Consider the following 57,671-nt stretch of genomic DNA (forward strand, 5'->3'; position numbering starts at 1 on the left):
ACGGTCACCGAACACCCACCTGTCTTGCCTTTCCGGGTGGAACTTGCCGAAGTAACGATCAATAATCCACCGCTTCGGTTTTGTCGGATGTGCACGTTTAGCCCATTTGAACAACAATAGCCACACGTGATGATCCGCCACCCGGTAGGCCCTGCTGGATACCGCTGCGCGATAGTAAGCGGCCCATCCTCGGATGATCGGATTGAGCTTCCCGATCACCGCTTCGGCATTTGCCCCGTTCAGGGCCGATACCTCAATGGACAGCCGCCGCCGAATCCGCTTCACCGCGTCCTTGCTCGGCGTGATCAGGAGCTTCTGGCGATAGCGGCGGACCGTGAACCCGAGAAAATCGAACCCGTCGCCGACGTGCACGATTCGGGTCTTTCCCTCATTGAAGGCAAGCCCTCGGGGCTCCAGCCACCTCGCCAATTTCTCCTTGACTTGCTCTGCCTCTTCGCGGCTATGACACATTGCCACGTAATCGTCAGCGTAACGAACAAGCACCGGACTGCCAGGCGCTGATGTCAACGCCCTACCGGCCGCTTTGGTTTGTCTGACGCCCGCGGCTTCTTCCATTCCGTGTAGCGCTACGTTCAGCAGCAACGGACTAATGACACCCCCTTGCGGAGTTCCCGCCTCGGACGGTGCCCACTCGCCGTTTTCCATCACCCCGGCTCTGAGCCATTCTCGGATCATCCCCACCGCAGGAAATGATCCAAGTAGTCCAACCAGGAATTCGTGATCGATCTGGTCGAATGCCGCTCTCAAATCTGCGTCGAGAATCCACTGCCGTTTGACCTGGCGGCCACTCAGCGTATTGAAGATGGCCTCGATCGCATCATGACACGAACGCCCCGGCCGGAAGCCGTAAGAGCGCGGCTCGAACCGGGCCTCCCACTCGGGTTCCAAAGCGTTCGCGGTCTTGGCTTGAAATGCCCTGTCCACGATCACCGGAATGCCGAGCGGTCGCCGCTTCCCGTTCGCCTTCGGGATGTACACGCGCCTGACCGGCCATGCTCGGGGCGGGGCCGACTGCTGCACCATATGCACCAGCCTTGACTTACCCTGGCTGGTCAGCACTACCCGACCATCCACACCCGGTGTGGCGCGTCCGGCGTTGAGTTCCGTCACCCGACGCATACTGACCAGTGCGTTCGCCCGATTCCGGAGCATCAACTTCTGCAAATTACGGACCCGTTTCAGGTCCTTTTCCTGCGATGCCTTGAAGATCCGTTGCCTCAAACGCCGTACCTGTTCCTCGGCTTCCCGCCATCGGACGGAATCCCAGTACAAGCCCTCCGGTCCGTTCACCGGCTCTTCGCACACGTCATCAACGACCGCCTGCGTTGTTCCGGCGTCCAACTTGTCCATTGGTTCGGGTGTCCTTATCAATTCGCCTTCAATGGCTCACCCGGTTCACGTCAGCTCCCTTTCGGGCCAGGCAATTACCTGTATCCGGCCAGTTATACGTGCAACCTGATCGGAGCGATCATATAGTTGCCGCTTTCCTGCTGCCTTTCGGCCGCCGGCGTTTGCTTCTTGAACCGTCCTGTCCTGCCGGGGAATTCAGCTTTCCTTGCGGTCGGCCTACCTCGTATTCGAGGACCCCGACAGGGTTTCCACGTTCCACACACTCGAGTTACGACCGGGTAGGGTGCCCTCTTTCCCCCGGGGGCGGCGGTGTCCTCACAGCCGGAGATACTCACCCGACCGTCGCCTGTCGCCTTTCAACGACCGGCCCCTATACCTCGGCGACACTTCCCACCGTCCAAGGACATGTATCACGAGGAGTCAACAAGGATTCATTCACATTCACCCGTCCGGTCTTCCCCGACCTGTAGAGCCCGGGTGGAACAGGCTCCCTTGGGCTTTATCCTCTGAGCTTCGCACCCCGCCGTTGCCAACGACGCACGTCAGAGCGGGGACAGGCCATCGGACACTGGCCTGGGATCAGCGACAGCGACATAATCGCTGGTACTCCATACGCTGACCCGCTCGAGATGAGTGACCTCGTGTCGCACAGTAGTCGTACATGCGGGCGCTGTGCGGTAGGTCCGTCCGCAGGTCCAGCGAGGGGCTGTCGGTCACAGATGGGTCCTCCTCACGAGCACAACAGAACAATTCACCATCACTGATACCGCACCGAGCACGCGTGTGTCGAGTCGGCGGCACACGAAATGCCTTGACGCCGAGCGGATCTTGCCTCCCCGCCGATTGGCCCGTCGATCAACGCTCGTTGTGCGCGGCCACGCCGCGCTGCTCGGTGAGTTCGTCGAGAATCGCCTGCGCGGTCCGGGGGACGCTGTAGTGGTAGCCCTGCGCCAGCGAGAAGCCGAGGTCGGCGAGCACTGCGGCTTGGTGCGCGTTCTCCACCCCTTCGGCGATGACCTCCATGTCGAGTGCGTTGCTGAGCGCCTTGATCACCCCGAGCAACGGCGGCGCGGGTGAGTCCGCGGTGATCGCCGCGACGAAGGACCGGTCCACCTTGAGGATGTCCGATGGGATGGCCGCCAGCCTGCTCAACGACGAGTAACCGGTGCCGAAGTCGTCGATGGCGATGCGGACGCCGGTGTCCCGCAAGGCGTTCAGGTTGTCGATCGCGTTCGGTGACTCGGCTTCCAACTGCGTCTCGGTGACCTCGAGCACGAGTTGCCCGGCGTGCCAGCCGGTGCCGCGCAGAGTGCTCCGCACCCGATTGGCGTAATCGCTGTCGGCCAGTTCCAAACCGCTGACATTGACGTTCAGCGTGAGATCGAGATCGGTGACGATTCGCTGCATCCTGGCGGCATCCACGCAGGCCCGGCGCAGCACCAGCCGGTCCAGGTCGGCGATCAGGTTGTACTCCTCCGCGGCGCGGATCGCCCCGTTCGGGCCGAGGCCGGGCTCGGTGGCCGAGGACCAGCGCAGCAGCGCCTCCACGCCGACCAGCTTGCCGCCGAAAGGCAGGCTGACGATCGGCTGGTACCGGACTTCCAGCTTGTCTTCCGCGATGGCCCGGCGCAGTTCCTCGGCCAGGGCGATGCGCTGCCCGGATTCCAGCCTGGTCAGGTTGCGACCGGCCTGCTTGGCCCGATACCGGCCCACATCGGCCCTACTGACCAGCATCGACGCCGGTTCGCCCGGTTGCCACGAGGTGACGCCCGCGGAGCAGTCGGCGGTTATCGCCGCGCGCATGCGGTCGGTGAGCCCGACCGCGCTCGGTTCGGTCGTGTCCGGGAGCAGCACGGCGAACACGTCGCCGCCGAGCCGGGCCAGCGTCTGTTCCGGCTCCAGCAGGTCGCCCCAGGTGTCGGCGACCTGCTGCAGCACCGCATCGCCGGTGGGCTGGTCGAGGTGGGCGTTGATCGTCTGGAGGCGGTCCAGGTCGGCCAGCACCAGTGCGGGGCGCTGGTCGAACCGGCCGGCCTTGGCGATCTCGGCGTTCAGCAACCGATCGAAGCCGCGCCGGTTGAGCAGGCCGGTGAGCAGATCGATATCGGCTTCCGCGGCCATCCGGGCCAGAATCGCGACCACCACGCCGACCACCACGGTCACTCCGGCCGGGATCACCCCGATCCACCAGTGCAGGTGCTCGCGAGTGCCCGTCACCACCATGCAGCACACCGCGGCGAACGCGATCTCCAGACCGGTGACGTGCGTGCTGAAGAAGAACGCGGCGTCGCAGGCGACGAAGACGTACAACGAGGACAACGTGACCGCGGCGGTGTTGCCGGGGAGCCAATGAATGGCGACGGTGATCAGCACGGTCCCGAGGGAGACCAGGATCGGGTGCGCGCGCACCGGCATGCGCTCACCCATCAGATACAGCAGGATGCCGGTGAGAACCGCGATCAGCGCCACCCCGAACACGATGGCGCGATTCCCCACCCCGTCGCCGGTCAGTGCGGTGACCGTGGCAGCGAGCAGTCCGCCGACGAAGAAGAAAGCCCCTGTAGTCCAGGACATGAGGCTCGCCGTTGCTACCGCCGATGCTGCCCGCGCCCGAGTGCGGGAACCTCCGCGGGTTCCAACTCCTCGCATCTCTCCAGACTAGCCATCGGATTACCCAGGTCGGAGCCCTGGCCGAGCACCCGAACTCGTCGTCGCGGCTCGACGGCGACCAGCCACCCGATGCGCAACGCCGCCGAGGTCAACGTTGCGGTTCGCTCGCGTATCGGCTCGGCGGCTCGGCGGCGCTGTATTCGTCGACCTGGGTCCAATATCCAGGCGCGTAGAACCGGGTGACCCCGGCAGCGCTGACCGCGAGAACCCCACTCGGCCCGAACGTGTAGCTGTAGCCGACTCCGTAGTTCACAACGGTCGAATCTGCGAGATATACCACGAAGGCCATACCACCAGGCTATCGCTGATGGCCTGCCGACGGGGCCGCGCGCACACGGTAGTCGGCCATCCTCAGAGGCGCTCCGCCTTGCTCTCGGCGAGGTCGTTGAACCGGGCGAGCATCCTGCCCAGCACGCGTACGTCCTCCGCCGGCCAGGTGGCGAGCATCGCGTGGAAACGTTGCTGGCGGGCGGTGCGGGCGGTTTCCACCCGCCGGCGGCCCTCATCGGTGAGGACCAGCAGGTGGGCGCGACCGTCGTCGGGGTCGGGCCGGCGCTCGATCAGCCCGAGCTGTTCGAGCACCTTCACCTGGCGGCTGATGGTGGCCTTGCCGACGCCGAAGTAATCGGCCAGATCGCTGGGGCGCGAACGGGCATGGTCGTAGATGCCGATGAGCAGTCCGTACGCGGCGGGCTCGAGCTCCGGGTGCACCGCGCGCGCCACCTCGGCGGACATCGCCCGCGCACGGCGGAACAGGACGCCGAGCTCATGCTCGACCGCTCGATACGCCTCGTGTTCGGGGGCGGTCGTTCCTTCGTGTGCCCTCATACCCGGCAACCTATCGGTCTACGCAGGACCGCCACGATCGGCGGTCCGGCGGATCTGTGTCATTCGGCGGGGTGGCCGAGCCACAGGTCGTGCGAGTCGTCGCCGTCGCCGGTCAGGTCGACCCCACTCGCGACCACGGGGTAGCCGGTGGCCGTGACGGTGTATCGACCACCTCGCAGGCCGGTGAAGTCGTACTCTCCGTCGGGGCCGGTGGTCCGCACATCGACCACGTTCCCGGCCGCGTCGAGCAGCCTGACGCGTGCGTCGGGGACGGGGCCGCGGCCCTCGGCTCGGATCGTCCCGTGGACCCGCATACCGGGCAGCAGTTCGACTTCCTGGTGGGTCCGCCCGCTGCCGACCTCGACCAGCATGGCGGCCGGCCGGTAGGTGGTGGCACTGACCGCGAGTGTGTAGACGCCGGCGGTCACCGCCGAGACGAGGAAGCCGCCCTCGGCGTCGGTCGTGCCGGCGGCAACGACCTCACCGCGTGGGTCGGTCACGACGACCGTCGCGTCTTCGACGGGTGCGCCGTCCACGCCGCGGACGACTCCGACGAGACCGCCGGAACCCAGGAGCGTCACGTCGAAGTCGACCGGCTGGTCGCCGACCATCAGGGTCGCGGCCTGCGGGTCGTGATCACCCGCCGCGGCGATCAGCACGAAGCTGCCGGTACCGGGAGCAGACAGGACGTACCCTCCGTCGTCACCGGTGACCGCGCGGCCGATCTGCCGCCCACCGACGTCGATCAGCGTGAGCACGGCACGGGGCACCGGCGCACCGCCGTTGCGGACGTAACCGCGAATCGTGCCGCCGCCCTGCGACTCTCGCGTCGGGCCGGAGGCATACGCCGACATGGCAGCGGTGCCCCGGCCGTTGGACAGCGCGGCGGTGGAGGCATGCGCCGGGCGCATGGCGTGCCGCCCGTGCGCCGAGGCGTCCGGCACGGGAGCGGCAGCGACCACGCCGGTCGGCGGCTCCTGGCTGTTGGACGTGCGCAGCGGCACCTCCTTGATGAACAGGATCACGATCACCGCGATCAGTACGCACGGCGCGGCGTACATGAAGACGTTGCCGACGGCGTGCCCGTAGGAGTCCTGGACGACCGCGCGGATCGGGGCGGGCAGGGCGGACAACTTCGGCACCGAGCCACCGCTTCCGAGCGTGTGTACGCCGATGCGCGCGAGGCCCTCCGTCATGTAATGGGTGACTCGGCTGCCCAGCAACGCGCCGAGCGCCGAGACGCCGATCGCGCCGCCGAGCGAGCGGAAGAAGGAGACGGTCGAGCTGGCCACGCCGAGTTCCTGCGGCCGGACCTGGTTCTGCACGCACAGCACCAGGTTCTGCATGGTCATGCCCAGGCCCGCCCCGACGCAGAGCATGTAGATCGCCACCTGCCAGTAGGCGGTGTCGTAGCGCACGAGGCTCAGCAGCCCGTACCCGACGGTCATCACCCCGGCGCCGAGCACCAGGATGTTCTTCCAGCGCCCCGTGGTGCTGACGATGCGCCCGGAGATCGTCGACGAGATGGCCAGACCGCCGATCATCGGCAACGTCATGAGACCGGCCTTCGTCGGCGAGTCGCCGCGGGCCAGCTGGAAGTACTGGCTCAGGAAGGTCGTCGCGCCGAACATCGCGACGCCGACGAACAGGCTGGCCAGCGTGGACAGGGACAGGGTGCGGATGCGGAACAGATGCAGCGGCACGATCGGCTCGCTCGCGAAGTTCTCCGCCACGATGAACAGCAACGCCAGCACGATCGCGCCGCCGAGCATCGCCGCGGTCTGCCACGACAGCCAGTCGTACTTGCTGCCGGCGAACGAGACCCAGAGCAACAGCAGAGCGGCCGCGCCGGAAACCAGTGTCGCGCCGAGCCAGTCGATCTTGACCTTCCGCTTGGTCACCGGGAGGTTCAGGGTCTTCTGCAGCACGATCAGCGCGATGACGGCGAACGGCACGCCAACGTAGAAGCACCACCGCCAGCCGAGCCAGGAGGTGTCGACGATGACACCGCCGATGAGCGGCCCGCCGACCGTGGCCAGCGCGAAGACCGCGCCCATGTAGCCGGAGTAGCGACCGCGCTCGCGTGGCGAGATCATCACCGCCATGATCACCTGCACCAGGGCGCTCAGGCCGCCGGCGCCGAGGCCCTGAATGACCCGGGCCGTGATGAGCATCGCGGGATTGTGTGCCTGACCTGCGATGGCCGAGCCGATGACGAAGATCGCGAGGGCGAGCTGGATCAGCAACTTCTTGCTCACCAGGTCGGCGAGCTTGCCCCAGATCGGAGTCGTGATCGTCATCGACAGCAGCGTCCCGGTGATCACCCAGGTGTAGGTGGTCTGGCTCGCGTGCAGATCAGCGATGATCGTCGGCAGCGCGTTCGATACGACGGTGGACGACAGAATCGTCACGAACAGGCCGAGCAACAGCCCGGACAGAGCTTCCATGATCTGCCGATGGGACATCGGGACACCTGAATCAGGTGCTGTCACCCGCGCCTCGGCCGACGCTACGGTTGCCATCCAATTTCCTTTCGCGCCCGAAGAGTCCGCGGGACGATGCTTGCACTTGGTTGCCTTAGGCAAGTATCTACCAATTAGTTGCCGAAAGCAACTTTATTCCCCGTGGATCCCACCACATGGGAGATCGGCCTCGGAGGCGCCGCGCGGATCACTAGCGTCGCGTCCCGATGAATTGGCCGATACCGATTGGGACCGGGGAGTCGAGATGACACGAATGGCCGGGAAGGTCGCGCTGATCACGGGCGCGCGCAGGGGTGCGGGGCGGGCCTGTGCGGTTCGGCTCGCGCAGGAGGGGGCCGATGTCGTGCTCCTGGATCAGGACGGACCGCAGGCGCAGGCCGATCTGGCGGATACGGCGAGCCTGGTGCGCGAACTCGGACGACGAGCGTTCACCGCGACCGCCGATATCCGGGACTTCGACGCGGTCGACGCGGCCGTGCGCGGCGGGGTGGGCGAGCTCGGGCCGCTCGATGTCGTGCTGGCCAATGCCGGGGTCTACGACACACCCGGACCGTCGTGGGAGATCGACGACGACACCTGGAACCGGTCGATCGACGTCAACGTCACCGGGACCTGGCACACCGTCAAAGCCGGAGTCGCGCAGATGAATTCGGCCGGCGGGTCGGTGATCATCGTGAGCTCCACCGCGGGGATCAAGGCGTTGTCCGGGGCCTCGCACTACTCGGCGGCCAAGCACGCGATCACCGGGTTGGCGAAGACGCTCGCGAACGAACTCGGACCCCGATCCATTCGGGTGAACACGGTCCATCCGGGGTCCATCGCCACCCCGATGATCCTGAACCCCGCGACCTTCGCACGTCTGCGTCCCGATCTGGACGATCCCACGGCCGAGGACGTGGCCGAAATGCTCTCGGCCAGAACGCTTTTGCCGGTCCCGTGGGTGGAACCGGCCGATATCGGCAACGCGGTGCTGTTCCTGGCCTGCGACGAATCCCGGTACGTCACCGGCCTGCAGATGGTCGTGGATGCCGGTCTGACCCAGAAGGTTGCATGATGACGGGACGACTCGAGGGCAAGGTCGCGCTGATCACCGGCGCGGCCGGAGGTGTGGGACGCGCGCAGGCGATCCGGTTCGCGCAGGAGGGCGCCGACATCATCGCGATCGACCTGGCCGCGGCGCCGGAGCGCACGACGACGCCCGGAGTCGCCGCACAGACCCTGGCCGATACGGTCCGCGCCGTCGAGGAAGCCGGACGTCGGATCAGCGCGTTCGAGGCCGATGTGCGCGACCAGCAGGCCCTGGACGCGGCGGTGGCCGAGGGAGTCGGCGCGCTGGGACGGCTCGATGTGCTGTGCGCGACCGCGGGCATCAGCTCGACCGGTTCGGCCGTCGAACTGGATGCGCAGCGCTGGCAGACGATGCTGGATGTGAACCTCACCGGCGTGTGGCGAACCTGCAAGGCGGGAATTCCCGCGATCCTCGCCGGGGGCCGCGGCGGTTCGCTCGTGCTGATGAGTTCGATCGCCGGGCTGCGCGGGCTGGTCGGGGTCGGTCATTACACGACCGCCAAGCACGGCGTGGTCGGCCTGATGCGGTCGCTGGCGCACGAGCTGGCGCCACATGCGGTGCGCGTCAACACGATTCATCCCGCGATCGTGCGCACCCCGATGATCGAGAACCCGTCCACCATGCGGACGTTCTCGGGCGTGCCGAACCCGACCCGCGAGCAGTTCGAAGCCGGTGTGCGGACGATGCATCTACTTCCGCTGACCTTCATCGAGCCCGAGGACGTCGCGAACGCGAGCCTGTTCCTGGCCTCCGACGAGGCGCGGTGCATCACCGGCGTCACACTGCCCGTGGACGCCGGGCACTGCCTGAAATAGCTCGGCCGCCGTTCGTGCCGCCCGCTCACCGACCGGAGTGGGCGTGCGGCATGTTCGCGCGCGAACCGTGGCCGGTCGCCGCGACCGGGCGCGGGCGCAGCGGCGGCACTCCGGCGGCGGCCCGCCAGATGGTCGCGGCGGCCTTGCGCACCTCGGCGATCGCGGCCTCCAGACCGAGCGTCTGGGTGGGGCCACACAGCGACAGCGCGAAATGCTCGTCGGCGTCGGCATCCGCGGTAGGGATCGGGGCGGCCACCACGGTGACCCCCAAGGCGGTGCCCTGACTGTCCACCGCCACGCCGCCGCGGTCGCGCACTCGGTCCAGATCGCGCGCGAGTTGATTGCGCGAGCGGATGGAATAGCAGGTCGGGGCATCCTCGAAGTCGAGTTCGGCCCACTGATCGGGCGGCAGGGTCGCCAACATCGCCCGGCCCGCCGCGGTGGTCGCGACCGGTTGACGGGCGCCGGCACTCCACTGGCCGCCGGCCGTGGGCCAGATTCCCACGCGGTCGAGATGCATGATCTCGGCGCCGACGAGCATGCTCAGGTGAACGGTCAGTCCGCTGCGCCGATGCAGGTCGGCCATCACCGGCACAGCCGCGCGATGGACGTTGTGCCGTCGGGGGAACTGCGCACCGAGCTCGAACATCCGGACACCGAGGGTGTATTTGAACTGCTTGCGTTGCACCCAGCCGAGTTCGACGAGACGTTGGAGGATGCGATGCGCCGACGACCTGGGCACATGCGAGCGGCGCGCTATCTCCGCGAGGGTCAGTGGTCGTTCACCCACGAAGGATTCCAGGAGCGACGCGACCCGATCGATCATCGCCGTGGGGGTTTCCTCGAGTTGCAGCATTGCCATTACGACCTCCGAAAGATATGTCAGATCGTGTCTTCCTGTCACAATCTGACAGGTGTGAGTGTAAGCACATACCCGGGTCGCTGTAAAGCGGTTCACACTTCGGTTCGCGGATTCACCGTCGGCTCGCGCCCGGGGTAACCTGTCACAATCTGACACCTACCGACCGGTACCATCGGCGGGCAATCCGAAGGCCCGCTGACCGGGCTATCACGGCCCCGGACGACAGGGCCGACGGTGACCGAGCAACAGCAGAGAGGAAGACCGGGGTGACGAAACCGAAGCGTCCGACTCTCACCGAACGTCGCGCCGAGGAACTGCGCATGACCATCGCGCTCACCGCCCGGGACCTGTTCGTCGCCGAGGGCGACGCGTCGGCGACGGTCGAGCGCATCTGCGAGATCGTCGGCATCGCACCGCGCACCTTCCACCGGCACTTTCCGGTCAAGGAAGACGTCCTGATCCCCCTGCTGCGCCGCAGCGAGACGATCATCCTGGGCGAGTTGGCGAACGCGCCCGACGACGCCGATCCGGTCGAGGTGCTGACCTACGCGCTCACCCTGGAGGTCGGCACCAGACAGGTGCCCGACTTCGATCGCCAGCTCGTGCGGCTGATCGTCAACACCCCGCAGTACCGCCTGCGCTTCGTGGAGTGGAGCGAGGGACTCGCCGACGGGATCACGAAGTTCCTGTCCCGCTTCTACGAACTCGACGCCGAGCCGTTCCTGCGTGATCTTCCGGCTCGGCTCGTGGTGCAGACCATGCGCCACGCCATCTACCACTGGGTCGATGCCAGTGGTTCCGGGGATTACTCCGAGGTGGGGCGTTTGGAGTTCCGCGGTTTCGGCATGGCGCTGAGCGGACTGCGACGCCTTCCCGAAAAATAGCCCACCCCAACGGGATTCACCACCGCGAGGCTCCTCGGCCCCACTCGCTCGAATTACCGCGCAGCCGCGTGCCGCGCCGCGATGTAGCCGTACACGATGCCCTGTCCGATCGTCGCTCCCGCACCGGGATACGAGGCGCCGAACGCGTTGGCGGCCGTGTTCCCGATCGCGTAGAGCCCCTCGATGACCGCACCGTCGCCACCCAGGACGCGAGCGTGCCCGTCGGCGACGACGCCGCCGCAGGTGCCGAGGTCACTCAGCACCATGCGCACCGCATAGAAGGGAGCCTGGCGCAAGGCCGCCAGGTTCGGGTTCGGGGTGACGGTCGGGTCGCCGTAGTAACGGTCGTAGGCACTCTCGCCGCGGCCGAACTCCTGATCGGTTCCGGCATCGGCCTGTTCGTCGAAACGCCGGGCGGTGTCGGCGAACGTACTGCTCGGCACGTTCATCTTCGCGGCCAGCTCGGCCATGTCGTTCGCGCGGTGCGCGATACCGGCCCGGTACCAGGATTCGGGAATCGGCTGGCGCGGATAGACACCGCCCGCCATGACGTAGCCGTTGCGGTAGCGCTGATCGAACACCAGCCACATCTGTTCCACGGGATCACCCGCGCGTTCGCGGGCGAGCACGGCCTGGCCGAAGGACATGTAATCGGTGGCCTCGTTGATGAATCGTCGTCCCGTCTGGTCGACGATGAACGAGCCGGGCAGCGACCGCTCGGCGAGCATGACCGCCGGCTGGCCGCCGGGCAGCGGCGCGAACGCCGGGAACCACCACGACTGATCCATCAGCGCGACCTCGGCGCCGATCTCCCGCGCCGCGTGGATGGCATCACCGGTGTTGCCTTCGGCCCCCAGGCTCTCGTGACTGCCCAGCCGCGCCGACTGGAACTCGTGACGCGCCGTCATATCGTGGTCGAATCCACCGGCGGCGAGGACGACGCCGCGGCGCGCGGTCACGGTGACCTCCCGATCACCTTGGCGCACAACAGCACCCGAGACCCGGCCGTCGTCGTAGCGTAGCCGTTCGAGACTCGTCTCCGTCCACACCGGGATACCGGCGCGCAGCACACCGGTGAACATGCCCGCCGCGAGAGCCTGGCCGCCGGCCATGTAATCGCGGCCGATCAGCATGCCGCCCAGGCCCAGCGCCGCGCGCGCGACGATGCGCGGGAGCGCCTTGGCGGGCTTGCGCGCCAACAGGTTCATCCACTTGTAGTCGGCGCCGGTCACCGGCATGGGAACGGGTGCCGCCATGACACCGGGGCGCAGGCGCGGCCGCTCGGCGCCCAGTTTCGAGGCGTCGAAGGGGCGGCATTCGCAGGTGCGGCCCGCGGCACGGCCGCCGGGCTCCTCGGGGTGGTAGTCGGAGTAGCCCTCGGCCCAGAAGAATCGCATCGGCGTGGTGCGGCGAAGCATCTCGACGGCCGCGGGTCCGTGTTCGAGGAAGGCCTGCCCGCGGTCGGCCGGCGCGGAATCCCCGACCACCGAACGCAGGTACTTCTCGGCGTCCGCGATGGCCTGCGTGCCCTGTTCGGGCAGCACCGAACTGCCCGGTATCCAGAACGCGCCGCCCGAGCGTGCCATCGAACCACCGACGTATCGGGTCTTCTCGATGATCAGGGTCGACAGGCCGAGCTCGTGCGCGGCCAGCGCCGCGGCCATACCGGTTCCCGATCCGACAACCAGTAGGTCGACTGTCACGTCGTGAGCCTGCACCAGCGGAGGCATTTTCTTCTTCATGGGACTCGAACTCCACTTCGATTTCGGACCAACGGTCGAGCACACGGTATTGCGGCGAATTCCGGGTTCCCAGGGCCGATTCCGATGAGCGGACGCCTCGAAATTCGGCCCGGGACCACATGATTCAGCGACGGAGGAACGCCAGGACCGCGGATTCCCAGGCGGCCTTCTGCTCGATCATCACCCAGTGCCCGCAATTCGGGAATACGTGCACCTCGCCGCGCGGCAGGGTGCGCATCGCGATCAGTGCCATGTCGACCGGGCTGACGCGATCGTCCCGGCCCCAGGTCACCAGGGTCGGGACATCGATACGACGGAGTTCGGCCCAACTCGGGGTGATATCGGCGCTGCGCGCCGCCTCGGCCATTCGTGCCAGGGCCGCGCCGCTGTACATGCGGCGCGAATTCTCCATGACCCCGGGAGCGGTGGCCTGCTGCCAGCGCTGGTCGATCAATTCCTCGGTGACCAGGGCGGGGTCGAACACCATCGAACGCAGCCAGGCGACCAGCGCCGCGCGGGAGGGATCGTCGACGAATTCGCTGAGCCGGATGATGCCCTCCCCCGGCGTCGGGCTGAACAATGCGGTTCCGATGCCGCCGACGGTGACCAGGCGCTCCACCCGATCGGGGGTCGCCAGCGCGAAGTCCGTCGCGACGAAACCGCCCATCGAATTGCCGACGATCGGCACCCGGTCCAGCCCGAGTCCGTCGAGAAACGCGCGGACCGCGATGCCGGCGGACTGCATCGGATGCACGGCGCCGAAATCGTCACTGACACCGAATCCCGGGAATTCCAGGACGAGCGTCCGATAGTGGCGGGCGAAGGCCGGCACATTGTTTCCGAAATTGCGCCACCCCGTGACACCGGGACCGGAGCCGTGCAGCAGCAGAAGCGGTGGGCCGTCACCACTTTCGCGGTAACGCAGCACCCCGTGCTCGGTGGGCAGTTCGAGCAATTCGGGGGCGGTGGAATCGACTGGTGTACTCATGCGCCGGACGATGCCATCATCTGCGAGCCCGATCCGGGCATGCTCCCGTTCACCGGACGCACATCGACGGCGGCCCTCATGAGGCGCCGAGGCCGCTGTAGCGACCGCGGAAGAAGATCAGCGGCGCGAGGTCCGACGAGTAGAGATGACGCACCCGCGACACGACGATGGTGTGATCCCCGGCGGGATATTCGGCTTCGAGCTCGGCCTCGATCCACGCCAGGCAGTCGGTGACCACCGGCGCACCGGACGGCGAAGGCGTCCAATCGATTCCGGCGAATTTGTCGACACCGCGGGTCGCCAGACGACGGCACACCGTTTCCTGCGCGTCGGACAGGATGCTGACCGCGTAGAGCCCCGCGGACCGGACCCGCGGCCACGAGGTGCTCGTCGCCGCCACGCAGAAGGCGATCAACGGCGGATCCAGCGAAACCGACGTGAACGAATTGGCGGCCAGGCCCACCGGTTGTCCGGTCTCGGAATCGGCGGCGGTGATCGCGACGACGCCGGTGGCGAAATGTCCCAGCACAGTGCGCATTTCAGCGGAATCCACTTCCGGGAGCCGCGAAACGACCGGCGCTGCCGCGGTTTCCGAGCCGGGCCTGCCGTTCGGTGCGGGGTCCGCGAGCACCTCTCGCATCATCCGCCAAACCCGTTGTCGCGCAGGACCGGTCAGCGAGAGGTCGGGAAAGGTCAGAAATCCGTGGAACAGTCCGTCGAACCGGTGCGCCAGGACCGGCACACCGGCCGCGCTCAGGCGCCGGGCGTAGTCGTCACCTGAGGAGCACGGCGGGTCGAGTTCCGCGGTCACGATCACCGCCGGGGGTAGACCGGCGAGGGTGGCCGCCCGCGTCGGAACGAGGTACGGGTCGTCGGTGCCGTCCGGGGCGTACTGCTGCCAGTACCACCGCATGGCCTTCGTGGTGTTGTAGTAGCCCGTTCCGTAGCGGCGGTACGACTCGGTGGCGAAATCGTCGTCGATCACCGGATACAGCAGGACCTGCGCGGCGATCCTCGGGCCGCCCCGGTCCCGCGCGGCCAGGCTCACGGTGGCGGCGAGATTGCCACCCGCGCTGTCCCCCGCGACGGCGATCCGGCCGGGGTCCGCGTCGTATTCGGCGGCATGCTCGGACGCCCAGATCAGCGCTGCGTAAACATCTTCCATCGCCGCGGGCCCCGGATGCTCGGGCGCGAGCCGGTAGTCGACCGAGATCACGACGGCCCCGACCGCCTCGGCCATCGCCCGGCACAGTTCGTCGTGAGTGTCGAGGTCGCAGAACACGAAACCGCCCCCGTGGGCGAAGACGATCACCGGCAGCGGTCCGCGCTGCTGGTGATGTGGGACGAGGATCCGAAGGGCCAGGCCCCCGCCCGGCCCCTCGATGACGCGATCCTCGCAGATCCGCATGGCGGGGGTAGCGCGCAGTGGTCCCCGCCTCGACCGGATGAGCGTCCGCAATTCGGCGGCCGCGTACTCGGGGACGTCCGGAAAGGCATCCAGTGCCTGCAACATCGCCTCGACCTCGGGGTGCAGGCCGGGCCTGCGCTGTCCGCCCATTCGGACACGTCCTATCTCATCGTCGATGGTGTCCACCACCGGAAAGGCCCTCGGCGGCATCGAGTTCGAACCCCCGGTAACCGGCGGCGGCGACGTCGTCGCAGATGGCGCTGTACGCGCCGAATCCGCCGATGTACGGCATGAACACCCGCGGCTTGCCGGGAATGTTGGCGCCGAGATACCAGGAGTCAGCGGTCGGGAACAAGGTGGCGGACGCCTTCGCGTTGCACTCGGCCACCCAGTCCGAGACGGCTTCGGCGGTCGGCTCGATGGTGCACGCGTTGCGTTCGTCCAGGAAGTCCAGGCAATCCGCGATCCAATCCACGTGCTGCTCCGCGGTCAGCACCATGTTCGCGAGCACACTCGGACTGCCGGGCCCGGAGAGGATGAACATATTGGGGAATCCGGCGACCGCCAGACCCAGATAGGTGCGCGGACCGGCCGACCACTCCGCACGCAGCTCACGACCATCCCGCCCGCGGATGTCGATCCGGGACAAGGCGCCGGTCATCGCATCGAATCCCGTTGCGAATACCAGCATGTCGAGGTCGTAGATCTGCTCCGAGGTGCGCACCCCGCTCGCGGTGATCTCGGTGATCGGCGCGCGGCGCAGGTTCACCAGCGTGACGTTCGCGCGGTTGTAGGTCTCGAAATACCCGCTGTCGGTGACGATTCGCTTGGTGCCGATCGGGTGATCGGTCGGGATGAGCTGCTCGGCGATCTCGGGATCGCGCACCAGCTTGCGGATCTCGGCCTCGACGTATTCCCGCGCCACGGCGTTCGCGGCCGGGTCGGAGGTCTGGTCGGGGAACGCCTTGGCGAACAGCACGCCACCCCGGTCCCACCATTCGTCGAACACCCGAATGCGTTCGGCGGCATCGACTTCCAGCGCGCCTTTCGGATACGGCGTATACGGCGAGCCACCGCCGCTCAGGCGCGACAGACGTCGGCGCTCGGGATACGTCGCCTTGACCTCGGCGACGAATTCCGGTGTCAGCGGACGGTTTCGCGCCGGGATCGAATAATTCGGGCTGCGCTGGAAGACGAAGACGTGGTCCGCGCTCTCGGCGATGATCGGGATGGACTGGATTCCCGAGGACCCGGTTCCGATGACCCCCACGCGTTTTCCGCCGAAATCCACCGGCTGCTGCGGCCACTCCCCCGTGTGGTGCAGTTCGCCCGCGAAGGTGTCGCGACCCGGGATGTCCGGCATATTGGTCGCGGACAGCACCCCGGTCGCCAGAACGCAGAAGCGCGCGGTCACGCTCGCGCCGGTATCGGTCTCGATGCTCCACTGCCGAGTGTCCTCGTCGTAGACCGCCGCGGTCACCCGGGTCGAGAACTCGAAGGCCGAGCGCAGGTCGTGACGATCGGCGACGTGTTCGAGGTAGCGCAGGATCTCTTCCTGAGTCGCGAATCGCTCACTCCAGGTCCACTCCTGCTGGAGATCCTCGTCGAACGAGTAGGAGTAGTCGATGCTCTCGACATCGCAGCGGGCCCCGGGATACCGGTTGTGGAACCAGGTCCCGCCGAGTCCCGACGCGCTCTCGAAGCCGCGCACGCGCATACCGCGTGCGCGGAACCTGTGCACGGCGTAGAGACCGGCGATCCCGGCTCCGACGACGACCACATCGACATGGCTGTCCTGGGTTGTCACTGCGCTTCCTTCATCTCCCGCATCCACATCCATTCGTGGCCCCAGTAGCTGTCCGCGGTGATTTCCTCTGCGGTGTAATAGGTTTCGTCGACGGGCACGCCGCCGGTGCCGTATTCGATGTCCCAGCCACCGGGCACGCGAACGTAGAAGGAGATCATCTTGTCGTTGGTGTGCCGCCCGAGCGTCGAGGACACCGGGAACTCGCGCGCCATCACCTGGTCGTAGGCGCGACCGACCGCGTCGAGTTCGTCCACCTCGACCATCACGTGGATCAGCCCCGGATCCCGGCCTTCCAGGCTCGGCATGATCGCCAGGCTGTGGTGACGCTCGTTCACCCCGAGGAACCGGATCCGCTGCGGCGGGGCGTCCGGCGGCGTCGGCATCCGGAACGCACCGCGGGACAGGAATCCGAGGGTCTCGGTGTAGAAGGCGAAGGATTCGTCGAAGTTGGTGGTCGGCATGACCACATGGCCCAGACCCTGTGTGCCGGTGACGAAACGCTGGCCGTACTTGGTCAGCACGGGGCTGTGCTCGAGCACCGGGCCGTGGAAGAACTCCAGCGGTGTGCCGCCCGGATCCTTCGTCACGATGCCCGCCTCGACCTTGCGGCGGTCCGCCAATTCCTGTGTCATCGGGGCGTATTCGACGCCGGCCGCGTCGAGCGTCGCCGCCAGCCGGGCCAGCGCGAGCCCGTCGCGGACCTCCCAGCCGACCGCGGTCACGCGATCGACGTCACCGTGTTCGACGGTGATGCGGGAGGGCCGCTCGTCCATCCGGAAATGCAGGGCGTCCTGTTCGACTCCGAAGCCCGGGGCGAACCCGAGGACCTCGAAGCCCAGTTCGCGCCAGCGCTCCATATCGGTTGCGAGAACTCGGACATAGCCGAGACCTTTGATTTCGGTGGTCATCGTTTTCGTGCCTCTCTACGAGCCGGTCAGATCATCACGCGCAGCGGTCCGGGCGGGACCTCCACGCCGAGTGAGGACATGGCGGCGGCGTGATAGGTGGTGCTGGTGACGTGGATGGCGTGGTGCAGACCCGCGTGGGCGTCGCGCCAGAACCGCTGCAGCGTGTTGTCCATGCGCAGCGCGTTGCCACCCGCGCGGTCGAAGATCTCATCGGCCGCGCGGACCGCGCGCCAGGCGGCGCGCGCCTGATCGCGGCGCACCTGTGCGCGGGTGGCGAAGTCGATCTCCTCGCCGCGGTCGACCCGGTCGTAGATGCGGTCGACGTTGGCCAGCAGCTGCTGGCGGGCGGCGTCGATCTCCGAGGCCGCCTCACCGAGAGCGTGCAGCACGTACGGGTCGTCCTTGACCAGGGTGCCGGTGGCGCCCACACGATTGCGCTGATAGTCGATGCCCGCGGCGAGCACACCCTCGCAGATGCCGATGGTCGCCGAGGTGATGCCCAGCGGGAACATGGTGGACCACGGCATCCTGTACAGCGTCTCGGTGACGCCGTACTCCTTGGCCGCGGTGCCGTCGATCACCTTGTCCCCGTTCATGACCCGGTAATCGGGGATGAACGCGTCCTGGACGATGATGTCCTTGCTGCCGGTGCCGCGCAGGCCGACCACATCCCACGAGTCCGCGACGATCCGGTAGTCCGAGCGCGGCAGGATCACGTGCAGGCTCTGCGGCGGCATCAGCGGCTTGCCGTCGGCGCCGCCGACCATCGCGCCCAGGAAGATCCAGTCGCAGTGGTCGGTGCCGGAGGAGAACTGCCAGCGGCCGCTCATGACGTAACCGCCGTCGGTGGGCACCGCGACGCCGCCGGGCATGTACGGCGAGGCCTGCCAGGTGTTGCTGTTCTCGCCGAGGATCTCGTCCTGGACTCTCGGATCGGCGAAGGCCAGCTGCCAGGGGTGGACACCGACGATTCCGCCGACCCAGCCCGCCGAACCGTAGAGGGAGGCGGTCTGCATGACCGTCTCGGCGAACTCGCGAGGGTGGGCTTCGAAGCCGTTGTACTTCTTGCGCTGCAACAGGCGGATGAGACCGGCCTGCCGAAGGTTCTCGGCCATGGCGTCGGGCAGCCGACCCAGCGACTCGCCTTCCTGCGCGCCGGCGCGGATCTCGTCGGCGATGGCGACGATGTTGTCCAGGACTGGGTTCGGCATGGAAAACTCCTGATCCTTTGATCTGAAAGGCATTTCGAGAGAAGGCGTCCCGGTTGCCGTCACGGAACTTCTCGCGTCGGACAGAGCTTGGCAACTTCCGCTCCGGAACTGGCGCCGATCTCCTGGTGAGTGGGAAGGTATTCCGACGAGGCGATCAGTACTCGATCGCGATCTCGTCGGTGACCGGTTCCGCCTGGCAGGCCAGGATGTAACCGTCGGCGACGTCCTCGTCGGCGAGAATCTCGTTGCGCGCCATGGTTACCCGCCCCGACCGCAACGTGCAGACACATGCGCTGCAGGCTCCTTCACGGCAGGAGTACGGCGCCTCTATTCCGGCCGCCAGCAGCGCGTCGAGCAGCTTGCGGTCGGCTCGCCAGGGCACGAGGTGTTCGGCTCCGTCGATGGCCACCCGGATCGTGGCCGCGACCTCGCCGGTGGCGTCCCCGTCGTCCGGCGACTCCGGTTCGACTGCGAACGGGTCCTGCCGAAGCGACAGGAATCGCTCCGAGTGAATCCGGTTGCCGGGGATGCCGGCCTCGGCGCACGCCTCTTCGGCCAGACTCATCAACGGGCCGGGCCCGCAGATGTACACCGCGCGCTGGACGAAGGGGCGCAGCAGCATCGTCAACGCTCGGCGGGTCGGGTAACCCTGCAGCGATTGCAGCAGGTGGATCACGGTGAAACGGTCACCGAACCGGCTCTCCAGGGCACGCAGTTCTTCGGCGAAGATGACCGACGCCTCGTCTCGATTCGCGTAGATCAGCACGACATCGCCGCTGCCCGCGAACAGGATCGACTTCGCGATCGCGATCACCGGCGTCACCCCGCTGCCACCGGCGATCAGGACCACCGGCTCGTCGAGGGAGTCCGGCGTGAATGTTCCCGAGGGCGGCAGCACTTCGAGTTCGTCTCCGGCCGAGACGTTGTCACAGAGCCAATTCGAGCCGTGCCCGCCCGCCACGCGCTTGACCGTGAACTTCATCGCCGCATCACTGTGCGGTGAACTCGACAGCGAGTAGCAGCGCGCCGACCCGCTACCGGCATCGGGAATCCGGACGGTCAGGAACTGCCCCGCCCGGTATTCGAACGATGCCGCCGCCCGCACGCCGGGCTCCACGACGAACGAGGACGCGTCGGCGGTCTCGTGGACGACCTCGCGTACCCGGACGACACTGCCGCGCGAGGCCGCGGGGATTGCCGCCGAGTCGTCGAGCACCTCGCGGCCGACACTCGTTTCCGTGGACATCCGCCCTCCTGATCGCATTCGAGTCACGCCCGCGCTTCCCGGGACGGGTTTTTCGGGCTCCGGGAAGGTTAGGGCCGCGGTTCGCGGTGATCCGGGGGCGGTCTCGCTGATTGGGAGATCGGATAGCGTCCATTCAGTGAAATACCCCCCGTTTCACGCTTTCCCGGCTTGCTAGAAACGGGCTCGCCGCCAGCTGCGGCCGGGCGGCGGCCACCCGCTGCCGCACTGAAACGAGATTTTCTCCCCCGAGGAGCGCACCATGACATCCCCGTTCGCAGAAACCGACATCCGCGAAATCGAAGCCGACGACGCACCCACCCGGTTCGCCCGCGGATGGCACTGCCTGGGCCTCCTGCGCGATTACGCCGACGCGAAACCGCACGCCATCAATGCCTTCGGCACCAAACTCGTGATCTTCCGCGGCACCAACGGCAAGATCAACATCCTCGACGCCTACTGCCGCCACCTGGGCGGCGACCTGTCCCAGGGCCGCATCGAAGGCGACGAAATCGCCTGCCCCTTCCACGAATGGCGCTGGGGCGGCGACGGACGCTGCAAACAGATCCCCTACGCCCGCCGCGTCCCCCCACTGGCCCGCACGCGCTCCTGGCCCACCCTCGAACAGGACGGAATGCTGTTCGTCTGGCACGATCCCGAAGGCAAGCCGCCCGCCGACGAGGTCACCATTCCCCGCATCGAAGGCGCCGGCGGCGAGGAATGGACCGAATGGCACTGGTACACCACGGTGGTGAATACCAATTGTCGGGAAATCATCGACAATGTCGTGGACATGGCGCACTTCTTCTACATCCACGGGGCGTTGCCGACATATTTCAAGAACGTCTTCGAAGGGCACGTCGCCACGCAGTACTTCAAGAGCGAGGCGCGCGAGGACTACCCCGCTCCCGAGGGGCAGCCGAAAATGCTCGGATCCTCTTCCGTCGCTTCGTATTACGGCCCGTCGTTCATGATCGACGATCTGCTCTACCATTTCGAGCACGGCGATCAGCAGACCGTGCTGCTCAATTGCCACTACCCGATCGACGCCAACTCGTTCGTGCTGCAATACGGCATCATCGTGAAGAAATCCGCGACACTTCCGGACGATGCGGCCATGCAGGCCGCGATCGCGCTCGGCGACTTCGTCAAGCTCGGATTCGAGCAGGACGTCGAGATCTGGAAGAACAAGGCCAGAATCGACAATCCGCTGCTGTGCGAGGAGGACGGCCCGGTCTACCAGCTGCGCCGCTGGTACGACCAGTTCTACGTCGACGTCGCCGACATCGAGCCCGCGATGGTCGATCGGTTCGAATTCGAACTCGACACCACCCGTCCGCACGAGGCGTGGCAGCAGCAGGTGGCGGAAAACATTGCGCGGCAGGCAAAGTCGGCGGGCACCCCGACATGAGCGGGTTCCGGTCCGACAACCGGCTCGACGACGTCCCGATGCGGCCGCTCAGGTGTGACACCTGCGCCGCCAGGGTGCTCGTACGCAAGAGCAGCCGGGAACAGACGAGCCTGCAATGGAACGCCGCGGCCCGCGAGGCATGCCACGAACTCGGGAACTCACCCATACCGGGCCCTGCGCTGGCCGGCTGTTCACGGCTCGCGCGGGCCATAGACGAGGCGGTGATCCGCGGTCGGTTGCCTGTCGTCCAGGCTCAACCGGCATGACCCCACCGAGCGTTTCGGTGGGATGGAGAGGCCGAGATCCGCCGGCGCGGCTGCCGAGCTACGCCTGCAGGTCGAGCAGGCGCTCGGGGTTGGTTTTGATCATCGTGTGGATCTCGTCAGGTGTGAATTCGAGGTCGAGCAGGGTGCTGACCAAGATACGCATGCCTTCGGCAGGTGTCGGTCCGGAGCCGATGCCATAGTCGGTGCCCAGGACGAAGTGGTCGATGCCTATCTCTCGAATCTGCTTCGCCCAGGGCACGACGCCGCTGTATTCCGGGGCGTTGGCGATCCCGGCGATCTCGTCGGCCCACTCGCGTTCGACGTAGTAGTTGGTCCGTGGCAGGCCGCGGTGGAACATCCAGTCCGACACCGCTCCTTCGAGCAGCACGCCTTTCGCGGCCAACGCGCGCTGCTGCTCGGTCGTCATCCGTCCCCGGCACGGGTGCGCGACGACGATCTTGGTGATCCCGGCCTCGATCGCGAGGTCGACCAGCCGGATCGCTTCCTCGACCGAGACGTGGCCGGTGTTGAGGTGCACGTGCGGATGATCGGCGATCAGCTGCAGGATCTCGGCCAGGTCATCGGAGACGTTCCCGTCCAACGGGATTCGAATGGACCTGGCGAGTTCCTTCGCGGCGAACTCCGGGTATCGATCCTTGAACGGAACCGGCTTGCCGTCGACGTAGCTGCCCTCGTTGCTGGCCATGAAGTGGGTGCAGTGGGCGCCGAAATGGACGAACTTCGCGCCGTCGCCGTAGTGCAGCGCGGTCTTCACCGCGCGCGGGTTGAGCCCGCCGAGTGCGGTGGTCAAGATGATGCCCCCGAAGATATCGATGCCGGGAACCTGCCGACGGGTCAACATCGATGTGCCGCAGCTGATTCCGAGCGTGTGGTCGTAGAAGACCAGCGACCGCATGCCGGCCGCCGCGGCCTGCTCGGCGATCCGGAACGGGTCCAACCGGCCGGGGCACGACTCGAGCCACGGACCGCTGTGCACGTGGACGTCACTGACGCCCCGGATCAGCTCGTCCGGCAGCTCCATCGATCTGTTGTCGAACCTCTCGCCGACGACGGTCATATCCTGCTCCTTCTCGAAGTCACTTGTGGGCCGGTCGATTTCAGCCACGAAGATCGAATTCGCGACCGACCCCCGCGGATCGCGCCCGACTGCGGGCGAGTTCGGCGGCGGCAAGGTCCTGCAGGCCGATCCCGACCGAGTTGAACACCGTCACCTCGCGGCCGTCACGGCGGCCGGGGTGTGCACCGGTCACGATGTCGCCGAGTTCGACGAGCGCGGCTGCGTCCACGGCTCCGGCGGCGATGTTGCCCGACTCGTGCAGCGCGACGTCGAGCGCGTCGACGACCACGAGGTTCGCCCGGGCGAGCACATCCGCCGCGAGTTCGCGGAAATGCGGGCGCGGCGGCGAGCCGACCGCGTTGATGTGCAGTCCGGGCCGCAGTTCGGCCGCGGTCAGGATCGGGTCGACCGAAGGGGTGAGGGTGCACACCACGTCGGCGTTCGCGACGACCTGCCCCGGCGTCTCGGCGATGGTGACCGAGACGTCGGCGGGCGCGATCTCGGCGAGCACCTGCGCCGTGCGGTCCGAGCGGGACCAGACGACGACCTCGTCGTAACCGAGGCATTGATGAGAGCGAACATGCTCGAGCGCGAGCGCACCCGCCCCGATCAGTCCCAGCACGCGGCTGCCGGGCCTGGCCAGAAGGCGGGTGGCCAGGGCGGTCGCGCTCGCCGTTCGAATGCGGGTCAGCGTCCGGCCGTCGATCAGGGCCAGGCATTCGGCGGTTTCCGCGTCGTACAGCGCGACGGTCGATCGTTGTGCGGGCAGACCGAGCTCCCGGTTGCGCGGTATGTCCGACAGCATTTTCACCACGGCCAGCCCGAGCCAGGTCGCCGCCATCGGCAGCAGTGCCGGGCCGTGCGGGTCGGCGGCGTCCGCGGTCGCCGGCCGCATCGTGGCCGGGCGGGGCTGTTCGGCCGCGCCGGTGGTGAGCGCCGCGTGCGCGCGCTCCAGAGCGGCCATCACCTGCCGGTGGTCGAGCAACGACTCGCACTCGTCGCTGGTGAGTACCAAGGTGGTCACCCCGAAACCTCCCCTCGAGCCGGTGCATTGTCTATCCGATTTTTGTATACCAACACGTCAACCTTAACCCACGATCATCGATTCAGTCAGGCCGCAGACAGCAATGTAATCAGCGCATTCGAGTGTTCACACAACCGAAACAGGTACCCCTTGCCGCTGACAGCATCTGGCACGTATGTATACAAATACTAGTCGTCTGATGCTCCGGAGGCGTGGATGCTCAACCCCGACCGCCAAGCCGTCGTCGTCGGCAGCCATGCCGTCAGCCCACTCGATTTCGATCCCGGGGTGCTCGCGGAATTCAACTTTCCGTCCCCGCTCGGCCTGATCGACAGCACGATCCGCAAGACATACTTCACCGCCGGCCAGACGGTCGGCCGGGCCGGTTTCCAGCGGATCGCGGGCGCCCTGGTCGAGCTCGGCATCCGCGACGAATGCCTCAACGTCAACTGGTCCGGCTCGGCCCATCCCGCGCCCCAGGACCTCGACCTGCTCGAGACGCTCACCGAATGCGACCTGCCGCTGCGCCTCAACGTGTACGCCGACGCGCTGCTCGGTGACGGCCGCACGCCGACGCCGGTGCCGATGCGCGAAGCCGTGGACACACTCGTGCAGGCGGGCGCCCGCATCCTGGCGCCGGGCATCGTGCCCGCCCCCGACGCGGACGCCGAGATGCGCCAGAGAGACCTGCTCGCAGAATATTTCGAGTACGCCCGCGCACTCGGGCTGGAGACGACGATCACGCTGGCGAACGTCGGACGCCGGGACTTCGCGCAGTTGCTCCGGGCGGCCGACCACGCAGCCACCCTCGGCGCGACCCGGATCGATCTGATGGATTCGACCAGCAGCCTGAGCCCGGAGGCGATGAAGGTACTGGTACGACGCTTCCGGGCCGGTCTGAGCGCGCCGATCCCGGTGACCGTGCACGTGCACGACGAATTCGGGCTCGCCACCGCCTGCGCGGTAGCGGCCGCGACGGCGGGCGCCGGACCGGATGTGGCGATCAACGGGATGTCGTATCGCGCGGGATTCGCGCCGCTGGAGGAGGTCGTGCTCGCACTCGAGACGCTCTACGGCATCGACACGGGCCTGCGACTCGACCTGATCCAGCCGATCGCCGAACTCGTCGCCCGCGAGAGCGGCGTGCGCATTCCGGAGCTCAAACCGCTCACCGGCCGCTTCGCGTATCTCAAACACATGCCCGGGGATGCGGCCCGAGCCATGGTCGAGGGACAGGACTCGTTCCCGCCGATCAGCCACGGCCTGGTGCCCGCGAGACTCGGGCAGCGGATCACCTGGGTCTGGGGTGCGCTCAGCTCCGATGCGATGGTCCGCAATCTGCACCGGGTCGCAGTGACCGCGGGTCACGGTCTCGGCTCCGCACCCGACCGCGCCGAGATCGCCGTGCTGCGCCGCGCGCTCGACGCCCGGGTCGCCGCGATCACCGGCTATCCGCGCTGGCTGGACGAGCAGGAGGCGACCGCGCTCTACGCGGCCCTGCTCACCGCGCTGCGACAGCCGCCCGCGGAGGGCGAACTCGCGGCCGCGCTGGAAACCGCACTGCCACATCCGGATCTGATCGCGGCCGTGCGCGCCGAGGCGAAGGACCGCGTCGGCGCGATGCAGACCGCGCGCACCACGATCCTCGACTGGCCCGCCGCCGATCTGCCCGCACTGACCGCGTACTTCCGGCCGCTCGGGGGCGACGCGGAAGGGCCGCGCGCGACGTTCTCGCGCGAGGAGGAGGCCGGGCTGATGCGCGATGCCGGTACCGATCGCCACGCCCTGATCGTCGCGTTGACCGAACGATACGAACAGCGTCTCGGGCACCGGTACGTCGTGGCGACCACGGGAAGTACGGCCGCCGACATCCTGGCCCGCCTCGAACGTCGCGTCACCGACAGCCCCGAGCGGGCACACCGCACGACGGTTCGCGAATGCGCCACGATCGTCGAGCACCGTTTGCTGCGGCTGCTCACCGGAAAGGGTGTCCGCTGATGGCTTTTCGAGTGCGCGCCGATCACGTGGTGGCGTTCCAGGACGGCGGCCATGTGCTGCTGCCCGATGGCGAGGTGGTGATCGAGGGCGATGTCGTCACCGCGGTCGGGCCGCGCGCCGATCCGAACCCTGGGGACGAGGTCATCGAGACAGGCGCGAGCGTCCTGCTGCCCGGCCTGATCGACCTGGACGCACTGGCCGACATCGATCACGCGGTATTCGACTCCTGTTGGGGCGCAGCACATTCCGCGGGGCTGGACTGGTCGGCGGACTGGTTCCACAATCGTCGCCGCGACGTGCTCACCGCAGCGGAACGCCGGTTCGTACGCCACTACGCGTTCGTCCAACTGCTGTTGCACGGCGTCACCACCGCGATGCCGATCGCGGCGGAAACCCATTCGGCGTGGGCGGAGACCTTCGACGATGGCGTCGACATGGCGCATGCGGCGAGCGCACTGGGCCTGCGCGCCTACCTCGGCACCAGCTACCGCGCGGGCGTCCGGATCCGGCCCGCCGCAACGGAACCCGCGACGGTGGCCTGGAACGAGGAACTGGGCCGCGCGGGACTCGCCGACGCGGTCCGATTCGCCGAATGGCTGCGCGATCTCGGCGACCCGCTGCTGCGACCGGTACTGCTGCCCTGCCGTATCGAGACGCTGACCCCGGAACTGATGAAGGCGACCGCGGCAGCGGCTGCGCGACTGGGCACCAAGGTGCGGCTGCACTGTCTCCAGGGCCGATTCGAGTGGATCCGACTCGGCGAACGGTACCGGCGCACACCCGTGCAACTACTGCGGGAGACCGGACTGCTGGGCCCGAATCTGCTTGTGCCACACGCGATCTACCTGAACTCCTCACGCTGTACCGCAGACCTGGTCGACGCCGGCGACCCCGGCGACGACCTGCGTGCACTCGCCGACGCCGGTGTCGCGATCGTGCACTGCCCACTCACCTCGGCACGCTACGGCTCCGCACTGGAGTCCTTCGCCCGCTACCGCGCCGCCGGGGTGACCATCGCGCTCGGAACCGACTCGTTCCCACCGGATCTCGTGCGCGGCATGGACTACGGCGTCAACATCGCCAAACTCGTGGACGGCCGGCTCGACGCCGCGTCGGCCGGTGCGTACCTCACCGCGGCCACCCTCGGCGGCGCGCGGGCGCTGGGCCGGACGGACCTGGGCCGACTCGCGCCCGGTGCCGCGGCCGACCTGGTCGCCTTCTCGCTGGACGACCTGCGCGACGGCGTCCTGGAGGACCCGATCCGCACCCTGCTCGCCAGCGGCAGCGGGCGCGACGTCCGGCTGTCGATGATCGCGGGCCGGGTCGTGGTGCGCGACGGCGTCGTACCGGGCGTCGACATCAGCGCCCTGCGGACCGAGGCGCAGCGGATCTTCGACAAACTCCTGCGGGCCTATTCCGAGCGCGACGTGCTGCGACGACCGCGCCCGGAACTGCTCCCTCCGGAGTACCCCGACTTCAGGCGTTGAGCCAGGGCGAATCCTCGTTCTCCGCGAGATCGACCAGGCCGCGCGAGAACACGTTGTCCGGGTCGTACTCGTGCTTGATCTCGGCGAGCCGATCGTATTTGTCGCCGTAGACGTTCCGGGCCATCTCGTCGTTGCCCGCCACCGAGGTGAAGTTGATGTACGTGCCGTTGCGGTACGGTTCGAGCTCCTTGTCGAACCGGCGCGCCCACTCCACCAGCGGCGCCTTCTGCGCCGGATACAGCCAGTCCGCGCCGATGTTCGCACTGAACAGCGACTCGATCCCGGACGTCGAATCATCGGGCCTGGGCCGGGGATTGCGAGTGCCCGCGATGATCTCGAACGGGCACAGCAGCTGGTGGGCGATATTGGCGCTGGCGTTCAGGCTCGCGCCGGGATACGCGTCGCAGTTGCGCAGGATCAGGTCGATCGCGTCGTCGTCCAGCCGTTCGACGGCCGAGTGTTTCCAGTAATGCGCTACGCCGTAACGGAATTCGTCGTCGGTGGCGTGCTGCAACGTGACGTGCGGCACGGTGCGCACGTTGTGGTAGATCGGCGTGCCGACCGCGAACATCGGCGCGGTGATCGCGGGCTCGTCGGCCGGATCGCCGTAACAGATCGTCGCCAGTGACAGCACCGGCTGCCCACGATGCCCGGCGGGCAGCTGCGACCAGTATTCGGGCGCGCGCAGCAGCCTGATGTAGGTGCCGACGTTGCCGGGCGCGTCCGGACCCCACTCGCGGAACAGGCGCAACACCTCGGCGCGATCCCCGGCCCCGTAGAACACCTGCCGGATCGTCACCACACCGGGCAGCGGCACGGTGCGGAAGGTGAATTTCGTTGCGATGCCGAAGTTGTGGCCCGCCCCGCGCAACGCCCAGAACAGGTCGGCGTGCTCGTCCCTGGAGACGGCGAGGATCCGGCCGTCGGCGACCACCACCTCGATCTCGTCGACGTAATCGACACTCGCGCCGAACATTCGGGTCAGATAGCCGACGCCGCCGCCCAGGGTCAGCCCGGCGACACCGGTGTGCGAGACGACCCCGGCGGGCACCGCGCGGTCGTATTCGGCACCGACCCGGTCCACATCGCCCCAGCGGCAGCCCGCGCCGACGACGACCCGGCCGGTGTCCGGGTCGAGATCGACCTGGCGCAGCAGGCCGGTGTCGATCAGCACCGCGTCGTCGGCGACGGCGGTACCCGCGAGATTGTGCCCGCCGCCGCGGACCGTGATCGGCACCCGACGCGCGACGCACCAGCCGAGCGCCGCGGACACGTCCTGCGCCGACGCGCAGCGCACGATCGCGGCCGGACGGCGGTCGATATCGGCATTCCAGCCGCGCCGGAGCATGTCGTAGGACGGGTCGTCGGGTCCGACGACGTCGCAGGTGACGACGTCGCGCAGGGCGTCCACTGTCTCGGCGGGCGTTCGTGACACCGGGGTAACCATGATCGAGATCTCCGTTCGTGCGGATCAGGACGTTCGTGCGGTTCAGTGGACGGCGGCGAGTGCCGGCAGCATCGCCAGGCCGGTGTCGCGACGTTCGTCCAGGACGGTGGTCGGGGCGTCGGGCGGCGCGACCGCGGCGAGGGCGAGGATCTCCGCGGCGGCGAGCGTCGGCCGGGCGGCCACCCAGCCCGGCCGGTAGCAGGGCGCGTCGAGCTCGGCCCGGTGCATATCGAAGACGAGGGGCGCGTCGGCGGGCAGTGCGGTCAGCAGCGCGGGCCAGTCGACGATCCCTGCACCGACCGGTCGCATCCGCCGCACCATCCCCTCGGGTGACCAGGACAGCGCGGCATCGTCGAGGAACACGGTGTGCACCCGGTCGCCCAGCCGTTCGGCCGCCGCGATCGGATTCTCCAGGCAAACAAGGAGATTCACCGCGCTGAAGCCGATCCGCACATGTTCGCCCGCCGCCTCGGCCAGCGCCAGCGCCTCGTGTGAGGACATCTCCTCGTGCGTCTTGAGCACCACCGGGATGCCGAGTTCGAGCGAGAGCGGTCCGAGATCGGCCAAGGCGCGGCGGGCACCGTCGAGTTGTTCGGCCCACGGCACCGCCGGATCGTCCCGGGATTCGGGCGAGCCGACCCGCACGTGCACCGATTCGGCCCCGAGCAGTGCGGCCTCGCGCAGCAGGCGGCGGCGCGCAGTCGTGCCGTCCGGGTCCAGCGGGTCGGGCGAGCGCCAGTAGGCCGGGTTGACCGCGCCCAGGTCGACGGTCACCTGGAGCCCGGCCGCGGCGAAGATCCGGCCGACCTGTTCCAGTTCCGCCGGATCGAGCCGCTCCCCCACCCAGCGCGCGGGGTTGAGATGGACGACCGTCACGCCGAGTTCCGTTGCCGCGGTGACCAATTCGTTCGGCGTGCCCGGGACGACCGCGAAATCGCGCAGCGCGATACCGAGCGGCCTCACGCGTCGGTCCGCACGGGAGCGCCGTCCAGGACGATGCCCGCCTTCTCGGCGCAACCGCGCACGTAGTCGCGGGAGGTGCGCACGTACCGCCACGCCGCGTCCTCGTCCCAGACCGCGGCCCGGTAGGTCGCGAAGGAGTCGACCGCACCTGCCGCGACCCGTTCCTCGTAGCGCTGCAACATCTCCAGGTACGCCACCAGTTCCTCGGTGGTCAGATCCGGATGGCCCGCCAGCCAGACCGGGTCGTACAGCGCGATCCGGGCGCCGTCGGTCCGGTATTCGCCCGCCCCGTCGCCGTACGCGCGCACCTCGAGCGACAGCTGCAGATCCGGGTTGGCGGCGTACAGGATCGGCACGATATCGGTCAGATCGACGACGCCGTCACCGTTCGGGCGCAGCTGGCCGTCGAGCCCGTCCGGGACGCGGACCAGGTCGTAGTCCTTGATGTGGGTCTGCCGGACGTACGGCGCGAGGCGGCGCGCGGCCCAGGTCGGATGTTCGAGCCGCTGTACCACGTTGCCGGTGTCGAAGGTGATGCCCAGGACGTCGGGACCGACCTCCTCGACGATGCGCACCAATTCGAACGAGGTGATCTCCTCGTGGGTCTCCAGGTTGATGTGGATGCCGAGGTCGCGCGCGATCGGCGCCAGGGTGTGCAGGAATTTGACGGTCGCCGCCAACTGATCCGCCCAGGGCGCGTCGGTGCGGTACCGGTCGTAGGCGAATCGTCCCCGGAACGGCTTGAATGTCGCTGTCTCGGCCCACAATTCGGTGATGCCGATCCCGGCGGCGGCCTCCAGCACCCGGCGGTAGCCGAGCACGGTGTCGCCGTCGCCGAGGATCCGCATCTCCGGTGATTCGGGGATGTTGTACGGGTTGACCCGGCCCAGCCCCGCCTCGAGATACATCCCGAGTTCGTCGGCGCGCTGCCGCACCGCACCGAGTTCGGCTCGATCGAGCGTCCCGGACACGTGCAGCAGATGCCGGAAGAAGAGTCCGGCCAGGCCCTCCGCATGCGCGCGTTCCAGCTGTTCCGCCGGGGTGTGGTTCGCCGAGTCGGGCAGTTTGAGGGCGTCACTTCCGAGTCGCATCCGCGTGTCCTTCCGGTTCGGAACCGGCCGCGATGGCCGGTGGTACTGACGGTGATCCGCCGCGAACACGGTGTGCGACAGCGGAATCGGGGTCGGGTATCGCCGCGATCAGAGCCCGGGTGTAGGGCGCGCGCGGTGCGGCGAAGAGTTCGTCGCGGCTCGCCTCCTCGACGATCCGGCCCTTCTCGAGCACGGCGATCGAGGGGCACAGGTACTTCACGACGGCCAGGTCGTGGGAGATGAACAGGATCGACAGGCCCAGCCGCTCCTGCATATCGGTCAGCAGGTTCAGCACCTGGGCCTGCACCGAGACGTCCAGGGAGGAGACGGGTTCGTCGCACACCAGCAGGCTCGGTTCCACCGACAGCGCCCGCGCGATCGCGATGCGCTGCAACTGCCCGCCGGAGAAGGACGCCGGATGCCGATCCATCACCTCCGCGGGCAGCCCGACCAGGTCCAGCAGGCCCGCGACGCGATCACGACGCGCCGCGGCCGAGCGCACCAGCCGGTGCACCACCATGCCCTCACCGACCAGCTCGGCGACGGTCATCCGCGGATTGAGGCTGCCCGCCGGGTCCTGGAAGACCATCTGCACCTCGCGCCGGTACGCGCGCAACGCCGCACCGCGCGCCGGGACGATGTTCTCGCCCCGGAAGGCGATCGAACCGCTGTCCAGGCTTTCCAACCGCATGATGCAGCGCAACAGCGTCGACTTGCCGGAACCGGACTCGCCGACCAGACCCACCGTCGTCCCCTCGGGCACCCGCAGGTACACATCGTCCAGGGCCCGGACCGGGCGCTGACCGAGCGGACGGTACGACTTCGAGACACCGCGTACGTCGAGGATCATGCAGCCACCTCCCGGAACAGGTGGCAGGCCACTTCGCCGTCGTCGACCGGTTGCAGCGCGGGTGGGCTCGTGCGGCACACGTCCAACGCGACCGGGCAGCGCGGGTGGAAGGCGCAGCCCGCGGGCCGGTCCGCGGGTGCCGGAGTCGTCCCCGGCAACGCGACCAGCTGTCCCGGCCGGGTGTCCAGGCGGGGCACCGCGGCCCGCAACGCCGCGGCGTACGGATGCCGGGGAGCGCCGAGCAGGGACCCCACGTCACCTTGCTCGGCGACCCGACCGGCGTACATCACCAGAACCCGGTCCGCGAACCCGGCGACGGTGCCGATGTCGTGGGTGATCAGCACGACGGCGAGCGAACGTTCCGCGGCGACCCGGCCCAGCAGCGCGAACAGCTGTTCCTGCACGCGCACGTCCAGCGCGGTGGTCGGCTCGTCGGCGATGAGCAGATCCGGTTCGCCGACCAGCGCGATCGCCATCGCGACGCGCTGGCGCATACCGCCGGAGAACTCGTGCGGATAGGCCCGCATCCGGCGTTTCGCGTCGGCGATGCCGAGTTCGCCGAGCATGGTCGCGGCCCGCCGCCGCGCCTCGCGTCGCCCGACGCCGTGCACGATCAGCGGCTCGGCGACCTGGGCGCCGATGGTGCGGGTCGGATGCAGTGCGGACAGCGGGTCCTGGAAGACCATCGAGGCGCGGCGGCCGCGGATGCGGGTGAGTTCGGACTCGGTCAGCGTCGTCAGTTCCTGGCCGCCGAGCCGGACCGAGCCGTCCAGCGTCACGTCGGTGTCCAGGCGCAGCAGCGCGCGAGCGGTCACCGACTTCCCGGATCCCGACTCGCCGACGATCGCCAAGCGCTCTCCACCGGCGACCTCGAAGCTCACCCGGTCGACGAGCGTCGCGCCGCCGGGCACGGTGACGCTCAGGTCGCGGACCTCGAGCAGGGCATCGGTGCTGGTGGTGCTGGTCATCGAGTCCGTCCCTTCTGAATGACCACGGCCGCGCGCCGCCGCGTCGCCGGATCGCTGCGAACGTGGAACATGTCGCCGAGCAGCCCGAACGACGCGGTGGTCAGCGCGATGGCGAGGCCCGGGAACAGCGCGATCCACCAGTAGCTGGACGCGTAACCGCGCGCGGCGGCCACCATCGCGCCCCACTCCGCCGACGGCGGTTGCGCACCGGCGCCGATGAACGACAGGCTGCCGACCATGATCACGGTGTTGCCGATGTCACCGGCCCATTTCACCCACAGGGCCGGTAGCGCGTTGGGCAGTACGTGCCGCACCATGAGCCGGGTGCGCGACACTCCGAGAGCCCTGGCACCATCCACGAACGGCATCGCCATCGTCTCTCGCATGATTCCGCGCAGCAGTCGCGCGGTCATCGGCCAGCCGGTCAGCATCAGGGCCAGGACCACCGAGTTCAGGCTCGCGCCGAGCGCGGCGGTGGCGGCGACCGCGAACAGGATTCCCGGGAAAGCCAGCACGGCATCGGTGAGCCGCATCAGGATCTCGTCCAGCCAGCGCGGCCCGACCGCGGCCACGGTCGCGACCAAGGTGCCGATGGCGGCATAACCGGCCACCACGACGACGGCTGCCCCGAGGGTCACCCGGCAGCCGACGACGATGCGCCAGAACACATCTCGACCCTGATCGTCGGTGCCGAACCAGTGCTGCGCGCTCGGCGGCCGGAACACCTCCTGGATGTGCGAGATGTACACATCCGGGGCCACCGTCGGGCCGAGCAGCGCCGTCACGAACAGCACCAGCACCAGCGCGATCGTGATGCGGTCCAGGAGCGAGGACCGGCGCGTGCGCAGCCCCCAGGACAGCCGCCCCGACCTGCGGGAGCGACCGAACACGCTGTGCGGCGCGGTGGTCGCGAGCCCGCTCATCGCGCCAGCTCCGCGGCCCGGACCCGGGGATCCCGGATCATCTGCACGATATCGACGACGAGGCTGGACAGCACCACGATCAGCCCGATGACCAGGACACCGCCCTCGACGCTGAGCGTGTCCTTCTGGGCCATCGCATTCGTCATCATCGCGCCGATGCCCTGACGTCCGAAGACGGATTCGACGAGGATCGCGGCACCGAACAGCGTGCCGAAGTCGATACCGACGAGGAACAGCACCGGTGTCAACGCGGGCGGGAGCACGTGGGTGCGGATCAATCGCGCCCGCCCGACACCGGCGGCCCTGGCGACCGTGACATGCTGCCGGGTCAACACCCGCAGAATCTCCGCGCGAGTGACCCGGTACAGCAGCCCGGCCTGCGGGACGGCGAGTACCACCGCGGGCAGCACCAGATGCGCGAAGGCGTCCTGGGCGGCGGCGAAATCGCCGGAGAGCAGGGCATCGAGCGTGGGTGCACCGGTGACGCGCGGCACCGAGTAACCGATCGAGAGCTGCCCGGAGATCGGGAAGAGGTGCAGCTTGGTCCCGAGCAGGAATTGCACCATGAGCGCCAGCCAGAAGATCGGCATACCGGCCAGCACGATGACGGTGACCCGGCGCGTGGAATCCCATGCGCCCGAACCGCGTAGGGCCGAGAGCATCGCCAGCGGCACTGCGGTGACCACGCTGATCGCGACCGATACGACGACCAGTTCGGTGGTGCCGGGCAGCAGGTCGACGATCGACGCGCCGACCGAACCGTGCGTCGAACTCGACACCCCGAGATCGCCGCGCACGATCCGGCCGAGGAAACGCAGGAACTGAGTCCACAGGCTGCTGTCCAGGCCGAGCCGGGCCCGGGCCGCGGCGACCTGATCCGGTGTCGCGGACGCACCCGCCGCGACCCGCGCCTCATCGCCCGGAACGGCCTTGAGCAGGAAGAACACCACTGTCGCGAGCACAGCCAAGGTCCCGACGCCACCCGCGACCCGGCGCAGGACGAACAATCCCGCCTGTACGAATCGGTTTCGCATACCGCTTCACCTCCCTCGCCCGGCCGGTCAGTTCCCGACCGTCAGCGCCCGGTAGCCGACACCGCCGCCGGGCGCGGCGACGTCCATGCCGCGAACGTCCGAACGCCACGCCCAGGTGTTGTGCACCGTGTACAGCGGCATGGTGGCGAAGTCGGCGTCGATCAATCGCTGTGCCTGCGAATAGAGTCCGCATCGCGCGTCGGCGTCCGGAGTGTTGGTCGCCTGCTCGATCAGCGCGTCCACCGCGGGGTTCGAGTAGGCCCCGCGATTGGTGCCGACGGACTTCGACCAGAAGGTCTTGGTGATCATCACGCCCGGGTCCGGGTACGGCGCGTTCTCGCCCAGCAGGATCATGTCCGGGATGGTCTTCGGGTCACTCAACATGGTCAGGTAGTCGGCGAACGCGATGGGCTGCAGTTGCAGCGTGATACCGATTTCCTTGAGGTTGGACTGCAACAGCGTCGCGGCCTTGGTGTGCTCGCTGAACGTCGGCTGATAACGCATCGTCAGCGTCGTCCCGGCCAACCCGGCGGCGCTGAGGATCTGCTTGGCCTTCGCGAGATCCGTTCTCTCGGTGGGCAATTCAGGCCGACAGGTCAGGTTGGTCGGCAGCGGGCCGTTGGCGATCGTGCCCTGCCCGTTGTAGATCGAGTCGAGCGCGCCCCGATAGTCCAGGACGTACCGCAGCGCCTCTCGCAGCGCCGGGTTGGCACCGGGCCCCTGCGCGGTGTTGAAGTAGATCACCATCTGGTAGGCGTCCGGCGCGGGTCCGACGGTCACCGACGGGATGCCCTGGAACGATTTCGCGTCGGCCTTGGAGATCCAGCCCAGATCGGCGTTGCCCGCCTTGATCTCGTCGCGGATGGTGGCCTGGTCGTCTATCCGGCGGAAGGTCAGGTTCCGCGGACGCTTCGGGTCGAACGCCCAGAACGAGTCGTACCGCGTCGTCTGGATGGTGCCGGCCGAGGAGGACTGCAACCGATACGGTCCGGAGCCGGCGTCGTGGTTGAGCAGCCAGTTCTGGCCCTGGTCGCTGCCGGCCCGCGCGGTCAGCAGTGTCGAATCGACGATGTAGATGCGGCTCAGCGCGCCCATGAACAGCGCGTCCGGGTGGGTGAGGGCGATGGTGAGGTGCGTGTCGTCGATTGCTGTGGCGGACTTGTAGCTGGAGATCTGGCCGATGATGCCTTGGCCGATCGACTTCACCCGATCGAGCGAGTAGACGACGTCCCGCGCGGTGAGCGGGTTGCCGGAGTGGAACTTCACGCCGGGACGCAGCGTGAGCTGAACCGAGGTGACGTCCGGTGAGTAGGCGAATTCGGTGGCGAGCTGCGGGACCATCCTGCCGTGGTCGTATCCGATCAACGTGTCGTAGAGGACGGCTTCGACGTTGTCGGATTCCTGGTAGTCGGCCCGGACCGGGTCCAGTGTGGTGACCTCGTTCCGGTAGGCGACGACCAGCGTCTCGCGGCGGTCGGATCCGCCCGGACCGGAACCACAACCGGTGACGAGCAGCATCGCCGCGATCGCGGCGGTGAGTGCGCCGACGACAGCCCCACAGCGGCGCGGGCGGGAGCGTCGAACGGGCGGGCGGGAGCGACGGATAGGTAGGGGCATCGGGAGGCCTTCCTGGAACATACGAGAAGTCGCAATGCCAGAACGGTATACAGATTTGATTTCAATCTGCGTTCCTGCCGCGTAAACTATGCGTAACAGCAGCTCAAGTGGAAATTATGTATACACTAGCTTCCTCATTCACATCCGCGAAATTCTGCCGCGAGCAGTGAAAGGCCGCTGATTCCGTGCACACAGTGATAACGAACATCCGGCCGTGGGGCGGGCCGCCCTGCGATGTCGTACTGGACGAGCAGAGCGTTGTCGAGATCGCCGCCGGTGGCTCGGCGCCCACCTCGGACGCGACGATCGTGGACGGCGCCGGACGCGTTGCGGTGCCGTCGTTTTCGGACGTGCACACCCATCTCGACTCGAATCGGCTGGGTCTGCCGTTCCGCCCGTGCACCGGCGCACCCGACCTGATGAGCCGCATCATGGACGACCGGGCGAACTGGCGCTCGGCCGAAGCGTCGGTCGCCGACCGAGCAACCTACGCGTTGCAGCGCGCAATCACGTTCGGAGCCACCCGAGTGCGCAGCCACGCCCAGGTCGACGCCGACTCCGGATTGGCGAAGCTGGAGGGTGTGCTGGCCGCGCGCGAGACCCACCGGGATCGCGCGGCCGTCGAAGTCGTCGCGTTTCCCCAGGTCGGCCTGCACCGGGAGGCGGGCGTGGTCGCGCTGACGGCCGAGGCGCTGCGGCTCGGGGCGGATCTGGTCGGCGGGATCGACCCGTGCTCGATCGACCGGGATCCGGTGCGCCATCTGGACACCGTGTTCGACCTCGCCGAACGTTTCGGCTGCGGCGTCGACATCCACCTGCACGAGCCGGGTGCGCTGGGCCTGTTCAGTCTGTCCTTGATCACCGAACGGACCCGTGTGCTCGGGCTGGCGGGCAGCGTCACCGTCTCGCACGCCTTCTGCCTGGCCGAGGCGTCCACCGAAGCGTTCCGGGCCATCGACGAGCTTGCCGAACTGGATATCGCGCTGACCACGATCGCGCCGGGCGGGCACGGCAGCCTGCCTGTCCGGCGGATCGTGGATGCGGGCGTCCGGATCGGCCTGGGTATGGACGGGCAGCGCGACTACTGGTCGCCGTACGGCAACGGCGACATGCTCGACCGAACGTGGCAGCTGGCGTTCACCCAGGGCTACACCTTCGAGCCAGACCTGGATTCGGCTCTCGCAGTGGCCACCTGGGGCGGACACACCGTGCTCGACCGAGCGGCTTCCCGGCTCGTACACGGCGAGCGTCCGGGGTTGCGGGTGGGCGATCCCGCAGAATTGGTCCTGATCGATGCGGAGTCCGCCGCCGCCGCGGTGCTGGACCGGCCGACGGACCGCATCGTCGTCCATCACGGCCGAGTGGTCGCGGAAAACGGGGAGCTCAGGTGAACATGTCCCGCACAGGACGGACGCCGGTGTCGAGTGCGGCGACCGGCGAACCGCTGTCCATCCAGTTGCAGCGCACGATCCGGCGCAAGATCATCCTCGGCGAATACCCCCAGGGACTCGCCCTGACCGAGCAGCGGGTGGCCGCCGATCTGGACGTGTCGCGGGTTCCGGTGCGCGAGGCGATGCCGGTGTTGCAGCAGCAGGGCTTCGTCGAGGCGTCGCCACGGCGCACGTCGTACGTCACCACCTGGACGGCGCAACGGATCAACGACCTGTTCGACGCGCGGCTCGGTGTCGAGGTCGTCGCGGTCGGTGGCGCCGCGCGCCGAACCCGGGCCGGCATCGACACCGCGGGCCTGGAACAGATGCTGGCGAAGGCCGAGCACCATCTCGACGAGGGCGAGGCGCTGGAGCTCGCGGAAACCAACAGCGCCGTCCACGTCACCTTGGTCGCGGCAGCCGGTAACGAGCTGCTCAACGAACTCATGCGAGTGATCAGCGGGCGGCTCGCGTGGATCTTCTATCTGACGTCCAGCCGTGACCTGCGCAACCAGGTGCATGAGCATCACGCCATCACCGAAGCGATCCGCAACGGCAACGATCGCCTCGCCGAATCGCTGATGTGGGCGCACATCGAGGCCGGACGCGCGCCCACTCTCGACGCGCTGGTGCGGTAGCGCACGGAATTCGGTGGCGTCCTGTGCGGACGGCGCGCTCATCGGACACGCGTTGAACGAATCGCAGCGAACTGGGACACGGTCCGAGACTCCGGCGCCCCGGCGGGCTCGGCGCGCAAGCCGCGCCCTCGCCGAGAGTCGAATCGGACCTGCTCATCCAGTTCTGCTGTCGACCTTCTGGATCAGATGCACCACACGACGCTGCCGAGCGGGAAGCAGATGTGGAGCGAGCCGCCGCCGCCGATCGGTGCTGCCTGGTGCGATGTCGCAGGCGCGGCCGGCATCGTGGCGGCCGAGGCCGCGGGAGCCGCGAAGACGGCCAGAGGCAACGCCAGTGCGGTCACCGCCATTATCTTGATCTTTCTTTCAAACATGTGTCCAACCCTTCAGGAGAATTCGATCCGGGTTATGACGGTCTACTGCAACCGCCATCTCGACTTTTCATCCGATGGAGTGCCGGCGTCGGCTCCGCAATTACCGGAGCTGCCGCCCTCGCCGTGAGTCCCGCCATCGTTCCACCAACCGGTTACCGCTGGAAAGACCCGACGCTCACATTACTCCCATGCGATGTGAAGTACAGCCCCTCGGACAATGTGTGGACATTGGTCACGTGAATATATTTCCACCGACCCCGAGCAGGCATCGGAGATAGTCCCGGCAAACTCGGGCGAGCAGCGGTTCGGCGGTTCGGCGGTGCATCGACGTCCGCGCACGACATATCGAGCCAGGTCGTGACTGTGATTCACCATCTCGACCACACCTGGAGCCCGGCCGCTCCGAGGCGCGCCGGCCGCTTTGTTTCACCTTTTGTCATGTTATTCGTACGGCATCGTCACCGCTTATCGGAACCGAGTTCGTTCAGCACGTCGGGTGTCTGCACGAGCCTGTCGGACATGGTGGTGGCGATGAATCTGGGGATGGTGGGTGCGAAGAGTTTGAGATAGTACTCGAGCCATTCGCGACGGCCACTCAGGAAAGGAAAATCGGTCGGCACCATTTGGCGGATAGCGAGCAGCGGCAGCGGCGCGTCGAGAGCTCGGAAGTCCGGGTTGTGCAACCCCGCGACGGTGCACCCCGGATAGAACTGTCCGAGCATCAAACCCTGTTCGACGAACCGGGATTTCTGCTCACGTTGCACAGCATCGATATCGGCATATTCGGTGAGGTCGGGGAAGACCGCGAGGACGGCTTTGAGTTTGGCGCCGGGTTCGTCCCGCGGTGGCAGGTCGGGAAACAGATCGTGCAGGTCGTCGACGATCGCGGTGATGCGCTCGCGGTCGATGTCACGACCCGGGATGAACGCCGCCCACAGGAATCGCTGGGCGACAGCGTGACTGGTGAAGGGGCAGACCAGGCCGGGCCGACCGAGATCCGGGTGGGGTCGGCACAGGTATTCGACCATCCACCGGCGCAGTTCGGCAGCATGCGGGGGCGCGTCGACACCGGTGGTCAGATCGGGGGCGAACAGATTGGACGGTTCGACGCCGGAACGTGTTCCGACGATTCGGTCGGTGTTCATGATCGGCTCGTCCTTGCTGAGATGGATGACTCGGTAGGCGCGGTGCGGGTCGACCGGAGGTGCTCGGTGAGGACGAAACCGATGGCACGGAGCGAATCCTGCTCGGTCATCCGTTCGTGCCGAACGGGAATCCGGTGCTCGGTGATCCGCCCGCTGACGTAGGCGCTCCACGCGCGAGCAGGTGAGGTGCCGCCGTCGACGTCGCTGTCCGCGGCGCTGAAGTAGATCAGATCACCATCGAACCGAGTCGGCCGATGGTTCCAGGTGAGGTCGACCAGGCGGGTGTAGTCGCGCTGCAACCTGACCAGATGCTCGGGAGTCACGCTGGTGAACAGTCCACCTTGCCGGTGCAGCAACTCGGTCGCGGCCTCTATGGTCGCCTCGGCGGGGTCGCCCGGAAGGGCGAAACCGCCGAACTCGGCGAGCATCGTCGCCACCGAAGGCGTCGGCGCACGGAAACTGCCGGCCGTGACGACCCGGGTGTCCATCATGGCCAGGGTGTCCACGGACTCGCCGTCGCGGCGCAGGCGGACGGCGATCGCGTGCGCGATGGTGCCGCCCAGCGAGTAACCGAGCAGGTGGTAGGGACCGTGCGGTTGGATCGACCGGATCTCGCGCACGTACCGGGCGGCGAGCTGATCGAGCGTCTCGAACCGCGCGGTCGGGTCGGCCAGCCCCGGCGATTGCAGCCCGTGGACGGGCAGGTCGGGATCGAGGTACCGGACGAGTCCGCTGAAACCCCAAGCCAATCCGAGCGCCGGGTGGACACAGAACAGCGGCGCACGGGGTCCGGCGGTCCGCAGCGGCAGCACGACCGAGAGCGCTTCGGCGAGATCCTGTTCGCCGGAGTCCCGCCCGGCGAGGTCATCGCGACCGCTGTCGATGCGGCGGGCCAGCGATCGGGGCGTCGGATCGGTGAACAGCCACAGCAGCGGCACGGTGACCCCGATGGCCTCCGCGAGCAGCGCCACCAGTCGGGTGGCGGACAGCGAGTCGCCGCCGAGCGCGAAGAAGCCGTCGTCGCTGCCGATTCGCTCGATATCGAGGGTCTTGCCGAAGGCATCGCAGATGGCGGCTTCGAGCGGGGTGGCCGGAGCGCGGAACTGCCGGCGCAGATCGGGTGCGGGCAGCGCGCGGTGATCGAGTTTGCCCGTGGTGGTGAGCGGTAACCGGTCGAGCGTGACGATGGTGGTGGGGATCATGTGGCTGGGCAACCGGGTGACGAGGTGCGTGGTCAGCACCGCGGGATCGGGTGTGGTGTGCGCGGCCGGCACCACGTAGGCGGTGAGCTGCTCGGTGCCGTCGGGTCGGGTGTGCACCACGACGGCGGCGCGCGAGACGTCGGGGTGGGTGCACAACGCGGTTTCGATATCGCCGGGTTCGATGCGATGGCCGTTGACCTTGATCTGCAGGTCGCTGCGGCCCACGAAGCGCAGACGCCGGTCACCGGTCCAGGCGACCAGATCGCCGGTGCGATACATGCGGGTTCCGGTCGGCCCGTACGGGTCCGGGACGAATCGGGCTGCGGTGAGCGCGGGTTGCCCGTGGTAGCCGCGGGCGATGGCCGGTCCGGACAGATACAGTTCGCCGGCCACTCCGGGCGGGACGGGACGCAGTCTGCGGTCCAGTACGACCGCGGAGAACCCGCGCGCCGGGCCGCCGATCAGCGGCGGACTGTCCGTGACCGTGGTCAGCGGGGCGTCGCGGCAGCTCAGAATGGTGGTCTCGGTGGCCCCGTAGGTGTTGATCAGGCTGCGTTCCGGCACCCACCTGTTCGCCAGATCCGGCGGGCACATCTCGCCGCCGAGGATCAGCGTGTGCAGGGTGCCGAGTTCGTCGGGACGCAGCGAGGCGAGCACGGTCGGGGTGAAGGCCGCATGGGTTACGCCCGCCGCGGCGATCCGCTCGGCCAGTTCGGCACCGGCGACCACTCGCGCCGGAGCGAGCACCAGGGTGGCTGCGGCAGCGGTGGCGGCGAGCCATTCGAGGACCGATACGTCGAAGCTCGGCGAGGCCGCGGCCAGCATTCGGGACGATGCGGTGAGCCCGAAGCCTTCCCGCGCTTCGACGGCCAGATTCGCGATACCGGTGTGGGTGACCACGACCCCTTTGGGGGTTCCGGTGGAGCCCGAGGTGTAGGTCAGGTAGGCGGGGTGCTCGGGCCGCAGCGTGGTTGTGCGCTCACGATCGTCGATCGCGGCGGCCGACGCCGACGCCGTCTGCGTCGCGAACCGGGCGCTGTCCAGGTTGAACCAGATGGTGTTGTCCGGCAACCGATCTCGATCGGCCAGCGTCGTCAACCCCGCGACGGCACCGGCATCGGCGAGAATGCCGGCGATCCGGTCCTCGGGCTGAGCGGGGTCGATAGTGACGAACGCGCCGCCGGTCTTGGCGACCGCCCAGACGGCGGTCACCGCGTCGATGCAGCGCGGTAATACCAAGGCCACCAACGACTCCGGTCCCGCTCCGGCGTCGATCAGCACTCGTGCCCACCGGTTCGAGGTCTCGTCGAGTTCGCGGTAGGACAGCGTTTCGCCGTCGGAGACCACCGCGTCCGCGTCCGATTTCGCCGCTGCCGCAAGCACCTGCGGCAACATCACCGTCTCCGCGCTGGGAGCACCGCGCACGGGAACCAGTGCGGCCAACTCGTCCGGGGAGAGCAGTTGCACCCGCTGGAGTGGTAGATCGATGTCGTCGGTGATGGCGTCCAGGACGCGCAGCACTCGGCCCGCGAGAGCCTCGATCGCGTTGTCCGCGAACAGTTCCGGCAGATACTTGAAGGTCAGCTCCAGCCGGTCGCCGAGGTGGACGATCAGGCCCAACGGATAGTGCGCGGCCTCGCGCCCGTGCACATCCAGGACGTGCATCCCGGCGATATCGGTGTCCTGCGACAATCCGCTGGTGTCGACCGGGTAGGACTCGAAGATGGCCACGGTGTCGAACATCGCGCCCGGCCCGGCCACCTGCTGGATCCGGGCGAGGCCGAGGTGGTTGTGGTCGAGCAGCGCGGTCTGTTCGGTGCGAATTCGCCGCAGCAGCCCGGCGAGCGTTTCGCCGTGGTCGAGCCGGACCCGGACGGGCACCGTGTTGACGAACATTCCGATCATCGATTCGATGCCGGGGATCTGCGCGGGACGCCCGGAGACCGTGGTGCCGAATACGACGTCGTCACGCGCGGTCGCGTCGGCGAGCACGATCGCCCACGCGGCTTGGACGACGGTGTTGAGCGTGGTCTCCTGCTGGTGGGCAACGGCGTTCAGAGCCGAGGTGCGGTCCTCGCTCAGCCGCACCTGAACGTCGCGAGCGGCGTCGGCCGGGCCGCTGCGATCCGCGCGCGCCAGCAGAGTCGGCTCGGTGACGCCCTCGAGCGCCCGCGCCCACGCGGTCTGCGCCGCATCCTGATCCTGGTTCTTCAGCCACGCCAGGTAATCGCGATAGGGACGCGCCGGGGCCAGTGCGCCCGGGGCGCTGTCGGCGGCATAGAGGATCAGCAGTTCCCGGATCAGCAGTGGAGTGGACCAGCCGTCGATGAGGATGTGATGCATGCTCAGCAGCAGTCGGTGCCGCTGCGGGGATGTGCTGATCAGCGTCAGTCGCAACAGGGGCGGCGCGGTCGTGTCGAAGTGCCGGTCGGTCTCCATGAGGTCGTCCAGCGCGGCCGCGGTGTCCGCGGATTCTGCCAGGTCGATCCGGGTGAACGGCACGTCGACGTGCGAATGCACGACCTGGACCGGTTCGCCGGAACCGTTGCGCGCGAACGCGGTCCGCAGATTCGAGTGCCGTCCGAGGAGCGTCTGCGCGGCGCGGCGCAGCCGGTCCGGGTCGACGCGCCCGCCGAGTTCCAGACAGAGTTGCACGATGTAGTCGTCGGGAGTTCCGTCGGCGAGCTGGGCATGGAACAACAGCCCCGCCTGCAGCGGCGTCAGCGGCCAGATGTCTTCCAGCGCAGGGTATCTCGCCTCGAGCCGCGCTATCGCGGCCTGATCGAGGTCGACCAGGCCGACATCGGAGGGCGTCAGCCCACCGGCGCCGGGCCGGGTCGCGTGGTCGGCCAGGGCCGCCACCGCGTCGCGCCACAGTTCCGCGATGCCGGTGACCTCGGCGGAGCCGATCGGACCGGACGGGAAGTCCCAGGCCGCGGTCAGCGCGGGTCCCTCCGGTGTGTCCACGGTGACCGCGTTGACGCCCAACAGCATTGCGGCCGAGGCGTCGGCGGGTTGGACGCTACCTGCGGCGTCGCCACCAGCGGGTATCCACCCACTCTCGCGCAACGCATCCGGAATGGTGTCGAAGCGGCCGAGATAGTTGAAACTCACCTGGGGTTCGGGCAGCGCGCCCAGGACGCGGGCGGTGTCGGGGTCGAGGTAGCGCAGCAGCCCGAAGCCGATGCCGTGACGGGGAACCCGGCGCAGCTGTTCCTTGACCGCCTTGACGACCGCCCCTGCCGCAGCACCGCCCGCGAACGCGTCATCGATGTCGATACCGGACAGGTCCAGCCGGACCGGGTACGTGGTGGTGAACCAGCCGACCGTCCGGGTGAGGTCGGCGCCGGGCAGGACCGTGTCGTGGCGGCCGTGACTCTCCAGAGTCAGCAGCGTCTCGGTGACGTTCTCGCCGTGGCGATCCCGCCATCGGGTCAGTGCCAGTGCGAGTCCGGCGACGAGGGCGTCCTCCACGGTGCCGCGGAACACCCGGGGCAGGGTGGTGAGTACGGCACGGGTCGTGGTGGTGGGCAACGCCATCCGGACGGTGCCGACGCCGGCCTGGACGTCCGCGGCCGGATCCAGCGGGCGCGTCCCGAGCGGCGGATCATCGGCGGCCGCGAGTGTGTCACGCCACCAGTCGAGTTCGTCGTGGTTCGCCGCAGCGGTGTCCAGAGCGTGCGCCCAGCGCCGCATCGACGTGCCGACGGGCGCGAGGCTCGGTTGTTGTCCGGCACTCACCTGGGCGCCGGCGACGGCGAGGTCGGGAACGAGGATCCGCCACGACACTCCGTCCACCACGAGGTGATGCGCGACGACCAGCAACCGGCCCGGCTGGTCGGCGCAGTCCAGCCAGACCAGTTGCAGGACGACGCCCGCAGCCGGGTCGAGGCGCTCGGCGGCCGAATGTGCCTGGGCATCGGCGATCTCGGCGAACGCCTCGCTGTCCGGCGACTCGTCCACCGACACGTGCTGGACGAGTCCCGCGGCCGACACCCCGGCCGGTCGCACCTGCAGTGCCCAGCCCGACGGCTGTGCCGGATCGGGTCGTAGCCGGGCCCGCAGCATGTCGTGGCGATCGATCACCGCTTGCACGGTCGCCGCGATCGCGATCCGGTCGATGCCGGTCGGCAGCGTGAGCATCACCCACTGACAGAATCCGTCGAATCCGCCACGCTCGGCCATCCAGCACATGATCGGCGTCAACGGCATCGGCCCGACCCCACCGCCGGGCAGTTCCGCCGGAAGGGCCGCCGCCGCACCGCTGTCGGGGACGGCGATCCGGGCCAGCCCGGCAACCGTCCTGCCCTCGAACACATCCCGCACCGAGAACACCAGCCCCGCCGCCCTGGCGCGCGTCACCAACTGGATCGACATGATGCTGTCGCCGCCCAGGGCGAAGAACGAATCGTCCAGCCCGATCGTGTCGACGCCCAGCACTCCGGCGAACAGCTCGGCCAGCGTCGTCTCCATCTCGGTGACCGGCGCCCGGAATTCGGTTCTGTCCCTGCCGAAGTCCGGCTCGGGCAGCGCGCCGCGGTCGAGTTTGCCCGTCTCGGTCATCGGCAGCGCGTCGAGCACCAGAACGGTCGCGGGCACCATGTGCGGAGCCAATCGCTGCCCCGCGAATGCGAGCACCGCGGCCGGGTCCAGCTCGACGCCCGGCTCGGGCACCACATATCCGATCAGTCGATCGCCGGTCGTCGCGCTGTGGTGCACGGCCGCCACCGCGCGGGCCACTCCCGCGCAGGCCAGCAGACCCGCTTCGACCTCGCCCAGCTCGATGCGGAATCCGTGCACCTTGACCTGGAAGTCCGTCCGGCCGACATAGTCGAGCGTCAGCCCGTCCTGCGGTAATCGCAACCAGCGCACCAGATCCCCGGTCCGGTACATGCGCTGCCCCTGCGCCGCGAACGGATCGGCGACGAACCGCGAGGCCGTCAGACTCGTCCGGTTGCGGTAACCGCGAGCCAGTCCCGGACCGGTCAGATACAACTCGCCGACCACTCCCAGCGGCACCGGCCGCAACCACGCGTCGAGTACGACCTGCTCGACGCCACGGATCGGCCCGCCGATCGTCGCGGTCCGGCCCGGGGCCATCGGCGCACCGGCATCGGTCTGGATGGTGGCCTCGGCGGGGCCGTAGGTGTTGAACAGTCTCCGGCCCGGAGCCCACCGCGACACCAGTTGCGGCGAGGGCGTCTCGCCACCCAGCACGACCGTCGCCAGATTCTGCAACCCGGCCGGGTCGACCGTGTCCAACGCCGTGGGCGTCAAGGCGGCATGGGTCACCGAGTTCTGCGAAATGACCTGTGCCAGTTCGATTCCGCCGAGGACGGCCGGCGGCGCGATCACCAGCCGTCCGCCCGACGCGAACGCCCACAGCAGTTCCAGGACCGCGGCGTCGAAACTGGGTGACGCGGCGTGCAGCACCCGCGCACCCGGCCCGATCTCGAACCGCGCGCACTGCTCGGCCACCAGATTCGCCAGCCCTCGATGCGAGACCACCACGCCTTTCGGTGTCCCCGTCGACCCGGACGTGTAGATCACGTAGACGGCATCATCGATCCGGACCGGCCGAATTCGCTCGGCATCGGTCACCGCGATCGACTGCGACGCTGCCGCCTCCGCTGTGACCTCCGGCTCGTCGAGGACCAGCCACCGCACCGATCCGGGCAGCCGATCCCGCCACTCCGACAACGTGATTCCGGTCGCCGCGCCCGAGTCGGTGAGCATGTGCCGGACCCGATCCGCCGGATTGCGCGGATCCACCGGGACGAATGCCGCCCCCGACTTCGCCACCGCCCAGACTGCGAGCACCGACTCGAACGAGCGCGGCAACGCGACCGCGACACCGGTTTCCGGTCCGGCCCCTCGGCCGATCAGTAGGCGCGCCAACCGGTTCGACTCCGCATCGAGCTCACCGTACGTCCACTGCCGGTCACCGCACACCACCGCGATCGCCCCCGGATTACGAGATGCCGTGTCCGCGAACAACTCCGGCAACACCCGCTCCGGCACCGGCGGCGCGCCCGACATCGGCGCGAACTCGCGATGCTCCTCGGGCGTGAGCAGATCGAGCTGCGCCGGCGGCAGGTCCTGGTCGGCGACGACGGCGCCCAGAACCCCCAGGACCCGGCCCAGGATCGTCACTATCGTGGCGTGGTCGAAGAACCCGGGCAGGTATTTGATCTCCAGGTGCAGCCGGGTGTCGATGCGCCCGACCAGGCCCAGCGGATAGTGCGCCGCGTCCAGGCCGACCACGTCGACCAGCCGCATCCCGGCGATGTCGGTGTCCTCGGTCACCCCGTAGCGGTCGATCGGGAAGGACTCGAACACCGTGATCGTGTCGAACATCGCTCCCGCCCCGGCCACCCGCTCGATCTCGGCGAGGCCCACGAACTGGTGATCGAGCAATGCGGCCTGCTCCGCCTGGACCCGATCGAGCAACTGCCCGAGGGTCTCGGTGGTGTCGAGACGAACGCGCACCGGCACCGTGTTGATGAACAGCCCGATCATCGATTCGATGTCCGCGATCTGCGGGGGCCGTCCGGAGACGACCGCACCGAACGTCACATCCTTCCGGGATGTCAACGCGCCCAACACGATCGCCCACGCCACCTGGATCATCGTGTTGAGCGTGATGCCACGGGAGCGGGCGCAGGCGGTCAACGCCGCGGTCTGCTCCTCGGTGAGTTCGCCTGCGACATCCCGTGATTCGGTGTCGCGACGGCCGCGATCGGCCGCCGCCACCAGGGTCGGCTCGTCGGCGCCGTCGAACGCACGGGCCCAGGCAGCGAGCGAGGCCGCCGAGTCCTGCTGCCCCACCCAGGTCAGGAATTCCCGGTAGGGGCGCACCGGCGGCAGTGCCGCCTGGTCGCCGTCGGTGGCGTAGAGCACCAGCAGCTCCTTCAGGAGCAGCGGCGTCGACCAACCGTCGAGCACCAGGTGGTGATCTGTCAGCACCAGCCGGTATCGCTGCGGTCCGAGGGTGACCAGCATCCAGCGCAGCAGCGGGGCGCGAGCCGGATCGAACCGGGCGGCGCGGTCCGCGGCCATGAGCAACTCCCACTCGCGATCGAGTGCGCTCTCGTCCAGCCCGGACAGATCCAGCTCCGACCAGGGGGCCTCGGCGTGGTCGTCGACGACCTGCACCGGTCCGGCGCCGGCATCGGTGACGAAGGCGGTGCGCAGATTCGCGTGCCGGGCGAGCAGCAGACGTGCGGCTCGATGCAGCCGCCGTGCGTCGACCCGGCCGCGCAGTTCCAGGACCAACTGTGTGAGGTAGGTATCCACCGACTGCTCGGACACCAGCGCGTGGAACAGCAGGCCCTGTTGCAACGGAGCCAGCGGCCAGACGTCGCTCAATGCCGGATACCGGTGCTCGAGTCGTTCGATCTCCGCCTGTCCGAGCCCGACCAGGTCCAGATCCGAGGGCGTGTGTCCCCCGCTCCCGGCACGGCGGACGTGAAGCGCCAAGGCGGTCAGCACCCGGCGCCACGAGTGCGCCATCTCGCGCACCTCGTCGTCGGTGAGCACCCCGGCGGGATAGGTCCAGGTCGTTCGCAACCGCGGCCCGGTCGCATCGTCCAGGATGACGGCGCCGACGCCGAGCACCGCCGTCACCGGCATATCCGGATCCTGCGTACCGGCCGACACGCCATCGCCCGGGACCGCGCCGGTGTGCACCGGCACCCATCCGGCCACCGGCATCTGTTCGGTGATCCCGGTGTCGACGCGGCCGAAGTAGTCGAACGCGATCTGCGGCGGCGCGGTCGCGAGGATCGGTCCGGTGCCCTCGTTGAGATACCGCAGCAAGCCGTAGCCGATCCCGTGGTCGGGGACGCTGCGAAGTTGTTCCTTGACGGCCTTGACCGCCGCCCCCAGCGCCGACCCACCCATGCCCGCGTCGTCGAGATCGATGTCCGAAAGATCCAGGCGCATCGGGAAATTCGTGTCGAACCAGCCGATCGTCCGGGTCAGATCCGAGCCCGGGACGACACCCGCGGAACGGCCGTGCCCGTCGAGGCTGATCACGACGTCCGTGGGCGGGCCGCTCGCGGCAACCGGTCCCTGCTCGCGACGCCACTTGGTCAGCGTCACCGCGAGGGCGGTCAACAGCCCGTCCTCGACACTGCCGTGGAACGCCGCGGGCACCTCGCTCAGCAGCGCCTCGGTCACCTCGGGGTCCATCTCGCCCCGGATCGTGCGGGCCGTGCCGACCGTGTCGATCGCGGGATCCAGGGGACGCGACCCGATCATCGGATCATCCCCGGCGGTCATCGCCTGCCACAGTTCGAGTTCCGCGACCCGTTCGGCGCTGTGGGCGGCCTCGACCAGTCCGTACGCCCACCTGCGCATCGAGGTCCCGGTCGGGGCCAGATCGGGTGGCCGCCCGGATTCGATCCGCGCCCACGCGGCCGCGAGGTCCGGCGCCAGCACCCGCCAGGAGACGCGATCGATCGCCGAGCGGTGCACCACCACCAGCACCGCGCCCCGCTCCGCCGGGCCCGCCGGATCCAACCAGACCACCTGCGCCACGATCCCGGCGCCCGGATCCAGTCGATCCGCGGCGGCATCCACCTCGGCCGCCGCCAGCGCATGCAGTTCACCGCGGCCCAGACCCGCTGCCACCGGCACCCGGACGAGTACGTCGTCGGCTCGAATCATGCCGACCGGCAGCACATCCCACGTCCGATACCCGTCGGGGCGCGTGCCGAGTCGCGCGCGCAGCATGTCGTGCCGATCGAGTACCGCCTGCACGGCCTCGGTGAGCCGGCGCCGGTCGATCCCGGCCGGCAGATCCAGGATCATCGTCTGCGCGAGGCGGCCGAACCCGGGCCCCGCCCGCTCCAGCAACCAGCGCATGATCGGTGTCAGTGCCAGCGGCCCCACGCCCGCGCCGGGCAGTTCCGCCGGAAGCGACAGCGCCGCGGCACTGTCCTGGATCGCGACCTGGGCAAGTCCCGCAACGGTTTTGCGCTCGAACACATCGCGCGGGGAGAACACCACACCCGCTGCTCTGGCCCGGGTCACCAACTGGATCGACATGATGCTGTCGCCGCCGAGAGCGAAGAAGGAGTCGTCGATGCCGATGGTTTCGGTGTCGAGCACAGCGGCGAAGGTGTCGGCGATGAGGTGCTCGATCGGAGTTCGAGGCGGCCGGTACGGCGCGTCGTCGGCGAACACCGGTTCGGGCAACGCCCGGCGATCGAGCTTGCCCGTCGGCGTCAACGGAATCCGCTCCAGCACCACGATCGAAGCCGGCACCATGTATGCGGGCAGACGATCGGCGAGATATTCCGTCAGACCTGGAGTGTCGATCGAATGTCCCGGCGCGGCAACGATATACGACACCAGCGACTGAGCTCCCGAATCGGCGCGCCAACCGATGGTCGCGGCATGACCGACGCTCGGATGACCCGCGAGCACGGCATCGATCTCACCGAGTTCGACACGCAGACCTCGGATCTTGACCTGGAAATCGGATCGGCCCAGATGCTCGATCGCACCGCCCGCCGACCAGCGGACCACATCACCGGTCCGGTACATCCGCTCACCCGGCAACCACGGACACGCCACGAATCGCTCCGCGGTCGACCCCGTCCGGTGATGGTATCCGCGCGCCAGAAGCCCACCGGCAACATACAATTCACCGGCCACACCGACCGGCACGGGCGCCAATCGCCGGTCGAGTATCCACGCCGAGACGCCACGGATCGGGTGACCGATCGTGACCGGTTCCCCGGTGACCAAGGCAGTGGTCAGCGTCGCGACGATGGTGGTCTCGGTGGGCCCGTAGGAATTCAACAGCTTCCGATCGGTGCCCCACCGCTCGACCAGTTCGGTGCCGAAGTTCTCGCCCCCGACGACCAGATGATCCAGATCCGTCAGCGGCCAACGGCTCCGGTCGATCGTGGACATCGTCGAGGGGGTCAGGCAGGCCAGGCCGACGTGTTCGTGGTCCAGCAGCTCGGCGAGATCGTCGCCGACCACCTCGTCGCTGGCCGCGACGACCATCGTGGCACTCGAGTGCAGTGTCACCAGCAGCTCCAGGACCGAGACATCGAAGCTCGGCGAGGCCAGATGCAGTGTGCGGGTTCCGGATTCGAGGTTCAGCGCTGCCGTGTGCTCGGTGGCGCAATTCAGCAGTCCTCGATGGGTGACCGCGACGCCCTTGGGCAGTCCGGTCGATCCGGAGGTGTAGATGACATAGGCGATGTCGTCGACCCGCAGCGGGCGCACCCGATCGCCATCGGTAACCGGCCGGTCGTCGCCCCGGTCGAGGACGTCCGGCGTCAGCCAGTCGATATCGTCCCCGGGTAGTCGGGCGCGTGCGGCGGCCACCGTCAGGCCGACGGTCACCCTCGAATCGGCCAGCATGTATTCGACGCGTTCGGCCGGATTGGCCGGATCGATCGGCACGAACGCGGCGCCCGCCTTGGCTACCGCCCACACCGCCCGCACCGAATCCGCAGACCGCGGGATGCCGATCGCCACCACATCCTCCGGACCGATCCCCCGCTCGATCAGTTGCCGAGCCCACCGATTCGACTGCTCGTCCAACTCCCGGTAACTCCACCGCTGCCCCTCGAACACGATCGCCGGAGCATCGGGATCCGATCCGACTGCGGTGGCGAACAATTCGGGCAGAGTGACCGGAGCCGGCGACGCCGGGCCGCGACGGCTCAGCAGATCGGCGCGCTCGGCGGGGTCGAGGATGTCGACTGCCCCGACCGGGATGGTACGGTCGTCGGCCACCGATTCGAGTATCCGGATCCATCGCCGGGTGAGGGAGTCGATCGTCGCGGCGTCGAACAGATCGGTGGGGTAGGTGACCGCGACGGTCATATCGCCGCTGTCGTGGTCCTGCGCGAGCACGAATTGCAGGTCGAAGCGGGACACCTGGACGGGCAGGTCGATCACCGACAGGTCCAGATCGGGCAGTTCGAGCGCCACCGGTTCCAGGTTGTGGAACGCCAGCATCACCTGGAACAGCGGATGGCGCACCTGGGATCGGTGCGTCACGAGCCGGTCCACCACCTGTTCGAAGGGAACGTCGGCGTGGTCGAATGCCTCGAGGTCGGTGGGGCGGACCCGGTCGAGCAGGTCGGCGAAGGATTCCTCGAGGTCGATCTCGGTTCGCAGCACCAGGGTGTTGACGAACATTCCGACCATGTCGTCCAGCGCGGCGATGCCTCGCCCTGCCACGGGTGTGCCGATCGCGATATCGGTGGTGCCGCTCATCCGGGCGAGCAGCACCGCCAATCCGGCGTGGATCGCCATGAATAGCGAAGAATTATGCTGCCGCGCAACATCTTCCAGCGCACGCACCAATCCGGCACGCAACGAGAAGCTCACCGTGGCCCCACGATTCGACAGCGCTGCCGGACGCGGCCGGTCGAACGGCAGGCGAAGTTCCTCGGGAACTCCGGCCAAGGTTTCCGACCAGTATCGAATCTGCCGGGCGCACAACGATTCCGGATCGTCCGGTGAGCCCAGGACCGCGCGCTGCCACAGCGCGTAGTCGGCGTATTGGACGGGCAGCGGGATCCAGGACGGGGCTGCGCCGCGGATCCGGGCGGTGTAGGCAGTCGCCACGTCGCGGGCCAGCGGCGTCATCGAGAAGCCGTCCGCGGCGATGTGATGCACCACCACCGCGAGCACGTGTTCCTGCGCATCGGTCGTGCGGAACAGCCGGGCGTGCACCGGCGCCCGGGTGCTCACATCGAAGCCCTCGGTGACGAATTCGGTTATCGCCGAGAGCAATCGGTTCGCGGGAACCGATACCAGGGGCAGTTCGTGGTCCACGTCGTCGATGGATTCGATCAGTTGGATGAGCGTTCCGTCGTGATCCGGGTACCGGGTGCGCAAGGATTCGTGCCTGTCCAGTACGTCGATCATGGCCGCCCGGAGCGCCTCGAGGTGCAACTCGCCACGCAGCCGGATGACGATCGGCACGTTGTAGGTGCCCGCGCCGGTGTCGTACTGGTTGAAGAACCACATCCGCTGTTGGGCCGGCGCCAGCGGAACCAGATCGGGGCGCGGCCGGGCAACCAGTGGCGGCCGCCCGCGCCCGGTACCGGAATGGGCGTCGATCCGGGCCGCGAGCGTCGCCACCGTGGACGCCTCGAACAACAGTCGCACCGGGACATCGGTATCCAGCGCGGCACCGATTCGCGCGGCGATCCGCGTCGCCACCAAGCTGTCTCCGCCGAGGGCGAAGAAGGAGTCGTCCACACCGACCGCTTCGATGCCGAGAGTTTCCTCGAAACACCCGGCCACGATCCGCTCGGTCGCCGTCACGGGAGCCCGGAAAGGTATGGCATCGGCGAATACCGGCTCCGGCAACGCCTTACGATCCACCTTGCCCGCCGGTGTCGACGGAATGCGATCCACCGCCATGATCGACGCCGGAACCATGTACGCCGGCAACCGATCACGCAGATGATCGAGCAGTAGCCCCGTATCGATCGAACAGTCCGGCGCGGCAACGACATACGACACCAGCGACTGCGCCCCCGAGTCGGCGCGAAAACCGACGGTCACCGCTCGGCCCACGGCCGGATGAGCCGTCAGAGCCGAATCGATCTCGCCCAGCTCGATCCGCAGACCTCGAATCTTCACCTGGAAATCGGACCGGCCCAGGTGCTCGACCGTCCCCGCGCTCGTCCACCGAGCCACATCTCCGGTCCGGTACATCCGCTCCCCCGGCGCCCACGGACAGGCGACGAAGCGTTCCGCCGTCATCCCCGCGCGATGGTGGTACCCACGGGCCAACAACCGGCCCGCGACATACAACTCCCCCGCCACCCCTACCGGCACCGGCTCCAGCCGCTGATCCAGAATCCATTCCGCCACACCGCGAATCGGAGCACCGATCGTCACCGGATCGTCCCCCGCCAACGGGGTGCTGTGGTTCGTCATGACCGTGGCCTCGGTCGGCCCGTAAGCGTTGACCAGCTCACGGCCTCGACCGGCCCAGCGCCGCACCAGCTCCGGCGGGCAGGTGTCACCGGCCGTGACCACGACGCGCAACGTGTCGAGACCGGCCGGATCGACCGACAGCAACGCGGGCGGTGTGAGCACCGCGTGCGTCACGCGCTCGCGGCGCAGCAGCTCGGCCAGTTCCGCGCCGCCGTAGGCGCCGGGGGCCGCGATCACCATCGTCGCCCCCGCGCCCGTCGCGAGCAGCAACTCCCAGACCGATGCGTCGAAGCTCGGCGATGCGACGTGCAGGGTCCGCGAAAGCGCGTTCACCCCATAGCGTTCCCGCTGTTCGTCACCGAGTGCGGCCAGACCCGCATGGGTCACCGTCACGCCCTTCGGGACACCGGTGGAGCCCGAGGTGTAGATCAGGTAGGCCGGGTGCTCCGGGCGAAGTGCGGTCGTCCGATCCCGGTCGGAGATCGGACGGGCATCCGAGGTCTCGTCGAGGTCGTCCGCGATCAGCCAGTCGATACCGTCCGGCAGTTGCGCGCGCGCGGACGCCACGGTCACGCCCACGGCCGCCCCGGAATCGACCACCATGTGAGCTTTCCGCTCGCTCGGATACCCCGGATCGACCGGTACGAAAGCCGCTCCCGACTTCGCCACCGCCCACACCGCCGCCACCGAATCCAGGCTTCGCGCGATGCCCACCGCGACGACGTCCTCGGGGCCCACCCCACGCCGAACGAGCAAGCGCGCCAAGCGGTTCGACCGCTCGTCCAACTCCCGGTAACTCAACCGCCGCCCCTCGAACACGACCGCGGACGCGTCGGGATTCCGCCGCACCGCCGCGGCCAGCAGCTCCGGCAACGTCGTCACCGTCGTCGCGGGGTCGCCGGCACGAGAGGCCAGGTCGGCCCGTTCCGCGGGCTCGAGCACGTCGATCGCGCCGACCGGGACGGTCGGGTCCGCGGCTACCGATTCGAGTATGCGAATCCATCGCCGGGCGAAGGAGTCGACCGTCGTGGCATCGAAAAGGTCGGTGGCGTACGCGATCGTGGCTGTCGGCGCGCGGCCGTCATGATCTGCCGACAGTGCGAATTGCAGGTCGGCGCAGGATATCTCGCCGGCGGGGCCGACCTCCGGCGGATCGAGATGCACGAACCCCGGTTCGATCGGTCGCCCGCTCCCGAACGCCAGCATCACTTGAAAGCGAGGGCGCCTCGACCTGGATGACCGGTCCGCTACCTGTTCGAACGGGATATCGGCGTGGTCGAATGCCGCGAGATCGATCTGCCGGATCCGGTCGAGCAGGTCGGCGAAGGACTCCTGCAGATCGATTCCGGTTCGTAGTACGAGGGTGTCGACGAGCATTCCGACCGTGTCGTCCCGCGCGGTCGCGCCTCGTCCCGTGGCGGGTGTGCCGACCGGGATGTCGGTGGCGCCGCTCATCCGGGCCAGCAGCACCGCCAGTGCCGCGTGGATCGCCATGAACGTCGAGGAATTATGCTGCCGCGCAACATCTTCCAATATCCGGACGGTCCCCGCAGGCACCGCGTAGCTCGCGGTGGCGCCCCGGTTCGACAGCACCGCCGAGCGCGGCCTGTCCGAGGGCAGCCGGAGTTCCTCGGGAAGATCCGCGAGCACGGACCGCCAGAACATCTGGTTCTCGCGGCGGCGGCGGATCCGCGCGCCGACCGCGACGCTGCCGGGATGGACCCGTCCGAGTTCGATATCCGGGGTGGCAGCAGCGAATTCGTCGACGAACTCCGCGAAATCGGTGCAGTGCGCCGAGAGTTCCGGGCCGGTGTAGAGGCGGGGATTGGCCAGGAACTGCAGGAGCGTCCGCGGCGGATCTCCGGTGCGATACACGTCGACCAGCAGATCCTCGACCGGGCCGGAGCTGAGGATGTGGAATTCCCCGGTCACCGAGCCGAACTGGATTCGCTGGTCGAACAGCATGACATTCACCACCGGGCCCGCGAAATGCCGCTGTGCCCCCGGAGTCCCGATGGCGGCGCGAATGTCGGCGAGGCCGAACCGCTGGTGCCGTAACACCCCCACCAGATCGGACTGCACCCGCAGCGCGAGCGTGGCGACGGTGTCCGCGGCATCCAGGACGATCGGCAGCGGTGTCACATTGACGAATACGCCCCCGGACCGCCGCAGCACGGCGGTCGTGCGACCCGATACGGGAATGTTGACCAGAACCTCGTCCCGGCCCGTCCTGCGGGCCAGGTAGCAGCCGAATGCGGCGATCACGACCGCGGCCGGGCTCGCCCCCAATGCCTGTGCCGAACGATCGATTCGCGCCACCGTCGTCGCCGGCAGTTCGGTCACGGCGACCACGCTGTCCGCGCTCGCGGGCGCGTGGCCGGCAGCCAGGCTGAATTCCGGACGGACACCGGCGAGTCTTTCCAGCCAATATGCCCGGTCGTCGGCGAATCGCTTCGATTCCCGGTAACTGCGGTCGGCCTCGTAGAGAGTCCGGATATCTGCGGCCCGGTTGGGTTCCGGCGTCTGGCCCTCCACCAGCGCGGTGTACAGCGCCGCGATCCGGTTCACGATCATCATCGCGCCGTAGCCGTCCAATGCGACGTGATGGCTGCGGCAATACAGCAGATAATGCTGATCCCCGACCTGCAGGATCGCCGTGGCGACCAACCGGTCCCGGGTCATGACCAGCGGCGCGGTGTACTCCCGGCGCATCCACTCCAGGGCCGCGGCGATCGGATCCGGCGCATCACGCAGGTCGACCACCGGTCCTGCGGACTTCAGCGACGGGTCGTACACCTGATAAGGCACACCATCGGCCTCGACAAGTCGCAGATACCCTGACTGGAACTCTCGGCCAGCTCTGATCGCCGTCTTGCGCAGCAGATCTACTTCGAGATCACCTCGAAACTCGATATACTGCGCCTCTGATATGGGCACTTCCGGACTGAATTTCTGCGCCAGCCACAATCCCTGCTGCCCGGCAGAGAGCGGTATCGGCTGTATGGCTGACAGGTCCGGCTCGGTATCTTTACTCGATCCCGGGGCGGAATCGAGTTGGAGTCGCGGAACGGTCATTGTTTCCTTCTAACCCCGACCGCCCACAGTATAAGCAGATAATCGCATCGGTGTACATCGGTGTACACCGGAATATTTTTCCGTTTCCCGCCCGACTATTGGTGACTTTCGTCTTTCGATTCGACGACTATGTGCCCTTTTCATCCAGCATTCGCGGCACTTGTTTCCGGCTGAGATTTTCGAATTCCTCGACCATTCATTTATACCTGTTCGCTGAATCGCCGTCCACCATTTCGATGCCGGAAGTACTACGCCGGATGGCGATCTACCGATTGCGTCGTTCCAGGAAGCGCTGCACTCGATCCCGGTGCACCGCGGACCAGGCTTGCACCCGAACCGCCCACCACGGGGCGACGGCGCGGGGTTTGGCGGTGACCGCGTACGCGATGAGATCGGCGGCTTCCTCGACGGTCAGCGCGGCGATGTGCCGGAAG

35 protein-coding genes and 1 pseudogene (2 of these 36 running past the window's edge) are annotated in these 57,671 nt (G+C 68.1%); 9 read left to right on the forward strand and 27 right to left on the reverse strand.

The genetic code is table 11. The features are described 5' to 3' along the window. The 5 genes from ltrA to K7711_RS01365 all read right to left on the reverse strand — a co-directional run. On the reverse strand, positions 1-1,371 hold the 5' portion of the coding sequence (ltrA, locus tag K7711_RS01345) for a group II intron reverse transcriptase/maturase (RefSeq protein ID WP_222964126.1). The gene continues 384 nt to the left of window position 1, outside the view; the window shows 1,371 of its 1,755 coding nt (coding positions 1-1,371); it begins with the start codon at positions 1,369-1,371; the stop codon falls past the left edge of the window. An 855-nt stretch (positions 1,372-2,226) separates the two neighbouring features. Continuing rightward, positions 2,227-3,945: a putative bifunctional diguanylate cyclase/phosphodiesterase gene (locus K7711_RS01350; protein ID WP_222964128.1), complete on the reverse strand. Its 1,719-nt coding sequence runs from the start codon at positions 3,943-3,945 to the stop codon at positions 2,227-2,229. A gap of 184 nt (positions 3,946-4,129) precedes the next feature. Beyond that, the gene (locus K7711_RS01355) at positions 4,130-4,330 is read right to left on the reverse strand and encodes a hypothetical protein (protein WP_222964130.1); all 201 of its coding nucleotides are present in this window, start codon (positions 4,328-4,330) and stop codon (positions 4,130-4,132) included. A gap of 62 nt (positions 4,331-4,392) precedes the next feature. Next, positions 4,393-4,869 (reverse strand): MarR family winged helix-turn-helix transcriptional regulator, encoded by a 477-nt coding sequence (locus tag K7711_RS01360; RefSeq protein WP_222964132.1) that lies wholly within the window; start codon positions 4,867-4,869, stop codon positions 4,393-4,395. A gap of 59 nt (positions 4,870-4,928) precedes the next feature. Next, the gene (locus K7711_RS01365) at positions 4,929-7,391 is read right to left on the reverse strand and encodes an MFS transporter (protein WP_222964134.1); all 2,463 of its coding nucleotides are present in this window, start codon (positions 7,389-7,391) and stop codon (positions 4,929-4,931) included. A gap of 205 nt (positions 7,392-7,596) precedes the next feature. On the opposite strand from K7711_RS01365, the gene K7711_RS01370 reads away from it, so the two are divergent. Then, a complete protein-coding gene (locus K7711_RS01370) occupies positions 7,597-8,406 on the forward strand; it encodes a mycofactocin-coupled SDR family oxidoreductase (RefSeq protein ID WP_222964136.1) in 810 nt (269 codons plus the stop codon). Further along, entirely contained in the window at positions 8,406-9,236 is an 831-nt protein-coding gene (locus K7711_RS01375) for a mycofactocin-coupled SDR family oxidoreductase (protein WP_222964138.1), read from the forward strand. Before K7711_RS01370 ends, K7711_RS01375 begins: the two co-directional genes overlap by 1 nt. Before the next feature lie 25 nt (positions 9,237-9,261). On the opposite strand, the gene K7711_RS01380 is transcribed toward K7711_RS01375, so the two are convergent. After that, entirely contained in the window at positions 9,262-10,098 is an 837-nt protein-coding gene (locus K7711_RS01380) for an IclR family transcriptional regulator (RefSeq protein WP_222964140.1), read from the reverse strand. A 266-nt stretch (positions 10,099-10,364) separates the two neighbouring features. On the opposite strand from K7711_RS01380, the gene K7711_RS01385 reads away from it, so the two are divergent. Then, the gene (locus K7711_RS01385) at positions 10,365-10,982 is read left to right on the forward strand and encodes a TetR/AcrR family transcriptional regulator (RefSeq protein ID WP_040818693.1); all 618 of its coding nucleotides are present in this window, start codon (positions 10,365-10,367) and stop codon (positions 10,980-10,982) included. 53 nt (positions 10,983-11,035) lie between these two features. Here K7711_RS01385 and K7711_RS01390 read toward each other — a convergent pair whose 3' ends face one another. The 8 genes and pseudogenes from K7711_RS01390 to K7711_RS01420 form a co-directional block, all read right to left on the reverse strand. Further along, complete coding sequence (locus tag K7711_RS01390; RefSeq protein ID WP_222964141.1) at positions 11,036-12,724, reverse strand: 3-ketosteroid-delta-1-dehydrogenase; 1,689 nt, start codon at positions 12,722-12,724, stop codon at positions 11,036-11,038. Between the two features lie 124 nt (positions 12,725-12,848). Beyond that, the gene (locus tag K7711_RS01395) at positions 12,849-13,712 is read right to left on the reverse strand and encodes an alpha/beta fold hydrolase (RefSeq protein ID WP_222964142.1); all 864 of its coding nucleotides are present in this window, start codon (positions 13,710-13,712) and stop codon (positions 12,849-12,851) included. A 76-nt stretch (positions 13,713-13,788) separates the two neighbouring features. Next, positions 13,789-14,250, reverse strand: a complete 462-nt coding sequence (locus K7711_RS47245) for a flavin reductase family protein (RefSeq protein WP_235746691.1) — start codon at positions 14,248-14,250, stop codon at positions 13,789-13,791. Between the two features lie 72 nt (positions 14,251-14,322). Further along, positions 14,323-15,270, reverse strand: a pseudogene (locus tag K7711_RS47250) (alpha/beta hydrolase); the annotation flags it as partial. A gap of 16 nt (positions 15,271-15,286) precedes the next feature. Beyond that, positions 15,287-16,927 (reverse strand): flavin-containing monooxygenase, encoded by a 1,641-nt coding sequence (locus K7711_RS01405; RefSeq protein ID WP_308014393.1) that lies wholly within the window; start codon positions 16,925-16,927, stop codon positions 15,287-15,289. Further along, positions 16,924-17,835 carry a VOC family protein gene (locus tag K7711_RS01410; RefSeq protein WP_222964145.1) on the reverse strand — a complete coding sequence of 304 codons (912 nt, stop codon included), beginning with the start codon at positions 17,833-17,835 and terminating at the stop codon, positions 16,924-16,926. Before K7711_RS01410 ends, K7711_RS01405 begins: the two co-directional genes overlap by 4 nt. 26 nt (positions 17,836-17,861) lie before the next feature. Further along, the gene (locus K7711_RS01415) at positions 17,862-19,046 is read right to left on the reverse strand and encodes an acyl-CoA dehydrogenase family protein (protein WP_222964146.1); all 1,185 of its coding nucleotides are present in this window, start codon (positions 19,044-19,046) and stop codon (positions 17,862-17,864) included. Between the two features lie 154 nt (positions 19,047-19,200). Then, positions 19,201-20,292 carry a ferredoxin--NADP reductase gene (locus K7711_RS01420; RefSeq protein WP_222964147.1) on the reverse strand — a complete coding sequence of 364 codons (1,092 nt, stop codon included), beginning with the start codon at positions 20,290-20,292 and terminating at the stop codon, positions 19,201-19,203. A gap of 259 nt (positions 20,293-20,551) precedes the next feature. On the opposite strand from K7711_RS01420, the gene K7711_RS01425 reads away from it, so the two are divergent. Then, positions 20,552-21,700: a 3-ketosteroid-9-alpha-monooxygenase, oxygenase component gene (locus tag K7711_RS01425; RefSeq protein WP_222964148.1), complete on the forward strand. Its 1,149-nt coding sequence runs from the start codon at positions 20,552-20,554 to the stop codon at positions 21,698-21,700. A 324-nt stretch (positions 21,701-22,024) separates the two neighbouring features. Here the strand turns inward: K7711_RS01425 and K7711_RS01430 are convergent, their stop codons facing one another. Together K7711_RS01430 and K7711_RS01435 are read right to left on the reverse strand one after the other, a co-directional pair. Beyond that, on the reverse strand, positions 22,025-23,044 hold the full coding sequence (locus K7711_RS01430; protein WP_222964149.1) for a DUF6282 family protein: 1,020 nt from the start codon (positions 23,042-23,044) through the stop codon (positions 22,025-22,027). 40 nt (positions 23,045-23,084) lie between these two features. Further along, the gene (locus K7711_RS01435) at positions 23,085-24,068 is read right to left on the reverse strand and encodes an ornithine cyclodeaminase family protein (protein WP_222964150.1); all 984 of its coding nucleotides are present in this window, start codon (positions 24,066-24,068) and stop codon (positions 23,085-23,087) included. 216 nt (positions 24,069-24,284) lie between these two features. On the opposite strand from K7711_RS01435, the gene K7711_RS01440 reads away from it, so the two are divergent. Both K7711_RS01440 and K7711_RS01445 read left to right on the forward strand, forming a co-directional pair. Next, positions 24,285-26,066, forward strand: coding sequence for a hydroxymethylglutaryl-CoA lyase-like TIM-barrel protein (locus K7711_RS01440; protein WP_222964151.1), 1,782 nt, complete (start codon positions 24,285-24,287; stop codon positions 26,064-26,066). Further along, positions 26,066-27,553, forward strand: a complete 1,488-nt coding sequence (locus tag K7711_RS01445) for a chlorohydrolase family protein (RefSeq protein ID WP_235746507.1) — start codon at positions 26,066-26,068, stop codon at positions 27,551-27,553. Before K7711_RS01440 ends, K7711_RS01445 begins: the two co-directional genes overlap by 1 nt. Here K7711_RS01445 and K7711_RS01450 read toward each other — a convergent pair. Genes K7711_RS01450 through K7711_RS01480 form a run of 8 tightly spaced genes read right to left on the reverse strand, consistent with a single transcriptional unit; the run spans position 27,543 to position 36,446 of the window. Continuing rightward, on the reverse strand, positions 27,543-29,000 hold the full coding sequence (locus K7711_RS01450) for an FAD-binding oxidoreductase (protein ID WP_222964152.1): 1,458 nt from the start codon (positions 28,998-29,000) through the stop codon (positions 27,543-27,545). The genes K7711_RS01445 and K7711_RS01450 overlap by 11 nt on opposite strands. A gap of 42 nt (positions 29,001-29,042) precedes the next feature. Then, on the reverse strand, positions 29,043-29,963 hold the full coding sequence (locus tag K7711_RS48830) for a sugar phosphate isomerase/epimerase family protein (RefSeq protein ID WP_222964153.1): 921 nt from the start codon (positions 29,961-29,963) through the stop codon (positions 29,043-29,045). Continuing rightward, positions 29,960-31,054, reverse strand: a complete 1,095-nt coding sequence (locus K7711_RS01460) for a sugar phosphate isomerase/epimerase family protein (protein WP_222964154.1) — start codon at positions 31,052-31,054, stop codon at positions 29,960-29,962. Before K7711_RS01460 ends, K7711_RS48830 begins: the two co-directional genes overlap by 4 nt. Continuing rightward, positions 31,038-31,904: an ATP-binding cassette domain-containing protein gene (locus K7711_RS47265; protein ID WP_235746508.1), complete on the reverse strand. Its 867-nt coding sequence runs from the start codon at positions 31,902-31,904 to the stop codon at positions 31,038-31,040. Before K7711_RS47265 ends, K7711_RS01460 begins: the two co-directional genes overlap by 17 nt. After that, positions 31,901-32,872 carry an ABC transporter ATP-binding protein gene (locus K7711_RS47270; RefSeq protein ID WP_235746509.1) on the reverse strand — a complete coding sequence of 324 codons (972 nt, stop codon included), beginning with the start codon at positions 32,870-32,872 and terminating at the stop codon, positions 31,901-31,903. Before K7711_RS47270 ends, K7711_RS47265 begins: the two co-directional genes overlap by 4 nt. Beyond that, on the reverse strand, positions 32,869-33,795 hold the full coding sequence (locus K7711_RS01470) for an ABC transporter permease (RefSeq protein ID WP_222964155.1): 927 nt from the start codon (positions 33,793-33,795) through the stop codon (positions 32,869-32,871). Before K7711_RS01470 ends, K7711_RS47270 begins: the two co-directional genes overlap by 4 nt. Beyond that, positions 33,792-34,829: an ABC transporter permease gene (locus tag K7711_RS01475; RefSeq protein WP_222964156.1), complete on the reverse strand. Its 1,038-nt coding sequence runs from the start codon at positions 34,827-34,829 to the stop codon at positions 33,792-33,794. Before K7711_RS01475 ends, K7711_RS01470 begins: the two co-directional genes overlap by 4 nt. Before the next feature lie 27 nt (positions 34,830-34,856). Beyond that, a complete protein-coding gene (locus tag K7711_RS01480) occupies positions 34,857-36,446 on the reverse strand; it encodes an ABC transporter substrate-binding protein (protein ID WP_222964157.1) in 1,590 nt (529 codons plus the stop codon). Between the two features lie 194 nt (positions 36,447-36,640). Here K7711_RS01480 and K7711_RS01485 point away from each other — a divergent pair, with 194 nt between their 5' ends. The 3 genes from K7711_RS01485 to K7711_RS01495 all read left to right on the forward strand — a co-directional run bounded on the left by K7711_RS01485 (position 36,641) and on the right by K7711_RS01495 (position 39,015). Continuing rightward, on the forward strand, positions 36,641-37,837 hold the full coding sequence (locus K7711_RS01485; protein WP_222964158.1) for an amidohydrolase family protein: 1,197 nt from the start codon (positions 36,641-36,643) through the stop codon (positions 37,835-37,837). A 2-nt stretch (positions 37,838-37,839) separates the two neighbouring features. Beyond that, positions 37,840-38,514, forward strand: coding sequence for a GntR family transcriptional regulator (locus tag K7711_RS01490; RefSeq protein WP_222964159.1), 675 nt, complete (start codon positions 37,840-37,842; stop codon positions 38,512-38,514). Between the two features lie 186 nt (positions 38,515-38,700). Continuing rightward, positions 38,701-39,015, forward strand: a complete 315-nt coding sequence (locus tag K7711_RS01495; protein ID WP_222964160.1) for a hypothetical protein — start codon at positions 38,701-38,703, stop codon at positions 39,013-39,015. Positions 39,016-39,346: 331 nt separating this feature from the next. On the opposite strand, the gene K7711_RS01500 is transcribed toward K7711_RS01495, so the two are convergent. The 3 genes from K7711_RS01500 to K7711_RS01510 all read right to left on the reverse strand — a co-directional run. Beyond that, the gene (locus tag K7711_RS01500) at positions 39,347-40,033 is read right to left on the reverse strand and encodes a DUF6875 domain-containing protein (protein ID WP_222964161.1); all 687 of its coding nucleotides are present in this window, start codon (positions 40,031-40,033) and stop codon (positions 39,347-39,349) included. Next, positions 40,030-57,237 carry a non-ribosomal peptide synthetase gene (locus K7711_RS01505; protein ID WP_222964162.1) on the reverse strand — a complete coding sequence of 5,736 codons (17,208 nt, stop codon included), beginning with the start codon at positions 57,235-57,237 and terminating at the stop codon, positions 40,030-40,032. The genes K7711_RS01500 and K7711_RS01505 overlap by 4 nt, the downstream gene beginning before the upstream one ends. Before the next feature lie 265 nt (positions 57,238-57,502). Then, a protein-coding gene (locus K7711_RS01510; RefSeq protein WP_308014395.1) for an SDR family NAD(P)-dependent oxidoreductase crosses the window boundary here: on the reverse strand, positions 57,503-57,671 show its 3' end. Its footprint extends 698 nt past the window's final position; the window shows 169 of its 867 coding nt (coding positions 699-867); its start codon lies beyond the right edge, outside the window; it ends in the stop codon at positions 57,503-57,505.

Source organism: Nocardia coffeae (assembly GCF_019890715.1).
Lineage (GTDB): Bacteria > Actinomycetota > Actinomycetes > Mycobacteriales > Mycobacteriaceae > Nocardia > Nocardia jiangxiensis.

Coding starts and splice junctions, on each gene's coding strand:
- K7711_RS01350 (WP_222964128.1), bottom strand. CDS start 3,945: ATGTCCTGGACTACAGGGGCTTTCTTCTTCGTCGGCGGACTGCTCGCT.
- K7711_RS01355 (WP_222964130.1), bottom strand. CDS start 4,330: ATGGCCTTCGTGGTATATCTCGCAGATTCGACCGTTGTGAACTACGGA.
- K7711_RS01360 (WP_222964132.1), bottom strand. CDS start 4,869: ATGAGGGCACACGAAGGAACGACCGCCCCCGAACACGAGGCGTATCGA.
- K7711_RS01365 (WP_222964134.1), bottom strand. CDS start 7,391: ATGGCAACCGTAGCGTCGGCCGAGGCGCGGGTGACAGCACCTGATTCA.
- K7711_RS01370 (WP_222964136.1), top strand. CDS start 7,597: ATGACACGAATGGCCGGGAAGGTCGCGCTGATCACGGGCGCGCGCAGG.
- K7711_RS01375 (WP_222964138.1), top strand. CDS start 8,406: ATGACGGGACGACTCGAGGGCAAGGTCGCGCTGATCACCGGCGCGGCC.
- K7711_RS01380 (WP_222964140.1), bottom strand. CDS start 10,098: ATGGCAATGCTGCAACTCGAGGAAACCCCCACGGCGATGATCGATCGG.
- K7711_RS01390 (WP_222964141.1), bottom strand. CDS start 12,724: ATGAAGAAGAAAATGCCTCCGCTGGTGCAGGCTCACGACGTGACAGTC.
- K7711_RS01395 (WP_222964142.1), bottom strand. CDS start 13,712: ATGAGTACACCAGTCGATTCCACCGCCCCCGAATTGCTCGAACTGCCC.
- K7711_RS47245 (WP_235746691.1), bottom strand. CDS start 14,250: ATGCGCACTGTGCTGGGACATTTCGCCACCGGCGTCGTCGCGATCACC.
- K7711_RS01410 (WP_222964145.1), bottom strand. CDS start 17,835: ATGACCACCGAAATCAAAGGTCTCGGCTATGTCCGAGTTCTCGCAACC.
- K7711_RS01415 (WP_222964146.1), bottom strand. CDS start 19,046: ATGCCGAACCCAGTCCTGGACAACATCGTCGCCATCGCCGACGAGATC.
- K7711_RS01420 (WP_222964147.1), bottom strand. CDS start 20,292: ATGTCCACGGAAACGAGTGTCGGCCGCGAGGTGCTCGACGACTCGGCG.
- K7711_RS01425 (WP_222964148.1), top strand. CDS start 20,552: ATGACATCCCCGTTCGCAGAAACCGACATCCGCGAAATCGAAGCCGAC.
- K7711_RS01430 (WP_222964149.1), bottom strand. CDS start 23,044: ATGACCGTCGTCGGCGAGAGGTTCGACAACAGATCGATGGAGCTGCCG.
- K7711_RS01440 (WP_222964151.1), top strand. CDS start 24,285: ATGCTCAACCCCGACCGCCAAGCCGTCGTCGTCGGCAGCCATGCCGTC.
- K7711_RS01445 (WP_235746507.1), top strand. CDS start 26,066: ATGGCTTTTCGAGTGCGCGCCGATCACGTGGTGGCGTTCCAGGACGGC.
- K7711_RS01450 (WP_222964152.1), bottom strand. CDS start 29,000: ATGGTTACCCCGGTGTCACGAACGCCCGCCGAGACAGTGGACGCCCTG.
- K7711_RS01460 (WP_222964154.1), bottom strand. CDS start 31,054: ATGCGACTCGGAAGTGACGCCCTCAAACTGCCCGACTCGGCGAACCAC.
- K7711_RS47265 (WP_235746508.1), bottom strand. CDS start 31,904: ATGATCCTCGACGTACGCGGTGTCTCGAAGTCGTACCGTCCGCTCGGT.
- K7711_RS47270 (WP_235746509.1), bottom strand. CDS start 32,872: ATGACCAGCACCACCAGCACCGATGCCCTGCTCGAGGTCCGCGACCTG.
- K7711_RS01470 (WP_222964155.1), bottom strand. CDS start 33,795: ATGAGCGGGCTCGCGACCACCGCGCCGCACAGCGTGTTCGGTCGCTCC.
- K7711_RS01475 (WP_222964156.1), bottom strand. CDS start 34,829: ATGCGAAACCGATTCGTACAGGCGGGATTGTTCGTCCTGCGCCGGGTC.
- K7711_RS01480 (WP_222964157.1), bottom strand. CDS start 36,446: ATGCCCCTACCTATCCGTCGCTCCCGCCCGCCCGTTCGACGCTCCCGC.
- K7711_RS01490 (WP_222964159.1), top strand. CDS start 37,840: ATGTCCCGCACAGGACGGACGCCGGTGTCGAGTGCGGCGACCGGCGAA.
- K7711_RS01495 (WP_222964160.1), top strand. CDS start 38,701: ATGCACCACACGACGCTGCCGAGCGGGAAGCAGATGTGGAGCGAGCCG.
- K7711_RS01500 (WP_222964161.1), bottom strand. CDS start 40,033: ATGAACACCGACCGAATCGTCGGAACACGTTCCGGCGTCGAACCGTCC.
- K7711_RS01505 (WP_222964162.1), bottom strand. CDS start 57,237: ATGACCGTTCCGCGACTCCAACTCGATTCCGCCCCGGGATCGAGTAAA.